We start from the raw sequence: 40,386 nt of genomic DNA on the forward strand, positions 1-40,386 counted from the left end.
AGCCGGGGGCGGGGGTGCGCGCGGTCTGCGTCACGCGTCGGTCACGCTCCCGGGCCAGGGGTGCGCGTGCAGCCGCACGACCACGGGACGCGCGTCGGGATGGTCCTCGTCGTCGACGTCCTCGAGCTCGGCCTCCAGCCGCTCCACGAGTCGCTGCAGGGTCCCTGGCCGCAGCCGCCGCACGTAGTCGCTGAGCGTCGACGCCGCGCGCCACGCCTCCGGCAGCAGCGGGTGCTCCTCGACCGCGCGCTGCATCCCCTCCGCGTGCACGACGGCGACGGCCTGGGCGAACGCGTCGACCGCCGCACGCCCCTCCATGTCGTCCGGGCTGCCGGTGGAGGTGCTGCGGTGCACCGCACGCCAGCGTCGGGTGCGGGCGTCGGTGTCGTCGCCCGCGTCGGCCACGAACCCGTGGGCGGCGAGCTGGCGCAGGTGGTACGACGTGGCGCCGGAGGACGTACCGGTCCGGACGGCGAGGTCGGTCGCGGTGGCCGGACCGTCGACGCGCAGCAACCCGAGCAGCCGCAGTCGCAGCGGGTGGCTCAGCGCACGGAGGGCGGTGGGGGACGGGGTCACGTGCTCGGCGGTCACCCGGCCAGCGTAGATCGCAAAGGCTTCTTTGCAAAGATCTCTTCGCAATGTCGTGGTCGACATCGGGGGCGTAGGGTCGGGACATGGCCCGCTACCTCGAGATCCATCCGCAGAACCCGCAGAGCCGCGCCGTCGAGCAGGCGACGTCGATCCTGCGCGACGGTGGCCTCGTCGCCTATCCGACGGACTCCGGCTACGCGCTCGGCGCCGCCCCGGGCAACCAGGAGGCCCTCGACCGGATCCGGAGCATCCGCCGGCTCGACGACAAGCACCACTTCACCCTCGTGTGCAAGGACTTCGCCCAGCTCGGGCAGCTCGTCCACCTCGACAACGCCATCTTCCGCGCGGTCAAGAACGCCACGCCGGGCCCGTACACCTTCATCCTGCCCGGCACGCGCGAGGTCCCGCGTCGGCTGCTGCACCCCAAGAAGAAGACCGTCGGCGTCCGCATCCCCGACCACGTCGTGGTCCGGGCGCTGCTCGACTCGCTCGGCGAGCCGATCCTGTCGAGCACCCTGATCCTGCCGGGGGAGACCGAGCCGATGACGGAGGGCTGGCTGGTCAAGGAGGAGCTCGACCATCTCGTGGACGCCGTCGTCGAGTCCGGCGACGTCGTGGCCGAGCCGACCACCGTCGTGGACTTCGTCGACGGCGTACCGGAGGTCGTGCGTGAGGGCGCGGGCGACCCGGACCGCTTCCGGTGAGCGACTCCGCCGACCGGCAGGCCACGTTCGTCCTGGTCCCCGGAGCCGGGGGATCGCCCTGGTTCTGGAGCCGGGTGGTGCCCCTCCTCGAGGCGGCTGGACACCGGGCCGTCGCGGTGGACCTCCCGGGGGACGACCCCGACGTCGACCTGCAGGGGTACGTCGACCGGGTGGCGGAGGCCGTCCGCACCGCGCGCGACGAGGGTCCGGTCGTGCTGGTCGGTCAGTCCTTCGGCGGCTTCAGTGCGTCGGCAGCGGCTCTCGTCGAGCCCGTCGACCGGCTCGTGCTGCTGAACGCGATGGTCCCGCGGCCGGGTGAGTCGGGCGTGCAGTGGTGGCGTGCCGTCGGGCAGGCCGCGGCCCGGCGCGAGGCCGAGTCGGCTGCCGGACGCGACCCGTCGCGCCCGTTCGACGTGCTCGAGGTGTTCTTCCACGACGCACCCGACGACGTGCTGGCGGAGGCCGCGGAGCACGACCGCGAGCAGACCGACCTCGCCTTCGGATCCCCGTGGCCTGGCGAGCACTGGCCCGACGTGCCGACCCACGTGCTCGTCGCCGACGACGACCGACTCTTCCCGCCGGCCCTGCAGGGGCAGGTGGCGCGCGAGCGACTCGGCCTCGAGGCGACGTCGGTGCCGGGCGGGCACCTGAACGCCCTGACGCGTCCGCGGGAGCTCGTGGACGCGCTGGTGGACTGCCTCAGCGTCGCCGCGCCGAGCTGAGGACGAGCGGCGCCGTGGAGGCCAGGAGCGCTGCGAGCAGGAGCATGGCCGGGGTCCCGGGCAGCCAGGTGAGCAGCAGCGTCCCGAGGTAGGGGGCGGCGAAGCCGAGGTAGGTCAGGCTGTAGAAGACGGCGGTCACCGTGGCCAGGTCGGCCGGCTGCGCGACCTCCTCGACCGTCGCCAGCCCGGCGACCAGGATCCAGCCGTACGCCGCTCCGAGCCCCACGGCCGCCAGGACGGTGAGCCCGCCCCACCCCGTCAGCGACGCGAGCGTGGCGACGAGGAAGCCGACGACGCCGGCACCCACGCCCAGGAGGACCGTGGTGCGCGGGGAGCGTCGGCGACCGAGGGGCTGGACGAGGACGCCGGTCCAGAGCGTCAGCGCCACGAGCGCGCCGCCCACGGCGACGTTGGGGCCGGGGACGGGCGCGACCTGCGGCACCGTCGCGAACGCCAGCGTCGCGCACCCGAACACCCAGGGTGCGGTGAGCAGCGTCCGTCGCACGAACGCGGGGGAGCGCAGCGCGTGCACGACCCGACCCCTCTCGGCGTCGAGCGGGTCGTGGTGCGCGCGCACCGGCTCGGGTGCGTTCCAGGCGAAGACGGCGACGAGCACCGTGAGGACGAGGTGCGGGACGTAGGGCAGCACCAGGGGGTGCGAAAGCCACTGCGCCATCAGCCCCGTGACGAGCGGACCCGTGCCGAACCCGGCCGACAGGGCGATCGCCGCCCGTCGTGCACCTGTGCCGGCCGGCCCGGTCGAGAGCTCCTTGACCCAGGCGGTCCCGGGCGCGAACGCCGCACCCGAGGCGACGCCGGCGAGCAGGCGACCCAGCAGGAGCAGCAGGAGGCTGTGGCCGCCGACCAGCAGCACCACGGTGGCGACGAACGAAAGCACGAGCACCGGGCGCATGACACGGCGTCGGCCGAGCCGGTCCGAGACGGGCGCGACGAGCAGCAGCGTCGGGATGAGACCGACGGCGTACGCCCCGAACAGCAGCGTGACCTCCGCGGCGGTCGCGCCGTCCTCGACGCGGTAGACGGGCAGGAGCGCCGCGAACTGGTTGGCGCCCCAGCCGACGGCGAAGAGGGAGAGTGCCGGCGCCGGCCACGACCGGGAGGCACGCTGGACGGGTCCGGGAGGCAGCACGCGCCCACTGTAGGAGCGGGCGATCCCTACCGCCCGCGGTGGTCGACGCGTGACATGCGCGCCCCTCGCCGTTCGACCTGCACGTGCGGGCTGAGCTGCATGAGGCGCAGCGCGACGAAGCGGTGCGGACGGAACGGCTCGAGCACGAAGGCGACCTCGTCGTCGTGCTCGAGCCGTCGTCCGAGCAGCGCCGTGCCGACGGTGCTGGCCAGGTGGTAGTCGCCGAAGGGGACGGCGTCGGTGTCGCCGAACGCGCGCGAGCCGACCTCGGCGGCCGTCCAGACGCCGATGCCGGGGATGCTGCGCAGTCCGCGGTAGGCGCCGAGCAGGTCGTGCGGCCCGAGGCGCTCGAGCGCGTCGGCCATCCGGGTCGCGACCTGCGCCGTGCGGTAGCGCTTCGGGTCGACGCCGCAGTGGTGCCACGACCACGAGGGCAACGCCGCCCACGCGGCGCCCGTGAGCGGGACGCGCATGCCTGCGGGCGCCGGCCCCGGGGCGGGCTCCCCGTGCCGGTGCAACAGCTGGCGCCAGGACAGGAAGGCGTCGGCGCCGAGGACCTTCTGCTCGATGATCGCGGGGACCAGCGCACCCACGACGTCGCCGGTGGACGGCACCCGCAGCCCCGGGAAGCGTCGTCGCGCGTCGGCCACGACCGGGTGGGCGAGCGGTAGGTCGTCGACGGGCAGGCCGACGAGCCGGGGCAGCGTCTCCGCCTGGTGCTCGGCACCCGGGCCCCACGCCTGCAGGCGGACGGCCGAGGGTCCGACCTGGCGCAGCAGCGTGGTCGCGGGACCGTCGGGGGTCCGCACGACGCGCCAGTGGTCGTCGCCGATGCGGCGGTACGCCGGGTCGGCGGGGCCGCGACGCAGGGTCGACAGCGTGCGACGCAGGTCGAGCGGCGCGCCGTCGTCGTGCGTGCGCTGGGCGTCCGGCCCCTTCACTCCTGGATCAGGCACGGGGCGTCCGCCGCTGCCACCAGCGTCGTCGAGTCGGCGGGGGAGAGGGGCGCGCAGCGGCACGGACGCGCAGACGCTCGCGCCACGCGGCGACCTCCTCCTCGACGTCGCGCAGGGGCGTGATGACGGGAGGCCCGCCCTGGAGCTGACGTCGGGCCTCGACGACCCGGCGGTTGAAGTCGGTCAGGAGGTCGCGCACGTGGGTCTCCGAGCCTGAGGTGTCGAGCAGGTCGTCGAGCTCGGCGTCCTCGCGTCGCAGCGCGAGCGCCGGCGGCAGGACACCGGAGACGTTCTCACGCTCCATCAGCTGCTTGAGCCACCAGTCGGGGTCGTGGCGGTAGACCCGCGCCGGGAGCGGCTTGCCCGCCAGCGGCAGGTCGTCGAACTCGCCCCGGGCCATCGCGGCCCGGATCTGGCCGTCGACGTAGAGGGTCTGGTCCTCGGGACGGCGTCCGCGCTCGGGGCGCGACGACGCCTCCTCGGGCGCGGGGTCGTCGCCGAGCCGGTAGTGCGCCGCCCGGCGGCGGGGGTCGTCGGCCATCGTTCCTCCTGGCTCCACCGTAGCCAGGAGGAACGACACCCGCGTGCCAGCGCGGGGTCGGGCGACCCCCTCAGTCGACGTCGTCGTCGACCCAGTCGAGCGTCTTGGTGACCGCCTTCTTCCAGCTGCGGTAGTACTTCTCGCGCTGGTCCTCCGACATCTGCGGCGTCCACCGCTTGTCCTCGCCCCAGTTGGCGCGCAGGTCGTCCTCGTTCTGCCAGTAGTCGACGGCGAGCCCGGCGGCGTACGCGGCGCCGAGCGCGGTGGTCTCGGCGACCTTGGGGCGCACGACGTCGACACCGAGGATGTCGGCCTGGAACTGCATGAGGGTCTCGTTGACGACCATGCCGCCGTCGACGCGCAGCTCGGCGAGGGGGACGCCGGAGTCGGCGTTCATCGCGTCGAGCACCTCGCGGGTCTGGTACGCGGTGGACTCGAGGACGGCGCGGGCGATGTGGTTCTTGTTCACGTAGCGGGTCAGGCCCACGAGAGCGCCGCGTGCGTCGGGCCGCCAGTGCGGGGCGAACAGGCCCGAGAAGGCGGGCACGAAGTAGGCGCCGCCGTTGTCGTCGACCTTCCGCGCCAGCTCCTCGATCTCGGGGGCGCTGGAGATGAGACCGAGGTTGTCGCGGACCCACTGCACGAGCGAGCCCGTGACGGCGATGGAACCCTCGAGCGCGTAGACGGTCGGCTGGTCGCCGATCTTGTAGCAGACCGTGGTGAGCAGCCCGTTCTCCGACGGGACGGCCTCGGTCCCGGTGTTCAGCAGCATGAAGTTGCCGGTCCCGTAGGTGTTCTTGGCCTCGCCCTTCGCCAGGCACGCCTGGCCGAACGTCGCGGCCTGCTGGTCGCCGAGGATGCCGGCGACCGGCGTGCCGCGCAGGATGCCCGGCTTGCACTCGCCGTAGACCTCCGAGCTGGAGCGGATCTCGGGCAGCATCGACAGCGGGATGCCCATGTCGGCGGCGATCTGCTCGTCCCACTCGAGGGTCTCGAGGTTCATCAGCATGGTGCGCGAGGCGTTGGTGACGTCGGTGACGTGCACGCCGTCGTTCTCCGCACCACCGGTGAGGTTCCACAGGACCCAGGTGTCCATCGTCCCGAACAACAGCTCGCCGGCCTCGGCACGCTCCTTGACGCCGTCGACGTTCTCGAGGATCCACGTGACCTTGGGTCCGGCGAAGTAGGTGGCGAGAGGCAGGCCCACGGTCTCCTTGTAGCGGTCGGGGCCGGCGTCGCCGCCGAGGCGGTCGACGATCTTCTGGGTGCGGGTGTCCTGCCAGACGATCGCGTTGTAGACGGGCTGGCCGGTGCTGCGGTCCCAGACGACGGCGGTCTCGCGCTGGTTGGTGATGCCGACGGCGGAGATGTTGCGGCTGTTGAAGTTCGCCTTGGCGAGCGCGCCGCCGATGACCCGTCGGGTGTTCTCCCAGATCTCCAGCGCGTCGTGCTCGACCCATCCGGCCCGGGGGAAGATCTGCTCGTGCTCGACCTGGTCGACCGCGACGACGGAGCCGCTGCGGTCGAAGATCATCGCGCGGGTGGAGGTCGTGCCCTGGTCGATCGCGAGGACGTACGTGTTGTCGGCCATGCTCGGTTCTCGTTTCTGTGGTGCGGTCGGGTGGGGTTCGGTCAGGTCAGGCGTAGTTCGCGGCGGCGGCGAGCAGTCCTGCGAGGATGCCACCGACGACCGGTCCGACGACAGGGATCCAGGCGTAGGACCAGTTGCTGTCGCGCTTGCGTCGGATGGGCAGCAGCGTGTGGGCGATGCGGGGTCCGAGGTCGCGCGCCGGGTTGATGGCGTAGCCGGTGGGGCCGCCGAGGCTCGCACCGATGGCGACCACGAGCAGGGCCACGGCGAGCGGACCGAGGCCGCTGGGCGTCTTGCCGAAGGCGATGATGACGAACACGAGCACGAAGGTGCCGATCACCTCGGTGAGCAGGTTCGAGCTGGTGCGCGGGATCTGCGGCGCGGTGCAGAAGACGCCGAGCTTGTCGTCGGGGTCGCTCTCCTCGGCGTCGAACTGGTCGCGGTAGGCGAGCCAGCAGAGCGTGGCTCCGAGGATGGCCCCGACGAGCTGGGCCGCGAGGTAGACCAGCACCTTGACGGCGGTGTCGCCACCGAGGTCGTCACCGGAGGCGACGAGGCCGAGCGTGACGGCGGGGTTGAGGTGGGCGCCGGACTGGTAGGCCACGTACACGCCGGCGAACACGGCGAGTCCCCAGCCGATGGTGATCATGAGTGGTCCACCGCCGTGCCCGTTGGTCCGGGCGAGGACCACGTTGGCGACGACGCCGCAGCCGAGCAGCAGCAGGGTGGCCGTGCCCAGCAGCTCGGGCAGGAAGATCCCGGTCAGCATGTTTCCCCCCGGGCCCGGCTCGTCGCCCGTCGCCCGCCCGGTGCGGACGTCCCTGGAAGGCCGAGCGTCGGACCCGTCGTCAGGCTAGCGTGACGGTGGTCACACGGCGACGGCGGGTGAGGGCACCGAGGAGGAGGCCGAGGTGGGGACCCAGAAACGTTGCTCGCCCTCGTGGTTGATGCCGTCGGGGACGCCGCCGTTCTTCTCCACGACGCGTCGGGAGGCGTGGTTGACGGGGGAGACGGTGAGGAGTGCGGGGGAGATGCCGAGGGCTCCGGCCTTGACGAGTGCCTGGCGGAGCATCTCGGTGGCGTGTCCCTGCCGCTGCCATGGGCTGACCACGTGGTAGCCGATGTGGCCGCCACCCTGGTCGGCGATGAGCCGGTGCCGGATCACGAGGCTGCCCAGGTAGAACTCGCCGGAGACGAACCAGAAGACCTCCGAGGGCACGCCCCATCGTTCGCGCACGCCGACGCGTTCCGCGACGAAGGCGTCGAAGTCGCGGCTGGCGACGGCAAGCCACTCGGTGCTGGCGCCACGGTCCTTCATGTCGGCCATCTCGCCGACCAGATAGGTGGCACGCACGGCCGCCGTCGGCGCCACCAAGGTGGGCGGATCGGTGAGCGTGATCATGGGAGCAGCCTACGGCGCCTCTGTGGCGTGCCTTCCTGGTCCGCCCCGACGCCGGTGGTCCGCGATGCAGCGCGGGTCGAGGTGGTGGATCTCGACGAACTGGATGGTGCGGTCTCGTCGGGTCCAGGCGCGGGTGAACGCGGTCTCGGCCTCGATGGTGCGGGTGGGCAGGTGCCAGTGGGCGTTGCCGTCCTCGTCGTGGGTGACGGTGAGGGCTCCGCGGGTCTTGAGGCCGTGGTGGGGTCGGCAGCGGTGGTGCAGGTTCCCCGCTGCGGTGGGTCCGCGCTGCTGACCTGGTGGTCGTCCGTCGGGTGGTGGGTCGGGGTCGTAGGGGATCTGGTGGTCGACGTCGCAGCCGGTGGCGGGGCGGGTGCAGCCGGGAACGTCGCAGGTCCCGTCGATGAGGTTCAACGCCCTGCGTAGGGGCTGGGTGGGGAAGCGGCCCAGCTCGGTCACGTCGAGGATGCCGCCGTTCTCATCGGTCAACAACCGCGAGAACAGAGTCCCCTCGGCGCTGGCGAGCTCGGCGAGCAGGCCAGGGTCGAGGACATGCTGCCCGTCGGCAGAGACGCCCGGCTCACGGGAGAGGCCGAGCAGGGTGGCCAGGGAGACGGTGATGCCGACGTGGAAGCGGCCGCGACCCGACGTGCCGACCGGCGCGTGGCCGGCGGTCGTGGTGTCGGTGGTGATGGGCTGGTCGCGGCGCAGGAGGGTGTCGACGAGAGCGTCAGCACGGGCCTGGGCCAGGGTCCGCTCATCGTCGGCGCTCTGGGTGCGGGACGCCTTCGCCGCCAACGTGAGGTCCCGGTCGATGAGGAGGGCCTCGGTGGTGGGGATGAGGGCCTGCAGCAGACTCATCCCGTCATCCAACGCGGTGATGGTGACGTTGCGGTCCTGTTGGGCGGCCTGGCGGCGCTCGATCGCGTGGTCGGGCTCGACCCGGATGAGGAACCGGCGCAGCCACCCCTTCAGCTGACCCAACGTGTGGGTGGTGGCGTAGGCGAGGACTGTCTCGTCCAGCCGGGTGATGTTCTCCGGCGCATGCAGCTTCCATGCGGTGGAGGCGATCTCGCGGGCCTTGGCCCGGTCGACCTCACCGCGCAGGTGGCCAGCCCACACGGTGGGCAGGTCCATCACGAGGGTGCGGGTGGCCGAGACCAGGTTCGCCACGAATCCCTGCGCGAGATGCAGCTCGAGGGCGGCCTCCAGGATCGCGACCTGCCGGGCGTCCTCGACCTGACGGGCACTCAAGCCCTGGGTGAGGGCGTCGGTGCGGCGGGTCTCCACGAACCGCAGCACCGCCCGAGCCTGCTCCGCCTCAGCGGCCCACACCCGACGCGACGCATCGAGTGCGTCGGTCAGGAGGGTGTCGGTGGGGTTCATGTCTCCAACCTAGGCACCCCCTCCGACACCCCCCTCCAGCCCGGAAAACTCCTGTGGACAGTGGGGTTTCTGCTGGTTCGCGCGGGGCTGTTGCCGGGTGGTCTCGATACGTCAGGACGAGCTCGTTGGCGCTCGCCGTCCTGACTACTCGACCAGCGGAGTGTTCCGCTGGTCGAGTAGTCGCCTCCGCCGAGGGACGAGCCTGGGGCCGACGTATCGAGACCACTCCAAGCTGTCGCTGCGGGGTGGCTCGCGCGGGGCTGTTGCCGGGTGGTCTCGATACGCAGCCACGGCGCTCGTTCCTCGCGCGCGGCCGCTACTCGACCAGCGGAACGATTCGCTGGTCGAGTAGTCGGGCCTGGCTGGGGGCACCTCCCGCTTGCGGGGGCGGTACGAGCCTGGGTCCGACGTATCGAGACCACCCCAAGCCGTCGCTGGGAGCTGACCCACGCTGAGCCCCTGCTCGACCAGCAGCGGTCGTCGGTCGACCGGCAGCCTGGCGGGAGAGGGAGCGCGGCCAGAGGTGTGGAAGAGCACGAGGCCCACCACGACGAGGACGAGCCCGACGGCGAGGACGGGGCCGAGCGGCTCGCCCAGCAGGGGAGCGGCGAGGGTGGCCGTGAGCACGGGGCTCGACGCGCCCGCCACGGCACCTGCGCCGCTGCCGAGCTGCCGGATCGCCAGGGCGTAGCAGAGCGTCGACGCGATCCCGGTGCCGACGCCGAGCAGCAGCACCGTTGTCAGCACCTCCGAACCGACAGCCGTCCCGTCGAGCACCGCCGACGGCCCCAGCCCGAGCGCCACGGCGACCACCACGCCGATTGTCGAGCCGAGGCTCACCAGGGCGACCACGTCGAGCAGCCCGAGGGTCGTCCGAGCCAGGGCGAGCGTGTAGACGGCCCACAGCAGACCGGCCGCGAGGAGCGCGACCACGCCGATCGAGCCGTGGGTCGAGGTCATCGTGCTGGCACTCACGGCGACCCCGCCCGTGATCAGCGCGAGGGCCACCACCCGTCCTCGCGGGACCCTGCGCCGACGCAGCAGGAGGAGCGTGACGAACAGCGGCACGGTGCCAGGGACGAGCAGGCCGGTGAGCCCGGCGCTGGTGAGGTGAGCGCCCACCGCGAAGACCATGAAGTGGGGGACTCCGCCGACCAGCAGCAGGGCGAGCGTGCTCGTCCGTTCCCGCCGTGCACGACGCAGCGCCCCGGGGACCCACGGTGCCAGCAGGACCAGGGGAGTGGCGAAGCGGAGCAGGGCCAGGTCGAGGGTCGTGAGTCCCGACGTCCCGAGCGCCCGCGTGGTGAGCGCGAAGGACGACCACAGCAGGACGGTGGCCAGCAGCGCGGCGGGGCCCGTGGCGGCGCGCACGGTCGGAGCGGTCCAAGTCATGCCGCAACGGTAGGGAGATCATCCCGGCACGCGATTGCCAATTCTGCCAGCACCTCGTTGATTCGTGGCAGGATCTGCCACATGACTCGCTTCGACGCCATCGACCGATCGATCCTGCGCGAGCTGCAGCTGGACGGTCGGCTCACCAACCAGGAGCTCGCCGACCGGGTGGGCCTGTCGCCGTCGCCCTGCCTGCGTCGGGTGCGGGCCCTGGAGTCAGCAGGGGTGATCAGCGGGTACCGCGCGGTCGTCGCCCAGCAGGAGGTGGGCCTGAGCATCACCGCCTTCGTCCGGCTGCGGCTCTCGTCGCACGCGACCCACACCGTGGAGGCTGTCGAGGCGGAGCTGCGGAGCCTGCCCGAGGTGGTGGAGGCGTACGTGCTGGCGGGCGACCACGACTACCTGCTGAAGGTGGTCGCCGAGTCGTTCGCGGGCTACGAGCAGCTGCTGCGCGACAGGATCCGCGACATCCCGTCGCTCGCGTCGATCGAGACGACGTTCGCGTTCGGCGTGACGAAGGATCCGTCGCCCGTGCCGGTGCCGTAGGGGAGAGGAGCACGAGAGTCGTCCTCCCGCGCCGGCCGCGGCGGCCGGAGCGCGCCGAGCGGCCTGCGCGAGACCTGCCTAGGGTCGAGAACATGGGAGAGACGACGCGGACCGCGCTCGTGGCAGGTGCCACGGGCATCGCAGGCTCGGCACTGTGCCGGGAGCTGGTCGGGCAGGGCTGGGAGGTCCTGGGGCTGTCACGCAGCGGTCGGGCCCCGGTGGACGGCGTGCTGGGCGTAGCGGCCGACCTGACCGACGAGACGTCGCTGCGCGAGGCGCTCGCGCCCCACGCGCCGAGCCATGTCTTCGTGACGGCGTGGATGCGCCAAGAAGACGAGGAGGCGAACATCCGCGTCAACGGACGGATGGTGCGCGACCTCCTGGCCGCCGTCTCGCCCGCAGGCACGCTGCAGCACGTCGCGCTCGTGACGGGCCTGAAGCACTACCTCGGCCCATTCGAGGCGTACGGGCAGGGCGACCTGCCCGACACGCCCTTCCACGAGGACGAGGAACGCCTGCCGTACCCGAACTTCTACTACGCGCAGGAGGACGAGCTGTTCGCCGCCGCGGAGCAGGCGGGCTTCACGTGGTCGGTGCACCGGGCCCACACCGTGATCGGTGCCGCCGTGGGCAACGCGATGAACATGGGGCAGACGCTCGCGGTCCAGGCGGCGATCTGTCGGGACCAGGGGAGACCGATGGTCTTCCCTGGGTCGCGGACCCAGTGGGACGGACTGACCGACATGACCGACGCCGGCCTCCTGGCCGAGCACCTCGTGTGGGCGTCGACGACGGCCTCGGCCGCGGACACGGCGTTCAACGTCGTCGACGGCGACGTCTTCCGCTGGCGCTGGCTGTGGCCTCGCCTGGCGGCCCGCCTCGGGGTCGAGCCGGAGGGCTTCGCGGACGAGCCGCGCCCGCTGGAGGACCAGATGGTCGACGCCTCGGCAGCGTGGTCGCGCATCGCCGAGCGTGAGGGGCTCGTGGAGAGCGACGTCGACCGGGTGGCCTCCTGGTGGCACACGGACGGCGACCTCGGACGCGACGTGGAGTGCCTGGCCGACATGACCCGGAGTCGGGCCCTCGGCTTCACGGGCTACCGGTCGACGCTGCAGGCGTTCCTCGACCTGTTCGACCACCTCGAGGAGGCCCGCGTCGTGCCGCGTCCCTGAGGTGCTCAGGAGTGCGCCATGAAGACCGCTCCGGTCAGCATGAGCGCGAACGACACGGCGACGAGCACCTTCTGCGACGTCACCCATGCGACGCCGCCCGTCAGGGCGAGCCGGGTCGCCGGCCCCACGAACCCGATCATGCCGGCCAGCATCACGGTGACCCCCAGCAGCTCCAGCACCGACATCGCACACGCCCCATCCGTCGCCCTGGCGACCCGGTCTGCGCGGCGGCTCCTCCGCACCCGCACCTCGAGGTTCGCAGAGGAGGACGCGGTCGGCCCGACGAGCGTCGAGCGGAGAGGTTCTGCGGAGGTCTCGCCCTCGCGGGGGACCGTCCCGGCCTGCAGAGCCACTCCCAGAGATGTCTAAGTTGACATAATGTGCATTATCGGATCGATCCCGGCAGGGACGGAAGGGGCTCAGGAACCGGTGCGCACGGCGGCGTCGTGACGGTGCACGTGCTGCTCCAGCAGCGCGCTCCAGGCGCGGACGTCGTCGGGCGTCGTCGCGACGACGAGCGAGCTCGACGACCACAGGCCGTGCAACGTCTCCGCGGTGCTCAGCGGGTGCGCCGGGTCGTCGGTCCAGGCCAGCAGCTGCGTCGGGACGTCGAGCGTCGCCAGCGCCGCCACCGACGGCAGGTCCGAACGTGCAGCGCCACGCAGGACGGTGGGCAGCAGCGCCTCGTCGACGTCGGGCACCGTGTCAGGACGGCCGCGCGTGGCCGGCGGCGGGACGGCGTCGGCAGCCAGCGCGACGAACGCGTCGACGCCCGACGTCTCGACCAGCCGCGCCGACGCCTCGTACTCGGCAGCCTTGGCGCGGCGGGACGCCCACGCCGTCGGCGGGATCATCAGCGTGAGCGACGCGAACCGGCTCGGGTCCCCGAGGGCGGCGTGCAGCAGCGTGGCGGTCCCCATGGACCCGCCGAGCCCGTGCACCTGCTCCCCCGGGAAGAATCTATCGATCACCTGTTCGAGGTCCTCGGCGAGCCGGGGCCAGGTGTAGTCCTCGACGACCTTCCGGCCGGTGGAACGCCCGTGGCCCCGCGCGTCGTAGCGCAGCAGCCGGACCCCCGGCACGCGGGCGGCAACGTCGAGACCGAGCACCGCGTCACGGCTCCGGCTCGACGTCAGGCCGTGGAGCACGACCACCGCCGGACCGTCGTCGCCCTGCACGTCGACGTCGAGGACGGCTCCAGGCACGGACACGGACGACATGGCGGGCGGCTCCTCGGTCTCGGGACCTCCCAGACTACGACGGCGGGAGCCCCTGGAAGCCGTCCGAGCGGCCGCTGTGAGCGACGAGACACGCAGCGGCGGACGGGACGCGTGAGGCCCGGGCCGGCCCTAGAGTGACGACCATGCGGCTCACCCACGTGGCCCACCTGCGACTGCCGTTCGGTCGCGTGATGGGGTACGACCTCACTGTCGGCGCCACGGGCGAGCGCCTCCCGGTCTCCTTCGACCAGGAACGTCACGTCGGCCAGGGCGACCGTCCCGGCTCGTGGATGGCGATCACGGTCCGGCTGCCCGCCGTCGACCTCGACCGGCTCGCCGAGGCCTGGCTCGCCGTCGTGAGGCGGCACGGCACCCTGCACACCGTCTTCTCACTCGACGACGACGGCGACGTCGAGCTGCACGAGGTCGAGGTCGGGCCGGGGTCCTGGCGCGAGCACCCGATGGAGCCCGGCACCCGTCTGAGCGACGCGATCCGCGGGGTGCTCGACGAGCACTGCCGGCCCCTGTCGAGGCCGTCGCACCGGCTATGCGTCGTGCAGTCGCACGACCGCCCCACCGTCGTCATCGGGTCCGACCACGCGCACGTCGACATGTGGTCGCTGCTCGTGGTCGTGCGCGACCTCCTGCGCGAGCTCGGGCACACCGCCTCGGACGTGCTCCCCCGCGCCTTCTCCAGCCACACGGAGTCGCTGCTCGGTCGCGAGCGACCCCCGCAGGACGTCCGCGACCGGTGGGCCGAGGTGCTCGGCGCCTGCGGCGACACCATGCCCCGCTTCCCCCTCCCCCTCGGCGACGTCACGACCCCGGTGCTCGAACGGGTCGAGGTACGCGACGTGCTCGACGTCGACGCGATGGCCTGGCTCGAGCGCGCGGCGCGCGCCCAGGGCGTCTCGACGCTGGCGCTGGTGGCGTCGGTGATGACGCGGGTGACACGGTCGCTCGCCGATGCCCCGTTCCGCGCCGTGTTCCCGGTCCACAGCCGCTACGAGGAGATCTGGCACGACGCGGTCGGGTGGTTCATCACGAACGCGGTGATCGACTCCCCCGACGCTGATCCCACCGCCTGCGCGGCCGCCGTGAAGGAGGCCATCCGGCTGGGGTCGTGGCCGCTCGCCGACGTGTTCGCCCCGTACGGCGGCATGCCCCAGTCCCCCGGCATGTTCGCGTTCTCCTGGCTCGACCTCCGCCGGCTGCCGGTCCACGTCGACCACGTCGGCCTCGAGGCGCAGTACGTGAGCGCCGCAGGGCGCACCGACGGGGTCATGGTGTGGTTCGTCCTCGACGAGGGCGGCGTGCACCTGCGCTGCCGCTACCCCGACACCGACGAGGCACGGGCGTCCGTCGGCGGGTGGCTCGACGCCGTGGTCGACGGGGTCCGTCGAGCCGCTCGCGACGCCGGGACCACCCTCGAGGTCGACGGCGAGCGGCTGCGCGTCGAGCGGGCGGAGCGGAGCGACGTGCCCGCGATCGTGGCTCTGCTGGCCGACGACCCGATCGGCGCCTCCCGCGAGCACGGCACGGCGTCGATCTACCAGGAGGCGTTCGACTCCCTGGTGCGCGACCCGTCGCAGCTCGTGGTGGTGGTGCGCGACGGCGACGAGGTCGTCGCGACGGCCCAGCTGACCATCCTGCCCGGCCTCTCGCGCGGCGGCACGACCCGCATGCAGGTGGAGGGGGTCCGCGTGGCGCCCCGCTGGCGCAGCCGTGGGCTGGGCGGCGCCTTCATGGCGTGGGCGCACGAGCACGGTCGCGCCCGCGGCGCACGGCTCTCCCAGCTCACCAGCGACACCTCGCGCGACGCTGCCCACCGGTTCTACGAGCGGCTCGGCTACGAGCCGAGCCACGTCGGCTTCAAGCGTCCGCTGTAGCCCCGACGTAGGCGGCGAGGTGCCGGGCGGTCGGGCCGGTGTCGGAGCCGACGAGATGCGCGGGCGTCCCCTCGAAGACGATGCGCCCCCCGTCGTGACCGGCGCCGGGGCCGAGGTCGATCACCCAGTCGGCATGCGCCATCACCGCCTGGTGGTGCTCCACGACGACCACCGAGCGTCCCTCGTCGACGATGCGGTCGAGCAGGGCCAGCAGGTTCTCGACGTCGGCGAGGTGCAGCCCGGTGGTCGGCTCGTCGAGGACGAGCACCTCCGCCGTTTCCGAGAGCTGGGCCGCCAGCCGGAGCCGCTGACGCTCGCCGCCCGACAGCGACGACAGCGGCTGTCCGAGGGTCAGGTAGCCGAGCCCGACGTCGACGAGCCGGTCGACGATCCTCTGCGCCGCCGGCACGCGCGACTCGCTCTCGGCGAAGAACGTGGCGGCCTCGGCCGCGGACAGCTCGAGCACCTCGGCGATGTTCCTGCCGCCGAGGGTGTGCACGAGCACCGACGGCTGGAAGCGGCGTCCCTCGCACTCCTCGCAGGGCGACTCGACGGTCGCCATGACGCCGAGCTCGGTGATGACGACACCCACGCCGCCGCAGGTGCTGCACGCTCCCTCGGAGTTCGAGCTGAACAGGGCGGGCTTGACCCCGTTGGCCTTCGCGAAGGCCTTGCGGACCGGTTCGAGCAGTCCTGTCCACGTGGCCGGGTTGCTGCGACGCGAGCCCTTGACGGGCGACTGGTCGACGACCACGACGCCCTCGTGCGCCGCGATCGACCCGTGCACCAGGGAGCTCTTGCCCGAGCCGGCCACGCCCGTGACCGCGCACAGCACGCCGAGCGGCACGTCGACGTCGACGTCGCGCAGGTTGTGGCTGGAGGCGCCGCGGACCTCGAGTCGTCCGACGGGGGTGCGGACCTCGTCCTTCAGGGGCACGCGGTCGTCGAGGTGGCGCCCGGTGACGGTGCCGCTGGCGAGCAGTCCGGCCACGTCACCCTGGTAGCAGAGCGTGCCGCCCTCGGTGCCGGCTCCTGGCCCGAGGTCGACGACGTGGTCGGCGACGCGGATCGTCTCCGGCTCGTGCTCGACGACGAGCACCGTGTTGCCCTTGTCGCGCAGCTGCAGGAGCAGCTGGTTCATCCGCTCGACGTCGTGCGGGTGGAGGCCGACCGTCGGCTCGTCGAAGACGTAGGTGACGTCGGTGAGCGACGACCCGAGGTGCCGGATCATCTTGGTGCGTTGCGCCTCTCCCCCCGACAGCGTGCCGGCGGGACGGTCGAGGGACAGGTAGCCGAGACCGATCTCGGTGAACGCGTCGAGGACGTGCTGCAGCCCGGCGACGAGAGGCGCGACCGACGGCTCGTCGAGGTCACGCAGCCACACGGCGAGGTCGCTGACCTGCATCGCGCAGAGGTCGGCGATGTTCCTGCCCCGGATGCGTGACGACAGCGCGCCGGCGGTGAGGCGGGTGCCGTCGCAGTCGGGGCAGGTGGTGAAGGTGACGGCACGTTCGACGAAGCGCCGGACGTGCGGCTGCAGCGCCTCGACGTCCTTGCTGAGCATCGACTTCTGCACCTTCGTGAGCACGCCCTCGTAGGTGAGGTTGACCCCGTCGACGCGGATCTTCTCCGGCTCCCCGCGCAGCAGCTTCTCGCGCTGGGCGTCGGTGAACCGGCCGACGGGCACGTCCATCGGCAGACCGGCGCCGGAGAAGATGCGTCCGTACCACCCGTCCATGCTGTAGCCCGGGACCAGCAGCGCCCCGTCGGCGAGCGACTTCTCGGCGTCGTAGATCGCGGTGAGGTCGAAGTCGCTGACGGCGCCCATCCCCTCGCACCGCGGGCACATGCCGCCGAGGTAGACCTCCTTGCGCGCGACGCGCCTCTCCGTGCGCCCGCCCCGCTCCGTCGTCATGACGCCGCTCGCCGTGCGCGTGGGGACGTTGAACGAGAACGCCGTGGGTGGACCGACGTACGGCTCGCCGATGCGGCTGAACAGGATGCGCAGCATGGTGCTCGCGTCGGTCGCGGTGCCGACCGTCGACCGCGGGTTCGCCCCCAGCCGCTCCTGGTCGACGATGATCGCCGTCGTCAGCCCGTCCAGGTGGTCGACGTCAGGACGCGACAACGACGGCATGAACCCCTGCAGGAACGCGCTGTACGTCTCGTTCACGAGCCGCTGCGACTCCGCCGCGACCGTCCCGAACACCAGCGAGCTCTTCCCCGACCCAGAGACCCCCGTGAACACCGTCAGCCGCCGCTTCGGCAGGTCGACGCTCACGTCCCTCAGGTTGTTCTCCCGGGCACCCTGCACCCGGATGACGTCGTGGAGGTCGGCGGTGTGAGCCATGCCGCACAGGCTAGCGACGGCGCCGGTGCGTGGTCACGTGCTTCGGAGTGTGCCGGGGGTGTGTTGCTGGTGCGCTGCCACGGGTGGTCTGGGTGGTGGTGCGCTATCGCCTGCGGGGTCTGGTCCTGCTGCTGCGCTGCCTCGGCCTTCGCTGGGTGTGGTCTCCGAAAAGCCCTTGACCGGGCGGCTGGCGGCGTCGCTCGTCTGGGGTCTCGGGCTGGGGGTTGGTGCTGGGGTGGACGCACGATGCTGCGTTCGTGCGTTGGCGGCTGAGGTTCCTGCGTTTGCTACGGCATCCCGTCGTGAAGGCAGAAGCATTCGGCTTCGCACGCGTGAATGAAGAATCGTGGGTGCACTGTGCGGTGGGGTGACGAACGATTCTGCTTTCGGGTGGAACGGTCCACGCGAAAGCAGAATCCTTCCGACGCGACGCCCACCATCGGTGGATTCTCAACCGCAGAAGCGCTCCTGCGGTTGCAGATCCACCGATAGAGCGCGCGAACGCAGATCGGTGGCCCAAGAACGCAGAAACGAAGAATCGTGCGTCACCCACGAGCCCAAGCCAGACCCCGAGACCCGATGACACCCCGGGCCCGCTGCCGGTCGAGGCCCTCTCGGAGACCACCCCCAGCGAAGTCTGAGGCAGCGCACCAGCAAGGTCACGACGACCGCAGCCAGCGCACCAGCAAGCCCACGGACCCGACCACCCGCGCACGTCCAGCCCCACCCACCTGACATCCTCGTCCGGTGACAGCACCCGCCTCCCTCCCCCGCCTCGTCGGTCGTCTGCTGCTGGGTGCGTTCCTCGTGGTGGCGGGGGTGGCGCACGTGGTGGCGAGGGAGGAGTTCCATGCCCAGGTGCCGTCGTGGTTCCCGGTCGACGCGGACGTGACGGTGCTCGCGTCGGGTGCCGTCGAGCTGGCGCTGGGCGCGGCGGTGCTGCTCGCGCCGCGCGCCCGACGTCCGTTGATGGGCTGGCTCGTCGCCGGGCTCTTCGTGGCCGTCTTCCCGGGCAACGTCGCGCAGTACGTGGAGGGGGTTGACGCGTTCGGGCTCGACTCCGACGGTTCGCGACTCACGCGGCTGTTCTTCCAGCCCCTGCTCGTCCTGTGGGCGCTGTGGAGCACCGGCGCCTGGCCTCGGCAGCGTGCCGCGGAGGGACGGGCATGACGACGACACCCCTCGTGCGGGCCCGCACCGCCGTCGCCGTCGTCTTCGCGGTGAACGGCTTCATGGTCGCGTCGTGGATGTCGCGGCTGCCGCTCGTGCGCGACGAGCTCGGGCTCACCCCCGGGCGTCTGGGGCTCCTGCTCCTGGCGCTCTCGCTGGGGTCCCTGACCGGTCTCCCCGTGGCGGGACGGCTCGCCGAGCGCTTCGGCGCGCGCGCCGTCGTGACGGCGGGCGTCGTCGCCGTCGCAGCGGCCCAGGTGTGCGGTGCGCTCGCCGTCGAGCACGCCACCGCGCTCGCCGTGGCGCCGGCGCTCGTGGTCTTCGGCTTCGGCGTGGGCACGTGGGACGTCGCGATGAACCTGCACGGCGCCCGCGTCGAGCACGACCTCGGCCGGACGATCATGCCGCGCTTCCACGCCGCCTTCAGCCTTGGCACGGTCCTGGGTGCGGGTGCAGGGGCCGCCGCGGCCGCCACCGACCTGGCGCTCTGGGTGCACCTGGGTCTCGTCGCCGTGCCCGCCGTCGTGGTCGTCGCCTGGGCGGTCCGCGCGTTCCTGCCCGGCGAGGAGACCGGCGAGGACGACGACGCCCCCGCGGCCGGCTCCGCGTGGCTGGAGCCGCGCACGCTGCTGGTGGGCCTCATGGTCCTGGCGCTCGCCCTCACGGAGGGGACGGCGAACGACTGGCTCACCGTGGCGCTCGTCGACGGGTACGACCTGCCCGACTGGGCGGGCGCGCTCGGCTTCGGACTGTTCGTCACGGCGATGACGGCAGGACGCGTCGTCGGCACGTCGGTGCTCGACCGGTACGGACGCGTCGCCGTCCTGTGGTCGACGATGACGCTCGCCGGCGTCGGCGTGCTGCTCACGGTGCTCGCCGGCAACGTCGTCGTCGCGATGGTCGGCGTGGCGCTCTGGGGGCTCGGCGCCTCGCTCGGCTTCCCGGTCGGCATGAGCGCCGCCGCCGACGACCCGCGCCGCGCCGCCGCTCGCGTGAGCGTCGTGTCGACGATCGGCTACACGGCGTTCCTCGCCGGTCCGCCGCTCATCGGCTTCGTGGCCGACCACGTCGGCACCCTCGACGCGCTGCTCGTCGTGGCGGTGCTGCTCGTGCCGTCGACCCTCGTCGTCCCTGCTGCGCGAGAGGCGCGCCGGGCCTAGCCTCCGGTCATGGGTACCGAGGAGGCCGCACGCGGCCAGGACGACCGTTCCGTGTTCGACCGGTTCGTGGAGGCGACGCAGGGCTTCGTCTCCAGGGGACCGTTCTTCCTGCTGTGCGCCGGCATCGTGGTCGCGTGGCTCGTGAGCGTGCCGTTCTGGCCCGACCTGAAGTCGTGGCAGGTGGCCATCCACACCGTGGCGAGCGTGCAGTCGCTGTTCCTGCTCGCGCTGCTCGAGAACGCCGGACGTCGGACCGAGGAGGCGTCGCAGGAGAAGCTCAACGTGCTCGCCGAGGCGATCGCCGACCTCATGGAGTCGCGGGCGCGCGACGACGAGCACCTGGCCGAGTCGGTCACGCGGCTGCGTGAGGCGGTCGGGCTCGAGGACCGGCACTGATCCTGACCGTGCGGTCGGCCGCCGACGTCAGGCGAGCAGGAACGTCCGCAGTGCCGACACGAAGGCCTCGGGCCGCTCCGAGTGCACCCAGTGGCCGGCGCCCCTCACCGTGACCAGCCGCGTCCGGGGGAACAGCCGCCGCATGTGCTCGGCGTGCTGCGGACCCACGTAGGCGGACCGCTCCCCCGCGAGCCAGAGCACCGGACGGTCGAAGGTCGCGTCGACCTCGGGAAAGCCGCCGATGACCTCGAGCTCGCGGCGCAGGAGGTCGAGGTTCGCCTGCCACCGGAAGCCGCCCCCCTCCTCGGCCGGGACGCTGCGCAGGTTCTGCAGGAGGAACCCGCGGACCGTGTCGTTGTCGATGCGGGCGCGGAGCTGCTCGTCGGCGTCGCCGCGGCGCACGAGAGTGGCGAGGTCGAGCGACGCGAGGCTGTCGAGCAGGTGGACGAACTCGTCGGCACCCTCGCTCCGGTCGGGAGCGATGTCGACCACGACGAGCCTGTCGACGAGGTCCGGGTGACGCAGCGCGAGCACCATCGCGACCTTGCCGCCCATGGAGTGTCCGACCAGGTGCGTCCGGCCGGCCTCGACCCAGCGCTCCCGCAGGAACGCCGCCACCCGGTCGGCGACGTCGACGTAGTCGACGGTGTCGGTCCAGCGCGAGTGACCGTGGTTCGGCAGGTCGACCAGCAGGGAGCGCAGCTCGGGCTGCAACGCCTTCGCCGCCTGCGTGAAGTTGCGGCCCTGGCCGAAGAGGCCGTGCAGGAACGCGACGCGCTCGCCGCTCTCCCCCACCTCACGGGCGTAGATGGCGTCGCTCACGCGCCCAGCCTAGGACCGCGCGCGGACGGGACCCGACCGGGTCAGTCCAGCGCGCGCAGGATCGCCTCGGACATCACCTGCATCCAGTGACGTGCCTGGTCGAGGTCGCCGGGGTCGAGGAAGTAATGGTCCTGGCCGGGCACGACGTGGTGCTCGACGGCGACGCCGGCGTCGGACAGGCGCTGGGCATACGCGTCGCCCTCGGCGCGCAGGGCGTCGTGCTGCGCGGTCAGGACGAGGGCCGGCGGGAGGCCGGAGACGTCGTCGGCGAGGAGCGGCGACGCGTACGGCTCCGTGCGTCGCGCCGCGTCCTTGAAGTAGGTGGCTCGGACCAGCCCGACGATGCGCTCGTCGATCATCGGCCGCGGGATCGTCGCGGGCTTGACCGTCGTCGAGACGTCGAGCGACGGGACGCCGAGCAGCTGCAGCCTCACGGGCGACCCCCCGGAGTCGCGGGCCTGGAGGCAGGCCGACGCAGCCAGGTTGCCGCCGGCGCTGAACCCGCCGACGACGACGCGCGCGCCGTCGACGTCACGCTCGTGCCCGTGCCCCTGGACCCACCGCAGCACGTCGTGCGCCTGCTCCTGCGCCACCGGGTACCGGTACCTCGGGGCCACGTCGTAGTCGACGTTCACGACGACAGCGCCGGTCGTGGCGACCACCCAGCGGGCGAAGAAGTCGTCCATCGCCGCGTGCCGCATGAGGAACGCGCCGCCGTGCAGGTGCACGTACGCACCCGGGGTCACCGGCGCCGCGCGGCGGCCCGGGCGCGGTCGGTAGACGAAGCAGCGCACCTGGCCGTGCCGCGTCGGCACCCGCCAGGTGCTCGGGTCGTCGACCTCGTCGCGCACGAGCTGCAGCGCGTCGCCGTAGCGCACCGTCAGCGGTGCGGTGAGGTTCATCAGGAGCGCGGTCGCGTCGGCGTAGAGGCCCATGACCCTCGTTCGTGGCCAGGTGGTGGACGGATGGGCGGGCCGTGAGCGACGCGGGCATGATGGTGGGGTGAGGATCACGCGACTCGGGCACGCCGCCCTGCTCCTGGAGACCGATCACGCACGTGTGCTCGTCGACCCCGGCGCCTTCAGCCTCGACGACGCGTTCACCGCACGCGACCTCGACGCCGTCGTCGTCACGCACCAGCACCCCGACCACCTGCACCCGGACCGGGCGCGCGAGCTGGTCGAGACGAACCCTCAGGCGCTCTTCCTGGCCGACCCCGAGACCGCGGAGCAGCACGGCGAGCCGTGGCAGGGCCACCGCGCCGGCCACGTGACCGAGATCGGCGACCTCACCCTCACCGGTGTGGGCGAGCGGCACGCCGTCATCCTCCCCGCGCTGCCGGTCGTCGCGAACGTCGGTCTGCTCGTGGAGGGGCCGTCGGCCGACGGGGACCGCGTGCGTCTGTTCCACCCGGGTGACTCCTACGCGTCGATCCCGGAGGGGGTCGACGTCCTCGCCCTCCCGCTCAGCGCGCCGTGGGCCCGCATCGCCGACACCGTCGAGTTCCTGCAGACCGTGTCGCCGTCGAGCCTGCTGCCGATCCACGACGCGACGATCTCCGAGGTCGCCTACGGCGTGTACTGGAACCACGTCGTGACCTTCGGTGGGGTCGACGCCGACCGCGCCCACCGGCTCACGCCGGGCCAGAGCCTCGACGTCTGAGGTGGAGCACCCCGTCCTGCGGGCCGCCACGGTCCCGCTCATGCTGCTGGTCGGCGCCCTCATCACCCTGCAGTCGCGGGTCAACGCGTCGCTCGCCGGTCAGCTCGGCGACGGCCTCCGGGCGGGTGCCCTGGCCGCGGTCGTCAGCTTCGGCAGCGGCCTGCTCCTGCTGAGCCCCGTCGTGCTGTCGCACCCGCGCCGGCGCGCCGGCCTGCGCCGGGTCCTCGACGCGCTGCGCGATCCTGACGCCGGCGGGGACCGCCCACGGCTGCGCCCGGTGCATCTGCTCGGCGGGCTGGGCGGAGCGTTCTTCGTAGCCTCCCAGGGCATCGCCGTCGGCGTCATCGGCGTCGCCCTGTTCATCGTCGCGTTCACGGCGGGCCAGTCGGTGGCCTCGCTCGTGGTCGACCACCTGGGGCTCGGGCCAGGCGGGCACGAGCCCGTCTCGCGACCGCGGGCGGTGGCCGCCCTGTTCGCCGTGGCCGCCGTGACCGTGAAGGTCCTCGGCGACCTCGACGGCAGCCACCTCGGCCTGTCGCTGCTGCTCGCCTCGCTCGCCCTCGTGGCCGGCTGCCTGCAGGCGGTGCAACAAGCCTTCAACGGGAAGATCTCCGCGGTCGGCGGGCCGCTGGTCACCACCTGGAACAACTTCCTGGTCGGCACGTCGGCGCTGCTGGTGCTGCTCCTCGTCAGTTTCCTCGCGCCGGGGCACGTCGACGGGTTCCCCTCGCAGTGGTGGTACTACGTCGGAGGCGTCCTGGGCATCGGCTTCATCGCCATCTCCGCCGTGGCCGTGCAGATCCACGGCGTGCTGGTCCTCGGGCTCTGCTCGATCGCCGGCCAGGTGGTCGCCGCGGAGGTGATCGAGGTGCTGGACCCCTCCGTCGACGTGTCCTGGCTGGGTCTCCTGGGCGGCCTGCTGGCGGTGGTCGGCGTCGTCGTCGCGCTCGCGACACGGCGCCGCCCCTGAGTGCTTGTCCTATCTCACTTGTGAGATAGCCTGGTCGGGTGAGCGCACGCGACGACTACCTGGCCCGCATCGGCACCCTCATCCGCGACGCACGTCAGCACAGTGGGCTGACGCAGTCGGAGCTCGCGACGGAGCTGCGCACCAGCCAGAGTGCGGTGAACCGGATCGAGAAGGGCCAGCAGAACCTGACGCTGGAGATGATCGCCCGGATCGGCACCGCGCTCGATTCCGAGATCGTGAGCGTCGGCACGTCCGGCCCGAGCCACCTGCGGGTCAAGGGCGGCACCCAGCTGTCGGGTGCGATCGACGTGAAGTCGAGCAAGAACGCCGGTGTGGCCCTGCTCTGCGCCTCGCTGCTGAACGAGGGCACCACGATCCTGCGCAAGGTCGCGCGGATCGAGGAGGTGAACCGTCTGCTCGAGGTGCTGTCGTCGATCGGCGTCCGCACCCGGTGGCTCGGCGACGAGGGCGACCTCGAGCTCGTCGTGCCCGCGCAGCTCGACCTCGCGGCGATGGACGAGGCCGCAGCCCGACGCACCCGCAGCATCATCATGTTCCTCGGCCCGCTCATGCACCGCGTCGACCAGTTCGAGCTGCCGTACGCGGGCGGCTGCGACCTCGGCACCCGCACCGTCGAGCCGCACATGACGGCCCTGCGCCCCTTCGGCCTGAAGGTGGTCGCGACCGAGGGCAGCTACCACGTCGACGCCGCCCGGGGCGTCGGCCCGGAGCGGCCGATCGTGCTCACCGAGCGCGGCGACACCGTCACCGAGAACGCACTGCTGGCGGCGGCCCGCTACGACGGCGTCACGGTCATCCGCAACGCCAGCCCGAACTACATGGTGCAGGACCTCTGCTTCTTCCTCGAGAAGCTCGGCGTCGGCATCGAGGGCATCGGCACGACGACGCTGCGCGTGACCGGCAAGCCGCGCATCAACACCGACGTCGACTACGCCCCGAGCGAGGACCCGATCGAGGCGATGAGCCTCATCGCGGCCGCCATCGTCACGCAGTCGAGCATCACCGTGCGCCGCGTGCCGATCGAGTTCATGGAGATCGAGCTCGCGCTGCTGGAGGAGATGGGCTTCCGCTACGACCGCAGCGCCGAGTACGCCGCCGAGAACGGACAGACCCGGCTGGTCGACATCACCACCTATCCGTCGGACCTGCGCGCGCCGATCGACAAGGTGCACCCGATGCCCTTCCCGGGCCTCAACATCGACAACCTGCCGTTCTTCGCGGTCATCGCGGCGACCGCACAGGGCCAGACGCTCCTGCACGACTGGGTCTACGAGAACCGCGCCATCTACCTGACCGAGCTGAACAAGCTCGGCGCGCGCGTCAAGCTGCTCGACCCGCACCGCGTGCTCGTGGACGGTCCCACGCACTGGAGCGGCACCGAGATCGTGTGCCCGCCGGCGCTGCGGCCCGCCGTCGTCATCCTGCTCGCCATGCTGGCCGCGAAGGGCACGTCGGTCCTGCGCAGCGTCTACGTGATCAACCGCGGCTACGAGGACCTCGCCGAGCGCCTCAACGCCCTGGGCGCGCAGATCGAGACCTTCCGCGACATCTGACGGACGGCGTGCGGGGCGCGCGGCGCGCCCCCACTGGCCCCGAGTCGGGCTAGCGTGGTCGACGTGTCCCCGCACCCGTACCTCGACGCGCCCCTTCCCCTCGCGCTCGCGCACCGCGGGGGAGCCGGGCTCCCGGCGAACGACGGCATCGAGAACACCCTGACGGCGTTCCGCAACGCCGTGGCCCTCGGCTACGTCTTCCTCGAGACCGACGTCCACGTCTCGGCCGACGGTGTCGTGTACGCCTTCCACGACGAGCACCTCGGCCGGATGACGGGTGTCGAGACGCCGATCGCCGCGCTGACGTCGACCGAGATCGACCGCGTGCCGGTGGCCGGGCGCGAGCCGGTCCCCCGCCTCGCCGACCTCCTCGCGACCCTGCCCGACGCCCGCTTCAACATCGACGTCAAGGCCGACGGCGCCGTCGAGGCGACCGTCAAGGTCGTGCAGGAGGCGCGCGCCGAGGACCGTGTCTGCCTGGCGTCGTTCTCCGGCGCCCGCCTCGGCCGGCTCCGCGCGCTGTGCCCCGGAGCGGCCCGCTCCGGCGGACCGCTGGAGATCGCCGCGCTCAAGCTCGGTCCGACGCGCTGGGTGCGCCGGCTCGCGGCACGTCGCGGTGTGCACTGCGTGCAGGTGCCCGTGCGGCGAGGTCCGGTCACGGTCGTCACCCCGCGCTTCGTCCGCCGCGCGCACGAGACCGGCCTGCAGGTGCACGTGTGGACCGTCGATGACCCCGACGAGATGAGAACGTTGCTCGAGATCGGCGTCGACGGGATCGTCACCGACCGGCCCGACGTCCTGCGCGACGTCCTGGACGAACGAGGGAGCTGGCCCGATGAGCCGCACTGAGACGGGCGACGCCGTCGCCGCGCGCACCCGCACCGGCCAGGTCGTCGCCTGGTCGCTGTGGGACTGGGGGTCCGCGGCCTTCAACGCCGTGATCGTCACGTTCGTCTTCTCGGTCTACCTCACCGACAGCGTCGGCAAGGGGCTGCCCGGTCCCGTCTCGCCGAGCACGTGGCTCGCGTGGTCCATCGCTGCCGCGTCGCTCGTCATCGCCGTGCTGGCGCCGGTCCTCGGCCAGCGCTCCGACGGCGGCGGCCGGCGCAAGCGCTCCCTCGCCCTCCTCACGGGCGCGGTCGTCACCTGCATGGCGCTGATGTTCTTCGTCAAGGACGACTACCACCACCTGTGGCTGGGCCTGCTGCTCCTGGCGGTCGGCACGGTGCTCTTCGAGCTCGCCCAGGTGCCCTACTTCGCGATGCTGCGCCAGGTGTCCACGCCGGCGACGGTGGGCCGGGTCTCCGGCATCGGCTGGGGGTTCGGCTACCTCGGTGGCATCGTGCTGCTGCTCGTCGTGTTCCTCGGGTTCATCAGCGGCGACGGCGGCCTGCTGGGCGTGTCGACCGACGAGGGGCTCAACATCCGCGTCGTCGCGGTCGTCTCGGCCGCCTGGTTCCTCGTCTTCGCACTCCCCGTGCTGCTCGCCGTGCCCGAGCTGCCGGCAGAGGCCAGCCCGCTCCCCCGGGCCGGCTTCGTGGAGTCCTACCGCGTGCTGTTCGCCGAGCTGCGCGGCATGTGGCGCGACGACCGCGTGACGCTGCAGTTCCTCCTCGCGAGCGCCCTGTTCCGCGACGGTCTCGCGGGCGTGTTCACCTTCGGCGGCGTGATCGCGGTGTCGGTCTACGGGTTCACCAGCGACACGGTCATCTACTTCGCGATCGCCGCCAACGTCGCCGCCGCCGGCGGTGCCATCGTCGCGGGACGGCTCGACGACCGCCTCGGTCCGCGCCGCGTCATCGTCTTCTCGCTGGTGTCGCTCATCGTCGTCGGCGTGGTCCTCGTCTTCGTGCACGGCACGGCCGGGTTCTGGGTCTTCGGCCTGCTGCTGTGCCTGTTCGTCGGTCCGGCGCAGTCGGCGTCACGCACGTACCTCGCACGCCTCACGGCCCCGGGCAAGGAGGGCCAGAACTTCGGCCTCTACGCGATGACCGGGCGGGCGGCGTCGTTCCTCGCCCCGACGTTCTTCGGCCTGTTCGCCTTCGTCGGCGGCGACGACCGGTGGGGCATCCTCGGGCTCATCCTGGTGCTCGGCCTGGGCCTGGTCGCCCTGCTGCTCGTCCCGGCGCAGGTCCGCGACAAGGCACTCGAGATGCGCTGACCCGCTCCTCAGGGGAATCTCAAGGGGGTGACCTACGTTGTCACCTACGAGAGGAGTGACCCATGGCTGAACGAGCACTGCGGGGGGCCCGGCTGGGCGCCCAGAGCTTCGAGGACGAGCGCGGGGTCGAGATGGCCCCTCGTCAGGAGATCGAGTACGTCTGCGACGACGGACACAGCTTCCTGGTCGTGATGTCCGACGAGGCCGAGATCCCCTACGAGTGGGAGGACCCGAAGACGGGTCGCATCGGCCGACTTCGCGACGGCACCGCGCCGGAGAAGAAGGAGGAGAAGGCGGCACGTACCCACTGGGACATGCTGCTGGAGCGCCGCTCGGAGACCGAGCTGGAGGAGATCCTCACCGAGCGCCTGGAGCTGCTGCGCTCCGGCGAGATCGGACCGCCGCACCTGCACCGTCGCAAGAAGAAGTCCGCCTGACTCAGCGGGGCTCGCGCCCCGCGTCGGACGACGACCCGAGACCCCGGCCCGGCGCCGGGGTCTCGCCGTGTCCGGGGGTGATCCGTTGGGCGCGGCGGCGGTGTCCGGGGACCAGCCGTGCCAGTCCCCACACCGTGACGCGCCAGAGCGCCTCCCGCACGATCGACGAGCTCATCTTCGACGTGCCGAGCTCGCGCTCGACGAACGTCACCGGCACCTCGACGACCTGCAGCCCTGCCTCGTGCACCCGACGGGTCATGTCGATCTGGAAGCAGTAGCCCTGCGACGCCACGCCGGCCACGTCGATGCGACGCAGCGTGTCGGCGCGGAACGCGCGGAAGCCGGCCGTCGCGTCGTGGACGGGCAGCCCGAGCGCGATCCGCGCGTAGAGGGTGCCCCCGCGCGAGATCAGCCGGCGGTACCACGGCCAGTTCACGACCGAGCCGCCGGCGACCCAGCGTGACCCGATGACGAGGTCGGCCGCCCGGGCGGCCTCGACCAGCGAGCCCAGCTCCTCGGGCAGGTGCGAGCCGTCGGCGTCCATCTCGACGAGCACGTCGTAGCCGCGCTCGAGGCCCCAGGCGAAACCGGCCCGGTAGGCCACGCCGAGCCCCGCCTTGCCGCTGCGGTGCATCACGTGCACGCCGGGGTCCGTCGCCGCGACCTGCTCCGCGAGCTCGCCCGTGCCGTCGGGCGACGCGTCGTCGACGACGAGCACGTCGACGTCGGGCTCCGACGTGCGCAGACGCTGCAGCACGCCCGGGAGGCTGTCCGCCTCCTCGTAGGTGGGCATGACGACCAGGACCCTCACGCGTGCTCCCTCCGCCGCGACCGGCGCAGGTCGCGTGCTCCGAGGACCCAGCCTAGGAGCCCGAGGGTCATCAGCGCGACGGCCGGCCAGCGGCCGGCGCGCGTCGCGGGGGTCTGGCCGGTCGCGGTGCCCACGTCGGCGACCAGCGTCGCCGGCTGCTCGCGCGGCGCCTCGGCCACGACGCGCCCGCTGGCGTCGATGATGCCGCTGATGCCGTTGGTGGACGGCACGACCACCCAGCGTCCGGTCTCGATGGCGCGCAGCCGGGAGATCTTGAACTGCTGGTCGGGCTGCGACGTCCCGGTGAAGCTGGCGTTGCTGGTCTGGACCACGAGCACCTCGGCGCCGCCACGCACGGCCTGCTCCACGACGCCGTCGTAGGCGATGTCCCAGCAGATCGTGTCGCCCACGACGACCGAGCCCGCGCGCAGGTCGCCGGCCCGCCGACCGGGCAGCATGTCGCGCGGGATGTCGCGGTCGACGCGCGGCACGAGCTCGCCCAGCTCGCGTCGGAACGGGACGTACTCGCCGTAGGGCACCAGCTTGCGCTTCACGTAGACCTCGCCGGGGCCGTCACCGTCCCAGACGATGCCCGCGTTGTAGGCGGTGCGGTCGGAGAGTCCGTCGAGGATCGCGCCGACGAGGATGGGTGCGCCGAGCTGCTGCACGAGGGCCTGGATGCGACCGGCCAGCACAGGGTCGGCGAACGGGTCGACGTCGAGCGCGTTCTCGGGCCAGACGACGAGGTCCGGAGCACGCTCGGTGCCGGCGGACACGGCGTCGGCGTAGCGCTGCGTCTCGGCGAGGTGCAGGGCGCCGATCTCGCCGCGTGGCCAGGTGAGGAACGCGCCGGGCGTGTTGCCTTGGATGGCCGCGATCCGGCGCTCCGGTCCCGCGCCGGCGAGCCCGGACGGCAGGAACAGACCCGCGACGACCACCGCGACGACGACGCCGACGGCGAGCGAGCGCCGGGCGATCCCGGCGCCGGCGAGCACCACGAGCATCGCCGCGAGCAGGAACAACAGCGCCGACGTGCCCGGCATGCCGACCAGGCGGGCGTAGGGGGCCAGCGGGGTGTCGATCGCCGTGTGGGCGAGCCGGCCCCACGGGAAGCCGCTGAACGGGAAGCCGCTGCGCACCTGCTCCCCCAGCACCCACGCCGCAGCTCCCCAGAGCGGCCAGCCCGGCAGCCGCAGGGCCGCGCGCAGCGGCACCGCGATGATGGCGAGCATCACGACCTGCGCCGCGACGAGGGCGACGTAGGCGCCGCTGCTCACGGCGTTCATCCACCAGATGAGCGGACCCATGAAGGCCGCGCCGTACAGCGCACCGGAGAGGAGCACCGCCGCGACCCGCGCGTCACGTTGACGACGCAGCACCCACACGAGCAGCGCGACGCCGACGATCATCGCGTAGGGCACCGACCACGGGTCGAAGGCGGCCGCGCTGAGCAGCCCCGCGACCGCGGCGCACGGTGCCGCCAGCCACCACCTCACGGCCGCGGCCGGGTCACAGGACCGTCAGCGAGCGAGGCGTGGTGTTCAGCACCTCGAGCCCGTCGTCGGTGCACACGGCGATGTCCTCGATCCGCGCGCCGTACCGGCCCTCGAGGTACACGCCGGGCTCGATCGAGAAGGCCATGCCGGGCTCGAGGACGAGGTCGTTGCCCTCCACGATGTACGGCTCTTCGTGCGTCTCGGTGCCGATGCCGTGGCCCGTGCGGTGGATGAAGAGATGTCCGAGGCCGGCGTCGGCGATCACCTGACGTCCGACCGCGTCGACCGACTCGGCGGTGACGCCCGGGCGGGCGTGCTCGCGCTGCACCTGCTGCGCCTCCTCCAGCACCGCGTAGGCGTCGAGGTACTCACGGGGCGCGGTGCCGCCGGCCAGGTAGTTGCGGGTGCAGTCCGAGCAGTAGCCGGCCGCGTTCGTGCCGCCGATGTCGACGACGACGGGGTCGCCCTCCTGGATCACGCGGTCCGAGACCTCGTGGTGCGGGGAGGCGCCGTTGGGGCCGGAGCCGACGATGACGAAGTCGACCTGTTCGTGCCCCTCCTCGAGGATGGCGCGACCGATGTCGGCGCCGACCTCGCGCTCGGTGCGGCCGGGTCGCAGCCACTCCCCCATGCGCTGGTGCACCCGGTCGATCGCGGCACCAGCGTCGCGCAGGGCCGCGACCTCCTGCGGGTCCTTGCGCATCCGCAGCTCGGCGAGCAGCGGGCCGGCCAGGCGGACGTCGGCGAAGCGTCGCTGGAAGGCGAGCACCCGCTCGGCCCACATCTGGTTGTCGACCGCGACGACGGAGTCCGCGGGCAGCAGGGACCCGACGAGGGCGTACGGGTCGTCGGTCTCGCCGAAGGTCGCGATCTCGACCTCCACGCCCGACGCCTCCGCCGCAGCGCGCTCGAGGGCGGGCGCGACGAGCACCGGGTCGCCGTCGGCAGGCACGACGAGGCAGGTCAGACGCTCGAGCGGCTTGGCGTGGTAGCCGGTCAGGTAGCGCAGGTCGGCGCCCGGGGTGATGAGCAGGGCCCCGACGGACCGGCTGCGGGCAAGGTCTTGGGCACGGGTCCAACGGGAAGTCACGCGTCGAGCCTACGTCGTGGGGACTGCCACGGCCGTCGACAGGTGCCGTGGCGGCGCGTCTCCCCTAGGGTGTACGGATCACATCACGAGTGGATCGGGGGATCCCCATGCGCAAGATCGTCGCTGCCACCGCAGCGGTCGTCCTGTCCGCAGGCCTCGTCTCCGCGTCACCGGCCGTCGCCGGTGGCTCGAAGCCGGAGGTCGACACGAAGAGGCTGACGCAGGCCGTCCAGGTCAACGGGGTGCTGCAGCACCTGCGTCAGCTGCAGACCATCGCGAACCGCAACGGCGGCAACCGCGCGTCGGGGCTGCCCGGCTACGAGGCGTCGTCGGACTACGTCGCCAAGACGCTGCGTGCCGCCGGCTACCGGGTCCGCAAGCAGACCTTCACCTTCCCGTTCTTCGCGGAGAACAGCCCGGCGACGCTGGTCCAGCGCACGCCGGAGGAGAAGACGCTCGAGACCGGGGTCTTCACCTATTCCGGCTCCGGCTCGGTCACCGGACCGGTCGTCCCAACGAAGGACGTCGTCATCCCGGCCTCGCCCACGCCGAGCAGCACGTCGGGCTGCGAGGCCGCCGACTTCGAGCCGGCTCCGGCGGAGCCCTCGGTCGCGCTCGTGCAGCGCGGCACCTGTGACTTCGGCCTGAAGGCGTCGAACGCCAAGGCCGCCGGCTACGACGCCGTCATCATCTTCAACGAGGGCAACCCGGACCGCACCGAGCTGACCACCGGGACGCTCGGCTCGCCGGTCGACCTCCCGGTCGTGGGCCTGTCGTACGACGACGCCGTGGCGCTCGTCGACGACGTGAGAGCGGGTGGCGCCACCGCCACGGTCACGACCGACACCGTCACCGACCTGGAGCGTGAGACGCACAACCTCATCGCCGACTGGCCGCGTCGCACGAAGCACGACGACCAGGTCGTCGTGGTCGGCGCACACCTGGACTCGGTGCCCGAGGGCCCCGGGATCAACGACAACGGCACCGGCGTGGCCGGCACGCTGGAGATCGCGAAGCAGCTCGCGAGGACCGGCTACACGAAGAAGCTGCAGCGTCCGGTGCGGTTCGCGTTCTGGGGCGCTGAGGAGCTCGGCCTGCTGGGCTCGCAGCACTACGTCGACTCGCTGTCCGACGGTGCGCGCTCGAAGATCTACGCGAACCTGAACTTCGACATGCTCGGCTCGCCGAACTACGTGCGCCTGGTCTACGACGGGGACGGCTCGTCGTTCGGCACCGCCGGTCCCGCCGGCTCGGGCCAGATCGAGAAGGTCTTCACCGACTACTTCGGGCGGGCCCGGCTCGCGACCGACCCGACCGAGTTCGACGGTCGCTCCGACTACGGTCCGTTCATCCAGTACGGCATCCCGGCCGGCGGTCTGTTCAGCGGTGCCGACGACGTGAAGACCGAGCGTCAGGCGAGCATCTACGGTGGGACGGCGGGCGAGATCCTCGACCCGAACTACCACACGCCGCAGGACGACATCACCCGCGTGAACACCACGGTGCTCGGTCAGCTCACCGATGGCGCGGCCCACGCCGTCGCCACGCTGGGCCTGTCGAAGAAGGGTCTCTACGGCGACGGCGCCCGCACGAAGGTGCGGACGAACGCCACCGTCAAGAAGGCCCCGAAGGTCACGGAGGGCCCCGCCGCCCAGCGCTGACGAGGAGTCTCCGCGCTTCGGAACACCATCGCCCGTTCGACTCGCTCGAACAGGCGATGGTGTTCCCGGTCGTGGAGATTCCCAGGTCGACCTGGGAATCTCCACCGCGCACGGAAAACTGAGGCGTGCACGGCTTGCTTTCCGTGCGCCGCTGAGAATTCCGTGTCAACTGTCCTCGTATCGACGTCGCTGCCTCGGCAGACGACCTCGCGTCCGCCAGCGGACGCCTCCTCCAGCTCGGCGCGCCTGCCCTGGACGTGGAGCAGGGCGAGGTCCCGTGGGTTGTCCTGACCGACGGCGACGAGCTCTGCGTCCATCCGGTGTCCCGGCGACGGCCTAGGCTGAGCGCGTGACCACCGGACGACTGCTCCTGCTCGACTCCGCCAGTCTGTACTTCCGCGCCTTCTACGGCGTGCCCGACTCGTTCAAGGCGCCGGACGGGACGGTCGTCAACGCGCTGCGTGGTCTGCTCGACTTCGTCTCGACGCTGGTCGACCAGCACGGTCCCGATGCGGTCGTCGCGTGCTGGGACGACGACTGGCGTCCGCAGTGGCGGGTCGACCTGCTGCCGTCGTACAAGACGCACCGCGTCGCGCAGGCCAGCGAGGACGGCCTGGGCGAGGCGAGCAGCGACGGCGCGGCCGAGGAGTCGCCCGAGCTGCTCACGCCGCAGGTGCCGCTCATCGCCGAGGCGCTCGGCATCCTCGGGATCCCGGTCGTCGGCCGCGAGGGCGCGGAGGCCGACGACGTCATCGGCAGCCTCGCGCAGGCGTGGGACGGGCCTGTCGACGTCGTCACCGGCGACCGCGACCTCTTCCAGCTCGTCGACGACGACGCCGGCGTCAGGGTCCTCTACACGGCGCGCGGGGTGTCGTCGGCCGACGTGGTCGACGCTGCCTGGATCCGCGCCAAGTACGGCGTCGAGCCGCAGCAGTACGCCGACTTCGCGACCATGCGCGGCGACACCTCCGACGGCATCCCCGGCGTCCCGGGGATCGGCGAGAAGACCGCGGCCCTGCTGCTCGACGCCTACGGCGACCTCGACGGCATCCTCGCGGCCGCGCACGACCCCGACTCCGCCGTGAAGCCGCGGGTGCGGGCCTCGCTCGTCGAGAACGAGGAGCTCGTCGGCGTCATGCGCCAGGTCGTGCGGGTGCGCGGCGACGTGTGCGGCACCGACGTCGTCCGTGCGCTCGCGCCCCTCTCGCCCGAGCAGCGCGACGCGCTCGAGGCCTTCGGCACCACGTGGGGCCTCGGCGGTGTCGTCGAGCGCCTCACGAGCGCGCTCAGCCGCTGAGCGAGGAGTACGACACGACGCCGCGTCGCAGCCCGTCGAGGCTCTGGCGGGCGGTGGTCCGCAGCGGGCCGGGGCCGGCGGCGTCGGCCACCTGGGCGACGAGGTCGATGAGCTGCTTCATGGCCCGCACGAAGTCGCCGGCCGCCATGCCCGTGGTCCGCAGCACGTCGTCGAGCGACGCTCCCCCGACCCAGGCGGCCGCCGTCTCCGCGAACCCGAAGTCGGGCGTGCTCAGGAACTTCACGCGATGCTGGCGCTCGAGCGCCTGCAGGTCGGTGCAGAGCAGCGCCATCTCCTCGGAGACGTCGAGCGTCGTGCGATCCGGGAAGCGCGGCGCCGGCGGGTCGTCCTTGCGGCTCTCGAACGTCAGGCCCGACAGGACGGCCGCGAGCTGGGCCGGGTCGAGCCCGTCCCAGACCCCGCGCCGCAGGCACTCGCTGACCAGCAGGTCGAGCTCGCTGTAGAGGCGCTGCAGGCGGCGACCGTCCGGCGTGACGGTGTCGCCGTCGAGGTAGCCGAGCTCGTCAAGCACGTCGCAGACACGGTCGAACTGACGGGCGACGGTGTTCGTGCGCTGCTCGATGCGTCGACGCTGCTGCTCGGTGTCGCGCTCGAGCTTCGTGTACCGCTCGGCCCACCGGGCGTGCGCCTCGCGGTCGGGGCAGGCGTGGCAGGGGTGCGCCTTGAGCGCGGCACGCAGCTCGGCCACGCGCGGATCGGTGCGCTCGTCCGTGACCCGCTCCGTCGGCCGGTCGGGACGGTAGGGCGTGTCGGTCTGCCAGCGCAGCCCCTCGGCGCGGTTGCGCAGGGACGACGCGAGGTCGCGCCGGGCCTGCGCGTTGCGCGCGTTGAACGACTTCGGGATCCGCATGCGCGTGATCGGCTCGACCGGCACCGGGAAGTCGACCGGACCCAGACGACGCGAGTGGCGGCTGGCGGTGAGCACGAGCGGCCGTGGAGCCTCGGCCGCGCCGGCGACACCGGGGTCGAGGACGACGGCGAGCCCCGCGAACTTGCCGCCGGGCACGTTGATGACGTCACCCGCGCGCAGCCTCGCCATCGACGCGACCGCGTCCTGGCGTCGGTCGGCCTTGCGCTGACGTGCGCCCGACGACTCGATCTCGCCCAGCTCGCGGCGCAGGCGCGCGTACTCGAGGAAGTCGCCGAGGTGGCACTGCGCCGCCTCACGGTACCCCTCGAGCGCGTCGTCGGCCTTGCGGATCTGGCGCACCATCCCGACGACGGCCCGGTCGGCCTGGAACTGAGCGAACGACTGCTCCAGCAGCTCGCGCGCGGGCTGGCGTCCCATCTGGTCGACGAGGTTGACCGCCATGTTGTACGACGGGCGGAACGAGGAGTTGAGCGGGTACGTCCGCGTCGACGCGAGACCCGCGACCTGCTTGGGGTCGAGCTGCGGCTGCCACAGCACCACGCCGTGACCCTCGACGTCGATGCCGCGACGTCCCGCACGGCCGGTGAGCTGGGTGTACTCCCCCGGTGTCACGTTCACGTGCGCCTCGCCGTTCCACTTGGTGAGCCGCTCGATGACGACCGACCGGGCGGGCATGTTGATGCCGAGCGCCAGCGTCTCGGTGGCGAACACGACCTTGACGAGGCCGTCGCTGAACAGCTGCTCGACGACCTCCTTGAACGCGGGCAGCATGCCGGCGTGGTGGGCGGCGACACCGCGACCCAGCCCCTCGCGCAGCTCGTGGAAGCCGAGGACGTGCAGGTCCTCGTCGGGCAGGTGCGCGCACGCCTCGTCGACGCGGTCCTCGATCTCGCGTCGCTCGTCGGGAGTGGTCAGCATGACCCGGGCGTCGAGCAGCTGCTGGACGGCGGCTGCACAGCCCGCGCGGCTGAACACGAACACGATGGCGGGCAGCAGACCCTCGGCCTCGAGCTTCTCCACCACCTCGACGCGGCTCGGCGTGCGGTGCCTGCTCTGCGGTCGCCGGTGACCCTTCGGCGGCCGACCCCGGCCACCGCCCTTGCGGGCTCGGTCGAGCTGCCAGTCCTGACGGGCCATGCTCTCGAGCTGACGGTTCACGCGCACGGCCTCGTTCCCGGACCCGGGTGCCGACTCCGCCGCGTCGTCCTCGAAGAGCGGGAACATCTTGCGCCCCACGAGCACGTGCTGGTGCAGGGGCACGGGCCTGCGCTCCTCGACGATCGTCGTGGTCGACCCGCGCACCTCACTCAGCCAGTCGCCGAACTCCTCGGCGTTGGAGACCGTCGCCGACAGGGAGACGACGCTGACCGACTCGGGCAGGCCGATGATGACCTCCTCCCACACGGCGCCGCGGAAGCGGTCGGCGAGGTAGTGCACCTCGTCCATGACCACGTAGCCGAGCCCGTCGAGGGTCCGCGAGCCCGCGTAGAGCATGTTGCGCAGCACCTCGGTCGTCATGACGACGACCGGCGCCTCGCCGTTGACGGTGCTGTCTCCCGTCAGGAGCCCCACCTGGTCGGCGCCGTAGCGCTCGACGAGGTCGTGGAACTTCTGGTTGGAGAGTGCCTTGATGGGCGTCGTGTAGAAGCACTTGCGCCCCGTCGCGAGCGCGAGGTGCACGGCGAACTCGCCCACGATCGTCTTGCCCGACCCGGTGGGCGCCGCCACGAGCACGCCGCGGCCCGCCTCGACCTCCTGGCACGCCTGCACCTGGAAGGGGTCGAGCGTGAACCCGTGCAGCCCGCGGAACTCCGCGAGGTGGGGGTGACGTCTCGTGGCCGAGGCCTGGGCGAACTTCTCGGCCGGGCTCGTCATGCCCCCAGCCTACGGACCCTCAGGGCACGAGCACGCGCAACGCGCGCTCGAGCACGGTCACGGTGAGCGGCAGCGGGCCCAGACGCTCGCCGTCGCCGTACGCGACGACGTCGGGACAGGCGAGGTGCACACGTCGCACGCGGTGCCGCTCGAACTCCGGCAGGTCCACGTGCGTGCCACGGTACAGCTGTGGGAACACCCGCACGAGCCTCGCCTTGCTGACCGGCCGGATGACGCACACGTCGAGCAGCCCGTCGTCCATGACGGCCCCCTCGGCGATGCGCAGGCCGCCGCCGAACGACGGGCCGTTGCCGACGGCCACCAGCATCGCCTCGGTGTCGACCCGCGTCCCGTCGAGGTCGAGGCTGAACGGCAGCGGCTGGAACGTCCTCAGCTCGGCGAGGATCGCGAGGTTGTACCGCTGGTTCCCGCGCGGCCACCTCATGGCGTTGGCGCGCTCGTTGACCTTCGAGTCGAACCCGGACGCCACCACGGTGACGACGTGTCCGCGGTCGGTGCTCGCGAGGTCGACGGCACGGGTGCGTCCGCGCAGCACGACGTCGAGCGCCGCGTCCGGGTCGCCGACCGGCAGACCCAGCGCGCGGGCGGTGTCGTTGCCCGTCCCGGCGGGCAGCAGACCGACCGTGACGTCGCGCTCCGCCACGGCGGGCAGCACGTCGTGCAGCAGCCCGTCACCCCCGACGACGAGCACCAGCTCGGCGCCGGCCGCCACCTCGCGCGCGACGGCCTCCCGTGCCTGTGCGCCGTCGCTGCTGTGGATCCGGGCCACCCGGTGCCCCGCACCGGTGAGTCGCGCCGTGGCGGCTGCAGCGATCCGCTCGCCCTGGCGGCGGCCGGAGACCGGGTTCACCACCAGTGTCACGAGCATGGCGGACAGCCTAGGGGGTCCGCCGTCCGTCGCTCAGTCGTCGACCGACGACGGACCCTCGAGCTCGGACGGCCCGTCCAGCGGCGACGCGTCGTCGTCCGCCGTCTCGTCGACCCGTTCGCGTCCGCGCCTGCGGTCGGTGAGCTTCGCGATGACCTCGGAGATGAGGTACAGGATCGTCATCGGCACCGCGAGGAACAGCATGGTCAGCGGGTCGGTGGTGGGCGTGGCGATCGCGGCGAACACGAAGATGCCGATGATCGTCCACGGCCGGGCCGACGCGAGCTGCTTGGCCGAGACCAGTCCCAGTCGGTTGAGCAGCACGACGACCAGAGGAATCTCGGCGGCGACGCCGAACACCAGCATCATCTTGACGATGAAGTCGAAGTACTCGGCGCCCGTGACCAGCGACCCGAACCCGTCGGGCACGAAGCCGATGAGGATCTCCATCGCCTTCGGCAGCACCACGTAGGCGAGCGCCGCGCCGCCGATGAACAGGGGCGCTCCGGTGCCTGCGAGCAGGAGCGCCCACCGCTTCTCGTGCCGGTGCAGGGCCGGCAGCACGAAGGCCCAGATCTGCCAGAGCCAGAACGGGCTCGAGGCCAGCAGCCCGAACACGAGCGAGATCTTCAGCTGGTACTGGAACGCGCCGCCGACGCCGGTGATGATCAGCTGGGTGTCGATTCCCTCGCGCTCCAGCAGCGGACGCATCTCGTTGTACGGGTGCGTGAGGAAGTTCAGGATCGGGGCGTAGAAGACGAGCCCGAGGATCGTGAAGACGGCGATCGCGATGACCGCGCGCGTGAGTCGGGAGCGGAGCTCCCGCAGGTGCTCCACGAGCGGCATGGTGCCGCCCGCGGCCCCGGACGGCGCGCCGCTCAGCGACGCCAAGACCTACGCCTGCTCGGACGTGCCGTCGCGGCGCAGCTGCTCGGAGCGGGCCGTCGCCTCGGTACGGGCGCCGTCCTCGTCGACGACCTCGCCGTCGAGGTCGTGGGACGGCTTGTCGTCGTCCTTGAGCTCCTTGACCTCGGACTTGAAGATGCGCAGCGCCCGTCCGGAGCCGCGGGCGAGCTCGGGGAGCTTGCGGCCTCCGAACAGCAGCAGGACCACGCCGAGGATGAGGAGGATCTCCGTGGGGCCGATCTGCCTGAACATGGTGCCTCTTTCGTCGGGTGCGGTCTCAACCATCGTACGCCGCAAGGGCTGAACGGGCGGTGTCCAGGACCTGTACGCGGAGTGTGGCGGGCTCGACCACGTGGACGGTGCCACCGTTGCGCAGCACGAGTCGACGCAGCCACGCCTCGTCGCCACCGTACAACCGGACGCGACGTCGGCCGTCGACGTCGCCCAGCTCCTCGACGGTGTAGTACTCGGTGAGCCAGTGCGCGGCGGGGTCGAGGTCGAGGACGGCGGAGGGGGTCTGCTCGCCGACCTCGAAGAGGTCGTCGCCCAGGTCGCGCGACGTCGTGTCGTGCCGCTGGGCGAGCCGGCCGGTGTCGGCGGCACGCACGACGCGGTCGAGGCGGAAGAAGCGCACGTCGTCGGCGCGCAGGCAGTACGCCTCGAGGTAGGTGTGGCCCTGTCGCGTGAAGAGCCGCTGCGGGTCCACCTCGCGCGTGGTGACGTCGTCGCGGGAGTCGGTGGCGTAGTCGATCTCGAGGCGGTGCCCGTCGGCGAGCGCCGCGGCCACGGTGTCGCGCACGGCCGGGTCGACGTCGGCGACGTGCACGTCGACCGCCTCGACGGCGCCCTCGGCGGCCACCGCCGTCTCGAGCTTCGCGAGCGCCGCGTCGACGATGGGCAGCTGCGACCCCGACGCCGACGCCCGCAGGGTGCGCAGGGCAGCCACGAGCGCGACGCCCTCGTCGGCCGTGAGCCGCAGGGGCCGGCTGAGGAACTCCGCGTCGCGGATGTGGATGACGTCGTCGACCTCCAGCGCCGCGAGGTCGACGTCGATCAGCTCGCCGGCGTACTCCCCCACGCCCGTGAACATGAGCAGGCGCAGGTCGTCGCGGATCTGCTTGGGCGTCACCCCGAACTCGCGGGCCACCTCGCGCACGGGCACGCCGTCGTTGCCCTGCAGGTACGGCACGAGCGCCAGCATCCGCACGACCTGCTGCGCGGAACGGTTCGCGGGCCGCGTCACGCGCCCACCGCCGAGCTCGACGGTCCGGTGTCGGCCAGAACCGCGCGCAGCCGGGCGACGACCTGGTCGCGCAGGTCGGGCGGGTCGAGCACGACGACGTCGGGCCCGTACGACGCGATCTCGGCCGCGAGGTCCCACCCGGTCGAGAACGGGACGACGAGCACGTCGCGGCCGTCGTCGCCGGTCTCCACGTGCGTGGCGGTCCGACGCAGCGCGTTGGCGCGCCGCTCGGCCACGCTCAGGCGCGCGGTGCGGTCGGCCGGAC

General features: G+C 72.2%; 39 protein-coding genes. 16 read left to right on the forward strand and 23 right to left on the reverse strand.

Annotated features, from left to right (window positions below):
* Positions 1-30 precede the first annotated feature (30 nt).
* The gene (locus tag NH339_RS05725) at positions 31-591 is read right to left on the reverse strand and encodes a winged helix-turn-helix domain-containing protein (protein ID WP_253023406.1); all 561 of its coding nucleotides are present in this window, start codon (positions 589-591) and stop codon (positions 31-33) included.
* A gap of 83 nt (positions 592-674) precedes the next feature.
* Between NH339_RS05725 and NH339_RS05730 the strand changes: the two genes are divergently transcribed.
* Together NH339_RS05730 and NH339_RS05735 are read left to right on the forward strand one after the other, a co-directional pair.
* The gene (locus NH339_RS05730; RefSeq protein ID WP_067857346.1) at positions 675-1,295 is read left to right on the forward strand and encodes an L-threonylcarbamoyladenylate synthase; all 621 of its coding nucleotides are present in this window, start codon (positions 675-677) and stop codon (positions 1,293-1,295) included.
* A complete protein-coding gene (locus NH339_RS05735) occupies positions 1,292-2,017 on the forward strand; it encodes an alpha/beta fold hydrolase (RefSeq protein WP_253023408.1) in 726 nt (241 codons plus the stop codon). Before NH339_RS05730 ends, NH339_RS05735 begins: the two co-directional genes overlap by 4 nt.
* Here NH339_RS05735 and NH339_RS05740 read toward each other — a convergent pair.
* The 8 genes from NH339_RS05740 to NH339_RS05775 all read right to left on the reverse strand — a co-directional run bounded on the left by NH339_RS05740 (position 1,995) and on the right by NH339_RS05775 (position 10,432).
* Positions 1,995-3,167, reverse strand: coding sequence for an MFS transporter (locus NH339_RS05740; RefSeq protein ID WP_253023410.1), 1,173 nt, complete (start codon positions 3,165-3,167; stop codon positions 1,995-1,997). The genes NH339_RS05735 and NH339_RS05740 overlap by 23 nt on opposite strands.
* A 26-nt stretch (positions 3,168-3,193) precedes the next feature.
* Positions 3,194-4,123: a DNA-3-methyladenine glycosylase gene (locus NH339_RS05745; protein WP_253023412.1), complete on the reverse strand. Its 930-nt coding sequence runs from the start codon at positions 4,121-4,123 to the stop codon at positions 3,194-3,196.
* Entirely contained in the window at positions 4,116-4,664 is a 549-nt protein-coding gene (locus NH339_RS05750; RefSeq protein ID WP_253023414.1) for a DUF1992 domain-containing protein, read from the reverse strand. The genes NH339_RS05745 and NH339_RS05750 overlap by 8 nt, the downstream gene beginning before the upstream one ends.
* Positions 4,665-4,734: 70 nt before the next feature.
* The gene (gene glpK, locus NH339_RS05755; protein WP_253023416.1) at positions 4,735-6,255 is read right to left on the reverse strand and encodes a glycerol kinase GlpK; all 1,521 of its coding nucleotides are present in this window, start codon (positions 6,253-6,255) and stop codon (positions 4,735-4,737) included.
* A gap of 46 nt (positions 6,256-6,301) precedes the next feature.
* Complete coding sequence (locus NH339_RS05760; protein ID WP_253023418.1) at positions 6,302-7,024, reverse strand: MIP/aquaporin family protein; 723 nt, start codon at positions 7,022-7,024, stop codon at positions 6,302-6,304.
* A 99-nt stretch (positions 7,025-7,123) separates the two neighbouring features.
* Positions 7,124-7,657 carry a GNAT family N-acetyltransferase gene (locus NH339_RS05765; RefSeq protein WP_253023420.1) on the reverse strand — a complete coding sequence of 178 codons (534 nt, stop codon included), beginning with the start codon at positions 7,655-7,657 and terminating at the stop codon, positions 7,124-7,126.
* 9 nt (positions 7,658-7,666) lie between these two features.
* Positions 7,667-9,040 (reverse strand): HNH endonuclease signature motif containing protein, encoded by a 1,374-nt coding sequence (locus tag NH339_RS05770; protein ID WP_253023422.1) that lies wholly within the window; start codon positions 9,038-9,040, stop codon positions 7,667-7,669.
* 144 nt (positions 9,041-9,184) lie between these two features.
* Positions 9,185-10,432, reverse strand: a complete 1,248-nt coding sequence (locus NH339_RS05775) for a DMT family transporter (protein ID WP_253023424.1) — start codon at positions 10,430-10,432, stop codon at positions 9,185-9,187.
* 81 nt (positions 10,433-10,513) lie between these two features.
* Here NH339_RS05775 and NH339_RS05780 point away from each other — a divergent pair, with 81 nt between their 5' ends.
* The gene (locus NH339_RS05780; RefSeq protein ID WP_253023426.1) at positions 10,514-10,978 is read left to right on the forward strand and encodes an Lrp/AsnC family transcriptional regulator; all 465 of its coding nucleotides are present in this window, start codon (positions 10,514-10,516) and stop codon (positions 10,976-10,978) included.
* A 92-nt stretch (positions 10,979-11,070) separates the two neighbouring features.
* Entirely contained in the window at positions 11,071-12,150 is a 1,080-nt protein-coding gene (locus NH339_RS05785) for an SDR family oxidoreductase (RefSeq protein ID WP_253023428.1), read from the forward strand.
* A 5-nt stretch (positions 12,151-12,155) separates the two neighbouring features.
* Here the strand turns inward: NH339_RS05785 and NH339_RS05790 are convergent, their stop codons facing one another.
* Positions 12,156-12,335 (reverse strand): hypothetical protein, encoded by a 180-nt coding sequence (locus NH339_RS05790; RefSeq protein ID WP_253023430.1) that lies wholly within the window; start codon positions 12,333-12,335, stop codon positions 12,156-12,158.
* A 234-nt stretch (positions 12,336-12,569) separates the two neighbouring features.
* Positions 12,570-13,370 (reverse strand): alpha/beta fold hydrolase, encoded by an 801-nt coding sequence (locus NH339_RS05795; protein WP_253023431.1) that lies wholly within the window; start codon positions 13,368-13,370, stop codon positions 12,570-12,572.
* Between the two features lie 143 nt (positions 13,371-13,513).
* Here NH339_RS05795 and NH339_RS05800 point away from each other — a divergent pair, with 143 nt between their 5' ends.
* Entirely contained in the window at positions 13,514-15,259 is a 1,746-nt protein-coding gene (locus NH339_RS05800; RefSeq protein ID WP_253023432.1) for a GNAT family N-acetyltransferase, read from the forward strand.
* Here the strand turns inward: NH339_RS05800 and NH339_RS05805 are convergent.
* Positions 15,243-17,609: an excinuclease ABC subunit UvrA gene (locus tag NH339_RS05805; RefSeq protein ID WP_253023433.1), complete on the reverse strand. Its 2,367-nt coding sequence runs from the start codon at positions 17,607-17,609 to the stop codon at positions 15,243-15,245. The two genes, NH339_RS05800 and NH339_RS05805, sit on opposite strands and share 17 nt — an antisense overlap.
* A 747-nt stretch (positions 17,610-18,356) precedes the next feature.
* On the opposite strand from NH339_RS05805, the gene NH339_RS05810 reads away from it, so the two are divergent.
* The 3 genes from NH339_RS05810 to NH339_RS05820 are packed head-to-tail and all read left to right on the forward strand — an operon-like array spanning position 18,357 to position 20,335.
* Positions 18,357-18,779 (forward strand): hypothetical protein, encoded by a 423-nt coding sequence (locus NH339_RS05810; protein WP_253023434.1) that lies wholly within the window; start codon positions 18,357-18,359, stop codon positions 18,777-18,779.
* A complete protein-coding gene (locus tag NH339_RS05815; protein WP_253023435.1) occupies positions 18,776-19,939 on the forward strand; it encodes an MFS transporter in 1,164 nt (387 codons plus the stop codon). The genes NH339_RS05810 and NH339_RS05815 overlap by 4 nt, the downstream gene beginning before the upstream one ends.
* A 9-nt stretch (positions 19,940-19,948) precedes the next feature.
* On the forward strand, positions 19,949-20,335 hold the full coding sequence (locus NH339_RS05820) for a low affinity iron permease family protein (protein ID WP_253023437.1): 387 nt from the start codon (positions 19,949-19,951) through the stop codon (positions 20,333-20,335).
* A 27-nt stretch (positions 20,336-20,362) separates the two neighbouring features.
* Here NH339_RS05820 and NH339_RS05825 read toward each other — a convergent pair whose 3' ends face one another.
* Both NH339_RS05825 and NH339_RS05830 read right to left on the reverse strand, forming a co-directional pair.
* On the reverse strand, positions 20,363-21,157 hold the full coding sequence (locus NH339_RS05825) for an alpha/beta fold hydrolase (protein WP_253023439.1): 795 nt from the start codon (positions 21,155-21,157) through the stop codon (positions 20,363-20,365).
* 41 nt (positions 21,158-21,198) lie between these two features.
* A complete protein-coding gene (locus tag NH339_RS05830; RefSeq protein ID WP_253023441.1) occupies positions 21,199-22,092 on the reverse strand; it encodes an alpha/beta hydrolase in 894 nt (297 codons plus the stop codon).
* A gap of 67 nt (positions 22,093-22,159) precedes the next feature.
* On the opposite strand from NH339_RS05830, the gene NH339_RS05835 reads away from it, so the two are divergent.
* The 6 genes from NH339_RS05835 (at position 22,160) to NH339_RS05860 (ending at position 27,961) form a co-directional block, all read left to right on the forward strand.
* On the forward strand, positions 22,160-22,819 hold the full coding sequence (locus NH339_RS05835; protein ID WP_253023443.1) for an MBL fold metallo-hydrolase: 660 nt from the start codon (positions 22,160-22,162) through the stop codon (positions 22,817-22,819).
* A gap of 1 nt (position 22,820) precedes the next feature.
* Positions 22,821-23,789, forward strand: a complete 969-nt coding sequence (locus tag NH339_RS05840; RefSeq protein WP_253023445.1) for a DMT family transporter — start codon at positions 22,821-22,823, stop codon at positions 23,787-23,789.
* A gap of 38 nt (positions 23,790-23,827) precedes the next feature.
* Complete coding sequence (locus NH339_RS05845) at positions 23,828-25,363, forward strand: UDP-N-acetylglucosamine 1-carboxyvinyltransferase (protein WP_067857415.1); 1,536 nt, start codon at positions 23,828-23,830, stop codon at positions 25,361-25,363.
* 63 nt (positions 25,364-25,426) lie between these two features.
* Positions 25,427-26,212, forward strand: a complete 786-nt coding sequence (locus NH339_RS05850; RefSeq protein ID WP_253023447.1) for a glycerophosphodiester phosphodiesterase — start codon at positions 25,427-25,429, stop codon at positions 26,210-26,212.
* A complete protein-coding gene (locus tag NH339_RS05855; protein WP_253023449.1) occupies positions 26,199-27,524 on the forward strand; it encodes an MFS transporter in 1,326 nt (441 codons plus the stop codon). The genes NH339_RS05850 and NH339_RS05855 overlap by 14 nt, the downstream gene beginning before the upstream one ends.
* Before the next feature lie 62 nt (positions 27,525-27,586).
* Positions 27,587-27,961 carry an RNA polymerase-binding protein RbpA gene (locus NH339_RS05860; RefSeq protein WP_067857424.1) on the forward strand — a complete coding sequence of 125 codons (375 nt, stop codon included), beginning with the start codon at positions 27,587-27,589 and terminating at the stop codon, positions 27,959-27,961.
* 1 nt (position 27,962) lies between these two features.
* Here NH339_RS05860 and NH339_RS05865 read toward each other — a convergent pair whose 3' ends face one another.
* The 3 genes from NH339_RS05865 to NH339_RS18790 are packed head-to-tail and all read right to left on the reverse strand — an operon-like array spanning position 27,963 to position 31,358.
* Positions 27,963-28,754 carry a glycosyltransferase gene (locus tag NH339_RS05865; protein ID WP_253023469.1) on the reverse strand — a complete coding sequence of 264 codons (792 nt, stop codon included), beginning with the start codon at positions 28,752-28,754 and terminating at the stop codon, positions 27,963-27,965.
* A gap of 14 nt (positions 28,755-28,768) precedes the next feature.
* Positions 28,769-30,268 (reverse strand): apolipoprotein N-acyltransferase, encoded by a 1,500-nt coding sequence (gene lnt / locus NH339_RS05870; RefSeq protein WP_253023451.1) that lies wholly within the window; start codon positions 30,266-30,268, stop codon positions 28,769-28,771.
* 13 nt (positions 30,269-30,281) lie between these two features.
* On the reverse strand, positions 30,282-31,358 hold the full coding sequence (locus tag NH339_RS18790) for a Xaa-Pro peptidase family protein (protein ID WP_253023453.1): 1,077 nt from the start codon (positions 31,356-31,358) through the stop codon (positions 30,282-30,284).
* 107 nt (positions 31,359-31,465) lie between these two features.
* Here NH339_RS18790 and NH339_RS05880 point away from each other — a divergent pair, with 107 nt between their 5' ends.
* The gene (locus tag NH339_RS05880; protein ID WP_253023455.1) at positions 31,466-33,019 is read left to right on the forward strand and encodes a M20/M25/M40 family metallo-hydrolase; all 1,554 of its coding nucleotides are present in this window, start codon (positions 31,466-31,468) and stop codon (positions 33,017-33,019) included.
* 349 nt (positions 33,020-33,368) lie between these two features.
* Positions 33,369-34,316 carry a 5'-3' exonuclease gene (locus NH339_RS05885; RefSeq protein ID WP_253023457.1) on the forward strand — a complete coding sequence of 316 codons (948 nt, stop codon included), beginning with the start codon at positions 33,369-33,371 and terminating at the stop codon, positions 34,314-34,316.
* Here the strand turns inward: NH339_RS05885 and NH339_RS05890 are convergent.
* From NH339_RS05890 to NH339_RS05915, 6 genes are all read right to left on the reverse strand, one after another.
* Complete coding sequence (locus NH339_RS05890) at positions 34,306-37,083, reverse strand: RNA helicase (RefSeq protein WP_253023459.1); 2,778 nt, start codon at positions 37,081-37,083, stop codon at positions 34,306-34,308. The genes NH339_RS05885 and NH339_RS05890 overlap by 11 nt on opposite strands.
* A gap of 19 nt (positions 37,084-37,102) precedes the next feature.
* Positions 37,103-37,972 carry a YegS/Rv2252/BmrU family lipid kinase gene (locus NH339_RS05895; RefSeq protein WP_253023461.1) on the reverse strand — a complete coding sequence of 290 codons (870 nt, stop codon included), beginning with the start codon at positions 37,970-37,972 and terminating at the stop codon, positions 37,103-37,105.
* Positions 37,973-38,005: 33 nt separating this feature from the next.
* The gene (gene tatC / locus NH339_RS05900; RefSeq protein WP_253023463.1) at positions 38,006-38,863 is read right to left on the reverse strand and encodes a twin-arginine translocase subunit TatC; all 858 of its coding nucleotides are present in this window, start codon (positions 38,861-38,863) and stop codon (positions 38,006-38,008) included.
* A 3-nt stretch (positions 38,864-38,866) separates the two neighbouring features.
* A complete protein-coding gene (tatA, locus tag NH339_RS18675; RefSeq protein WP_305883270.1) occupies positions 38,867-39,130 on the reverse strand; it encodes a twin-arginine translocase TatA/TatE family subunit in 264 nt (87 codons plus the stop codon).
* 25 nt (positions 39,131-39,155) lie between these two features.
* Positions 39,156-40,121 (reverse strand): YafY family protein, encoded by a 966-nt coding sequence (locus tag NH339_RS18795; protein ID WP_253023465.1) that lies wholly within the window; start codon positions 40,119-40,121, stop codon positions 39,156-39,158.
* A partial coding sequence (locus NH339_RS05915; protein ID WP_253023467.1) for a WYL domain-containing protein occupies positions 40,118-40,386 on the reverse strand: 269 nt, incomplete at its 5' end. The genes NH339_RS05915 and NH339_RS18795, both read right to left, overlap by 4 nt.

The organism is Aeromicrobium sp. CnD17-E, from assembly GCF_024124745.1.
In the GTDB taxonomy this organism is placed as follows: domain Bacteria; phylum Actinomycetota; class Actinomycetes; order Propionibacteriales; family Nocardioidaceae; genus Aeromicrobium.

Bases quoted from the DNA above. Each gene is read 5' to 3' on its own strand.
- tatA (WP_305883270.1), bottom strand. From the start codon at position 39,130: ATGTTCAGGCAGATCGGCCCCACGGAGATCCTCCTCATCCTCGGCGTG.
- NH339_RS05895 (WP_253023461.1), bottom strand. From the start codon at position 37,972: ATGCTCGTGACACTGGTGGTGAACCCGGTCTCCGGCCGCCGCCAGGGC.
- NH339_RS05800 (WP_253023432.1), top strand. From the start codon at position 13,514: ATGCGGCTCACCCACGTGGCCCACCTGCGACTGCCGTTCGGTCGCGTG.
- NH339_RS05770 (WP_253023422.1), bottom strand. From the start codon at position 9,040: ATGAACCCCACCGACACCCTCCTGACCGACGCACTCGATGCGTCGCGT.
- NH339_RS05880 (WP_253023455.1), top strand. From the start codon at position 31,466: ATGCGCAAGATCGTCGCTGCCACCGCAGCGGTCGTCCTGTCCGCAGGC.
- NH339_RS05855 (WP_253023449.1), top strand. From the start codon at position 26,199: ATGAGCCGCACTGAGACGGGCGACGCCGTCGCCGCGCGCACCCGCACC.
- NH339_RS05780 (WP_253023426.1), top strand. From the start codon at position 10,514: ATGACTCGCTTCGACGCCATCGACCGATCGATCCTGCGCGAGCTGCAG.
- NH339_RS05805 (WP_253023433.1), bottom strand. From the start codon at position 17,609: ATGGCTCACACCGCCGACCTCCACGACGTCATCCGGGTGCAGGGTGCC.
- NH339_RS05820 (WP_253023437.1), top strand. From the start codon at position 19,949: ATGGGTACCGAGGAGGCCGCACGCGGCCAGGACGACCGTTCCGTGTTC.
- NH339_RS05830 (WP_253023441.1), bottom strand. From the start codon at position 22,092: ATGGGCCTCTACGCCGACGCGACCGCGCTCCTGATGAACCTCACCGCA.
- NH339_RS05815 (WP_253023435.1), top strand. From the start codon at position 18,776: ATGACGACGACACCCCTCGTGCGGGCCCGCACCGCCGTCGCCGTCGTC.
- NH339_RS05865 (WP_253023469.1), bottom strand. From the start codon at position 28,754: ATGCCCACCTACGAGGAGGCGGACAGCCTCCCGGGCGTGCTGCAGCGT.
- NH339_RS05890 (WP_253023459.1), bottom strand. From the start codon at position 37,083: ATGACGAGCCCGGCCGAGAAGTTCGCCCAGGCCTCGGCCACGAGACGT.
- NH339_RS05785 (WP_253023428.1), top strand. From the start codon at position 11,071: ATGGGAGAGACGACGCGGACCGCGCTCGTGGCAGGTGCCACGGGCATC.
- glpK (WP_253023416.1), bottom strand. From the start codon at position 6,255: ATGGCCGACAACACGTACGTCCTCGCGATCGACCAGGGCACGACCTCC.
- NH339_RS05760 (WP_253023418.1), bottom strand. From the start codon at position 7,024: ATGCTGACCGGGATCTTCCTGCCCGAGCTGCTGGGCACGGCCACCCTG.
- NH339_RS05795 (WP_253023431.1), bottom strand. From the start codon at position 13,370: ATGTCGTCCGTGTCCGTGCCTGGAGCCGTCCTCGACGTCGACGTGCAG.
- NH339_RS05765 (WP_253023420.1), bottom strand. From the start codon at position 7,657: ATGATCACGCTCACCGATCCGCCCACCTTGGTGGCGCCGACGGCGGCC.
- NH339_RS05790 (WP_253023430.1), bottom strand. From the start codon at position 12,335: ATGTCGGTGCTGGAGCTGCTGGGGGTCACCGTGATGCTGGCCGGCATG.
- NH339_RS05730 (WP_067857346.1), top strand. From the start codon at position 675: ATGGCCCGCTACCTCGAGATCCATCCGCAGAACCCGCAGAGCCGCGCC.
- NH339_RS05775 (WP_253023424.1), bottom strand. From the start codon at position 10,432: ATGACTTGGACCGCTCCGACCGTGCGCGCCGCCACGGGCCCCGCCGCG.
- NH339_RS05860 (WP_067857424.1), top strand. From the start codon at position 27,587: ATGGCTGAACGAGCACTGCGGGGGGCCCGGCTGGGCGCCCAGAGCTTC.
- NH339_RS05750 (WP_253023414.1), bottom strand. From the start codon at position 4,664: ATGGCCGACGACCCCCGCCGCCGGGCGGCGCACTACCGGCTCGGCGAC.